Annotated in this window: 35 protein-coding genes and 1 riboswitch (1 of these 36 only partly in view); of the genes, 20 read left to right on the top strand and 15 right to left on the bottom strand. The window is 72.5% G+C overall.

Translation table 11 applies throughout. From position 1 onward, the window contains the following. The 3 genes from B5D66_RS25115 to B5D66_RS13905 all read right to left on the bottom strand — a co-directional run. On the bottom strand, nt 1-242 hold a 242-nt coding region (locus B5D66_RS25115), incomplete at its 3' end, for a DUF2510 domain-containing protein (RefSeq protein WP_144390142.1). Between the two features lie 71 nt (nt 243-313). Next, the gene (locus tag B5D66_RS13910) at nt 314-841 is read right to left on the bottom strand and encodes a hypothetical protein (RefSeq protein WP_235000985.1); all 528 of its coding nucleotides are present in this window, start codon (nt 839-841) and stop codon (nt 314-316) included. Between the two features lie 309 nt (nt 842-1,150). Beyond that, entirely contained in the window at nt 1,151-2,914 is a 1,764-nt protein-coding gene (locus B5D66_RS13905) for a substrate-binding and VWA domain-containing protein (RefSeq protein ID WP_078762159.1), read from the bottom strand. A 555-nt stretch (nt 2,915-3,469) separates the two neighbouring features. Between B5D66_RS13905 and B5D66_RS13900 the strand changes: the two genes are divergently transcribed. Next, nucleotides 3,470-3,976, top strand: coding sequence for a hypothetical protein (locus tag B5D66_RS13900; RefSeq protein WP_144390124.1), 507 nt, complete (start codon nt 3,470-3,472; stop codon nt 3,974-3,976). 45 nt (nt 3,977-4,021) lie between these two features. Further along, nucleotides 4,022-4,858 (top strand): TrmH family RNA methyltransferase, encoded by an 837-nt coding sequence (locus B5D66_RS13895; protein WP_078762346.1) that lies wholly within the window; start codon nt 4,022-4,024, stop codon nt 4,856-4,858. 4 nt (nt 4,859-4,862) lie between these two features. On the opposite strand, the gene B5D66_RS13890 is transcribed toward B5D66_RS13895, so the two are convergent. After that, nucleotides 4,863-5,792, bottom strand: a complete 930-nt coding sequence (locus tag B5D66_RS13890; RefSeq protein ID WP_235000984.1) for a diacylglycerol/lipid kinase family protein — start codon at nt 5,790-5,792, stop codon at nt 4,863-4,865. Nucleotides 5,793-6,019: 227 nt separating this feature from the next. Here B5D66_RS13890 and B5D66_RS13885 point away from each other — a divergent pair, with 227 nt between their 5' ends. The 3 genes from B5D66_RS13885 (at nt 6,020) to B5D66_RS13875 (ending at nt 9,968) form a co-directional block, all read left to right on the top strand. Continuing rightward, complete coding sequence (locus tag B5D66_RS13885; RefSeq protein ID WP_078762157.1) at nt 6,020-6,934, top strand: 2-hydroxyacid dehydrogenase; 915 nt, start codon at nt 6,020-6,022, stop codon at nt 6,932-6,934. Between the two features lie 66 nt (nt 6,935-7,000). Further along, nucleotides 7,001-8,674, top strand: coding sequence for a bifunctional 3'-5' exonuclease/DNA polymerase (locus B5D66_RS13880; protein ID WP_078762156.1), 1,674 nt, complete (start codon nt 7,001-7,003; stop codon nt 8,672-8,674). 121 nt (nt 8,675-8,795) lie between these two features. Continuing rightward, the gene (locus tag B5D66_RS13875) at nt 8,796-9,968 is read left to right on the top strand and encodes a C40 family peptidase (RefSeq protein ID WP_078762155.1); all 1,173 of its coding nucleotides are present in this window, start codon (nt 8,796-8,798) and stop codon (nt 9,966-9,968) included. A gap of 1,103 nt (nt 9,969-11,071) precedes the next feature. Here the strand turns inward: B5D66_RS13875 and B5D66_RS13870 are convergent. After that, a complete protein-coding gene (locus tag B5D66_RS13870; RefSeq protein WP_078762154.1) occupies nt 11,072-12,850 on the bottom strand; it encodes a gamma-glutamyltransferase family protein in 1,779 nt (592 codons plus the stop codon). 300 nt (nt 12,851-13,150) lie between these two features. Here B5D66_RS13870 and B5D66_RS13865 point away from each other — a divergent pair, with 300 nt between their 5' ends. Further along, complete coding sequence (locus tag B5D66_RS13865) at nt 13,151-14,266, top strand: fumarylacetoacetate hydrolase family protein (protein WP_078762153.1); 1,116 nt, start codon at nt 13,151-13,153, stop codon at nt 14,264-14,266. Nucleotides 14,267-14,325: 59 nt separating this feature from the next. Here the strand turns inward: B5D66_RS13865 and B5D66_RS13860 are convergent, their stop codons facing one another. Next, nucleotides 14,326-15,405 carry a hypothetical protein gene (locus B5D66_RS13860; protein ID WP_078762152.1) on the bottom strand — a complete coding sequence of 360 codons (1,080 nt, stop codon included), beginning with the start codon at nt 15,403-15,405 and terminating at the stop codon, nt 14,326-14,328. Between the two features lie 258 nt (nt 15,406-15,663). On the opposite strand from B5D66_RS13860, the gene B5D66_RS13855 reads away from it, so the two are divergent. Continuing rightward, entirely contained in the window at nt 15,664-16,575 is a 912-nt protein-coding gene (locus B5D66_RS13855) for a glycerophosphodiester phosphodiesterase (protein WP_078762151.1), read from the top strand. 45 nt (nt 16,576-16,620) lie between these two features. Here the strand turns inward: B5D66_RS13855 and B5D66_RS13850 are convergent, their stop codons facing one another. Beyond that, the gene (locus B5D66_RS13850) at nt 16,621-18,240 is read right to left on the bottom strand and encodes a beta-N-acetylhexosaminidase (RefSeq protein ID WP_144390123.1); all 1,620 of its coding nucleotides are present in this window, start codon (nt 18,238-18,240) and stop codon (nt 16,621-16,623) included. A gap of 99 nt (nt 18,241-18,339) precedes the next feature. Beyond that, the gene (locus tag B5D66_RS13845; RefSeq protein WP_144390122.1) at nt 18,340-19,272 is read right to left on the bottom strand and encodes an Lrp/AsnC family transcriptional regulator; all 933 of its coding nucleotides are present in this window, start codon (nt 19,270-19,272) and stop codon (nt 18,340-18,342) included. Between the two features lie 312 nt (nt 19,273-19,584). Here B5D66_RS13845 and B5D66_RS13840 point away from each other — a divergent pair, with 312 nt between their 5' ends. The 6 genes from B5D66_RS13840 (at nt 19,585) to B5D66_RS13815 (ending at nt 25,454) form a co-directional block, all read left to right on the top strand. Beyond that, entirely contained in the window at nt 19,585-20,538 is a 954-nt protein-coding gene (locus B5D66_RS13840; protein ID WP_078762148.1) for an NAD(P)-dependent oxidoreductase, read from the top strand. A gap of 70 nt (nt 20,539-20,608) precedes the next feature. Beyond that, complete coding sequence (locus B5D66_RS13835) at nt 20,609-22,081, top strand: fused MFS/spermidine synthase (RefSeq protein WP_078762147.1); 1,473 nt, start codon at nt 20,609-20,611, stop codon at nt 22,079-22,081. Between the two features lie 223 nt (nt 22,082-22,304). Next, a complete protein-coding gene (locus B5D66_RS13830) occupies nt 22,305-23,210 on the top strand; it encodes a DMT family transporter (RefSeq protein ID WP_078762146.1) in 906 nt (301 codons plus the stop codon). Beyond that, entirely contained in the window at nt 23,207-24,508 is a 1,302-nt protein-coding gene (locus B5D66_RS13825; RefSeq protein WP_078762145.1) for a glycosyltransferase, read from the top strand. Before B5D66_RS13830 ends, B5D66_RS13825 begins: the two co-directional genes overlap by 4 nt. A 144-nt stretch (nt 24,509-24,652) precedes the next feature. Then, on the top strand, nt 24,653-24,964 hold the full coding sequence (locus B5D66_RS13820; protein WP_144390121.1) for a hypothetical protein: 312 nt from the start codon (nt 24,653-24,655) through the stop codon (nt 24,962-24,964). An 85-nt stretch (nt 24,965-25,049) separates the two neighbouring features. Next, nucleotides 25,050-25,454, top strand: coding sequence for a winged helix-turn-helix transcriptional regulator (locus B5D66_RS13815; RefSeq protein ID WP_078762143.1), 405 nt, complete (start codon nt 25,050-25,052; stop codon nt 25,452-25,454). Nucleotides 25,455-25,466: 12 nt separating this feature from the next. On the opposite strand, the gene B5D66_RS13810 is transcribed toward B5D66_RS13815, so the two are convergent. Beyond that, nucleotides 25,467-26,429 (bottom strand): LysR family transcriptional regulator, encoded by a 963-nt coding sequence (locus B5D66_RS13810; RefSeq protein ID WP_078762142.1) that lies wholly within the window; start codon nt 26,427-26,429, stop codon nt 25,467-25,469. A gap of 141 nt (nt 26,430-26,570) precedes the next feature. On the opposite strand from B5D66_RS13810, the gene B5D66_RS13805 reads away from it, so the two are divergent. Beyond that, nucleotides 26,571-27,848 carry a pyridoxal phosphate-dependent aminotransferase gene (locus tag B5D66_RS13805; RefSeq protein WP_078762141.1) on the top strand — a complete coding sequence of 426 codons (1,278 nt, stop codon included), beginning with the start codon at nt 26,571-26,573 and terminating at the stop codon, nt 27,846-27,848. 61 nt (nt 27,849-27,909) lie between these two features. Here the strand turns inward: B5D66_RS13805 and B5D66_RS13800 are convergent, their stop codons facing one another. Beyond that, nucleotides 27,910-29,094 carry a glycosyltransferase family 4 protein gene (locus tag B5D66_RS13800; RefSeq protein ID WP_200813654.1) on the bottom strand — a complete coding sequence of 395 codons (1,185 nt, stop codon included), beginning with the start codon at nt 29,092-29,094 and terminating at the stop codon, nt 27,910-27,912. A 299-nt stretch (nt 29,095-29,393) separates the two neighbouring features. Between B5D66_RS13800 and B5D66_RS13795 the strand changes: the two genes are divergently transcribed. Together B5D66_RS13795 and B5D66_RS13790 are read left to right on the top strand one after the other, a co-directional pair. Beyond that, entirely contained in the window at nt 29,394-29,642 is a 249-nt protein-coding gene (locus tag B5D66_RS13795; protein WP_078762139.1) for a DUF6457 domain-containing protein, read from the top strand. Between the two features lie 195 nt (nt 29,643-29,837). After that, complete coding sequence (locus B5D66_RS13790) at nt 29,838-31,253, top strand: alanine/glycine:cation symporter family protein (protein ID WP_078762138.1); 1,416 nt, start codon at nt 29,838-29,840, stop codon at nt 31,251-31,253. A gap of 419 nt (nt 31,254-31,672) precedes the next feature. Here the strand turns inward: B5D66_RS13790 and thiD are convergent, their stop codons facing one another. The 3 genes from thiD to B5D66_RS13775 all read right to left on the bottom strand — a co-directional run bounded on the left by thiD (nt 31,673) and on the right by B5D66_RS13775 (nt 35,407). Beyond that, nucleotides 31,673-32,476 carry a bifunctional hydroxymethylpyrimidine kinase/phosphomethylpyrimidine kinase gene (thiD, locus tag B5D66_RS13785; protein WP_078762137.1) on the bottom strand — a complete coding sequence of 268 codons (804 nt, stop codon included), beginning with the start codon at nt 32,474-32,476 and terminating at the stop codon, nt 31,673-31,675. Then, nucleotides 32,466-32,560: riboswitch (TPP riboswitch) on the bottom strand. Its footprint overlaps the gene before it by 11 nt. A gap of 53 nt (nt 32,561-32,613) precedes the next feature. Then, nucleotides 32,614-33,630, bottom strand: a complete 1,017-nt coding sequence (locus tag B5D66_RS13780) for a serine/threonine-protein kinase (protein ID WP_078762136.1) — start codon at nt 33,628-33,630, stop codon at nt 32,614-32,616. A gap of 121 nt (nt 33,631-33,751) precedes the next feature. Continuing rightward, complete coding sequence (locus tag B5D66_RS13775) at nt 33,752-35,407, bottom strand: acyl-CoA synthetase (protein WP_078762135.1); 1,656 nt, start codon at nt 35,405-35,407, stop codon at nt 33,752-33,754. Nucleotides 35,408-35,929: 522 nt separating this feature from the next. On the opposite strand from B5D66_RS13775, the gene rocD reads away from it, so the two are divergent. After that, a complete protein-coding gene (gene rocD, locus B5D66_RS13770; protein ID WP_078762134.1) occupies nt 35,930-37,207 on the top strand; it encodes an ornithine--oxo-acid transaminase in 1,278 nt (425 codons plus the stop codon). A 928-nt stretch (nt 37,208-38,135) separates the two neighbouring features. Beyond that, nucleotides 38,136-40,154 carry a prolyl oligopeptidase family serine peptidase gene (locus tag B5D66_RS13765; protein WP_078762133.1) on the top strand — a complete coding sequence of 673 codons (2,019 nt, stop codon included), beginning with the start codon at nt 38,136-38,138 and terminating at the stop codon, nt 40,152-40,154. Between the two features lie 47 nt (nt 40,155-40,201). On the opposite strand, the gene B5D66_RS13760 is transcribed toward B5D66_RS13765, so the two are convergent. Further along, on the bottom strand, nt 40,202-41,317 hold the full coding sequence (locus B5D66_RS13760) for an SGNH/GDSL hydrolase family protein (RefSeq protein ID WP_078762344.1): 1,116 nt from the start codon (nt 41,315-41,317) through the stop codon (nt 40,202-40,204). A gap of 718 nt (nt 41,318-42,035) precedes the next feature. After that, on the bottom strand, nt 42,036-42,617 hold the full coding sequence (locus B5D66_RS25485; protein WP_159457269.1) for a hypothetical protein: 582 nt from the start codon (nt 42,615-42,617) through the stop codon (nt 42,036-42,038). Between the two features lie 262 nt (nt 42,618-42,879). Between B5D66_RS25485 and B5D66_RS13750 the strand changes: the two genes are divergently transcribed. Together B5D66_RS13750 and B5D66_RS13745 are read left to right on the top strand one after the other, a co-directional pair. Next, nucleotides 42,880-43,347, top strand: coding sequence for a hypothetical protein (locus B5D66_RS13750; RefSeq protein ID WP_144390119.1), 468 nt, complete (start codon nt 42,880-42,882; stop codon nt 43,345-43,347). A gap of 197 nt (nt 43,348-43,544) precedes the next feature. Then, on the top strand, nt 43,545-44,232 hold the 5' portion of the coding sequence (locus B5D66_RS13745; protein WP_078762130.1) for an acetoacetate--CoA ligase. 1,289 nt of this gene lie beyond the right edge of the window; only the first 688 of its 1,977 coding nucleotides appear in the window; the start codon lies at nt 43,545-43,547; its stop codon lies off the right edge, out of view.

Genomic DNA, 44,232 nt, shown 5'->3' with positions numbered 1-44,232 from the left:
CCGGTGGGGTGGGTGTGGTCGGTGAGGTCGGCGGTGGGTTGGTCCGCGTCGTCGGGCCGACCCCTCCGGTCCCCCTGGGAGAGGTCGGTGAGGTCGGCGGTGCTCTCGGCGCCGTCCGCCCGTTCCGAAAGTTCCGAGAGCGAGCGGACGTGCTGTGTCCACTCCTCGCCGTTCCACCAGCGCAGCTGATTCTCGGCCCCGTGGGGATCCGCGTACCAGCCCGGTTCGATCGATCCACCCATGGGCGACAGACTAGAGGGTCCGTGGACCGGGAACGACCAGGGTTCCGTTACGTGGGGGAAGGCGAGGGACGTCAGATCGGGGAGGCCGTCACATGTTCCCGGATTCCGTTTCCGTTATGTCCGACCTGGGGGAACGGGGCGACGCTCACCGATGCCGCGGAGCCGTCGCGCGGCCGTGGCACGGAACGCCCCAGAAGCCGTTGCGGATCGATGCCGCCGGGGGAGGCGGAGGACACACCGGGGACCTGGGAATGGCCGAAGTGGCCGCCCTGCGCCCAGAGATGGTCGCTGCATCCTCGGGAGTAGGGGGAGGCCGCGGGGGGAGGCCCGGCGGGCCAGCGACGCGGGACGCTCCAGGAGTCGAGCCAGTCGAGGATGGGGTCGAGGCCGGCGAGAGGGCCGTCGGTGAACGGCCGTAGTGAGTGCCCGATCACCTGGATGAGCACGCAGACCCGTCCCTCGCGGGCCCTGTCGGGGCCGCCGGTGGTGAGCTGTCCTTCGGCGCAGGCCGTGGCGGGTAGGAGCTGTACGGTCTCTCCGGTCAGGGGATTCCACACGAGGTGGGCGGTCCGCCCGTCGGCCTCCAGGCGTTGGGCCACGGCACGGGCGGAAAGGGCGTTCGGGTCGGATTCGGTGGTCTGCCACACGGCGCGCGGTGCGCCGCCCCGGAGTCTGCCTCCGGGGGACGTGCCGCGGACCCGTCCGGCGCCTGGCATCCACGCGTTGCCCACGACGGTCACCTCTCAACGAGTTCGCACGTGTTCCGCACTCCCTGCGTATGCGAAGACGCCCGTTAAGTCCATAGGTGTCGCCTGCTGGGTGGGGACGTTCTGTCTGTCCCATCCGGCGCGGGCAGTGGATATCGCGGGGTGAGGTGTCCCGGCCAGGACCGGCCACCTCGCGACGGTTTACCCCTCTTCCCCGGTGTCGGCGATGCGTAGCGCGAAGGACTGGAGGAAGATGTCGCCGATTTCGGTCGGGTCGTCGGTACTGTAGGCCGCCCCCTTGGTGACCTGGGCGATGCGCTCCAGCGGCTCAGGGTCGATGTCGGGGCCGAAAGCGATGGAGATGACCGCGACCGGACGGTCCGGGACGAACTCCTCCTCCAGGGTCGTCAGGAGTTCGTCCAGGCTGATGCTGCCCTCGTCGTCGTTGTTGCCGTCGGTGAGCACCAGGATCGTGTTGACCCGATCGGCCTTGTAGGTACGGGACATCTCGCGGTAGGCGGCGAGGATGGTGTCGTAGAGACCGGTGTCGCCGTCGGGTTTCGGCTCGATCCCGGCGAGGGCGGTGGTGAGAGCCTGGTGCTGGGTGCCCCCTTCGACCTCGTTGTCGAGTGGCCGGATCGGGACGGTCTCCCGGTAGTCGAGGTCGCCGTTGATGCGGACGGAGAACTCCCACAGGCCGATCTCGGCGTCCTCGGGGAACAGCGACAACCCCTCCGTGGCCGCCTGGGTGGTGACGTTCATCCGGGTCAGGCCGGTGCCGGGGACGGCCTCGGCCATCGAGCCGGAGATGTCCAGGACGGTGAGCATTCGGGTGTTGAGTTTGAGCTGGTTCCACGCCCTGGTGAGCTGTTCCACCGCGCCCCCGGAAGGGGAGGGGAGTTCCGCGGGGATCTCCTTTTGGAAGCCGGCCTCGGAGCGCAGGACCTCGGTGTCGGCGGTGCCGTCGGCGGATCGGAAGCCTTCGCCGCGGATGAGGGACTGGGCGTCATCGCCGGTCAGCTCCGCGCGGAACGCCTCGGCGGCCCGGGACAGCAGGGGGTCGTCGGTGCGGAGCAGGTAGGGATAGTCCAGCGTGTAGGTACCCCCTTCGGGATAGTTGACGTGCGCGGGGGCGTTCTCGTGTTCGTTGTTGTAGCGCCACGCGGCCTGTTCGGACAGGACCAGAACAGGGCTGGCGTCCCCGGAGTCCCCGCTCAGCGCGCTGAAGGCGGCCTCTTCATCGGTCGCGACCCCCTGTTGCAGTCCTTGGAAGGCGGCGATGAGCCGGGCCTGCTGCTCTTGGCCGTCGCCGATCGCGCCCTTGATGAGCGCGAGGGTGGCCAGGCCCGAGGAGCTGCGCACGGGGTCGATCAACCGGACGTCGTAGCCGCCGTTCCCGGGGGTGGCCGTGTCGGTCGGGACGAGGGTGGCCCAGGAGGTCGCCTCGCCGTCCTCCGCGGCTTCGCGGGGGAGCGCCAGGACGAGCGGGGAGTGGGCGACGGCGGTCCCGGTGTCGGTCAAGACGGCGTTCTCGGTCGAGCGCTCGACGAGGGAGGGCCACAGCGACGAGTCGGGGATCCACACGTGGGAGGAGGTGTCCCCCATGGTGGGGCCGGCGCCGCTGATGCCGTAGGCGACGTTCGCGGAGTCGGCCCCGCGGACCTCGACCTGGACGCAACGGCCGTCCAGCGAGTGTTCCCCGGCGTTGAAGGACGAGGCGATCCGGGTGAGGACGGGGGAGAGCTCGGAGGCGGCGAGGACCTTCAGGGAGATGTCCTCTCTGCCACAGCCGCCCTGTCGGTCGATGAGGACCCATCCGGTGACGCCCAGACCGAGGAGGACGGCGAAGGCGGCCGCGAACGCCGTGATGGCGCCGCCTCGGCCGCGTCGTCTGCGGCTGCGGCCGGAGCGACGGCGCGGTCGGTGATCGTCCTCGTCCGGGCTGTTTCCGCGGTGCCGTCCCAAAGTGGTGTCCTCACTGGTCTGATCCCGACGTTTCCAGGTAGCGAACGGTACTGAAGTCGCTATCGGGACAAAAGGGGGACTTCTCCTCCAGGAGAGTCGGCGGAGGAGGGGAAGTGGCTTCCTCGATAGACGAAAAGCCGGTTTCTGTAGGCTTTTGTGGCGGTGGACGGTTGATGAATAGTCGGCGGACCCCCTTTTCCGTAGCCGAATCGTGATCCGCTGAGCCTTGTCCTCCGGGAAACAGTCGATGACTCCCCGGAGCTGGGCGATCACCTGTGGTGTCGCCGCGAGGGAAGGCGGGTGAGAGGGGAGGGAAGGAAGCGGTTCGTGGCCGAATGAGCGGGCCGGGGCATTTTGCGCTGCGATTCGCGGCTAGGATGCCAAACGGCTCGCGCCGGCGTTCTGCCGGACTCGCGTGCCGGGTAGGGGCGCGGCGCCACCGGGGGAGGACGGGCCGCGCGGCCCGGCCGCGGTGGGGGAGCGCGGGATGAAACGGCCGGTACGGGAGAGTTCCCGTCGGCCTGCGTGACCATCCGAATTCTTAGAGTGGCGGCCATGTCCAAGTTGAACCCTCGCCGGACCTCCCACGGCACGATCGGTACCACGCTCCTGGGCGGCCTGTGCCTGGGCGGGGCCCTGGTCTACACGGCGATGATCGGCGCCTCGCTGGTGTCTCCGCCCGCCTCGCCTCTGTCCGGGCAGGAGATGACCGCGATGAGCGGCTTGGGCGATCTCTCCCTGGGGCCCGTCGGCAACATCGAGGTCCGCGTCGACGACGGGGAACAGGTCTACGAGCAGAACCTGACCTGCACGGGGGTGCCCGACGTGGACCCGGCGGCCTGTGCCGCCCTGGCCGAGCGGGCCGAGCGGGACGAGACCGACACCCCCTTCGACGAGGTGGCGCCCAACGCGGTCTGCACCGATCTGACCTATGGCCCCCAGCGCGCCACGATCACCGGCACCTGGGAGGAACAGGAGATCGAGACCGAGGTCACCCGCGTGGGCTCCTGCCAGGAGGCGCGCTGGCAGCGGCTCAGGCCGCTGACCGACCCGCTGGAGTAGGACCCCGGACACCCCTGAGGCGGGGGCGTGCGATGCTTGGACCCCGTGAAGGTCATCGAGGTCAGCGACGCCACCGACGAGCGGTTGGCCGATTACGTGCGGCTCCGCGACGTCAACCTGCGCAAGAGCCTGGAGGCCGAGCACGGCCTGTTCATGGCCGAGGGCGAGAAGGTGATCCGCAGGGCGCTCCAGGCGGGCTACCGCCCACGCTCCTTCCTGCTCACCGAGCGCCGGCGTGAGGCGCTCGCCGACGTCATGGAAGGCCTCGCCGCTCCGGTGTACGTGGTCAGCGAGGACGTCGCGCACCGCCTGGTGGGCTTCGACCTGCACCGTGGCGCGCTCGCCTCGTTCCATCGCAGGCCCCTGCCGACCGTCGAACAGGTCATAGCCGACGCCCGTAGCGTGGTGGTGCTGGAGGACATCGTCGACCACACCAACGTCGGGGCGATCTTCCGCAGCGCCGCCGGGCTCGGGGTGGACGCGGTCGTCCTCGCCCCCCGTTGCGCGGACCCCCTCTACCGCAGGTCGATCAAGGTGTCGATGGGAGCGGTGTTCACCCTGCCCTACGCGCGTCTGGACGACTGGTACGCGGGGTTGGGGGAACTGAGCCGGCTGGGGTTCCGGCTGCTCGCGATGACACCGGCCCCGGGGTCGGTCCCCATCGCCGAGGCGCTGGCCGGCACCGGAGCGCGGGACCGGAACGCGCTCCTCATGGGGACCGAGGGCGACGGCCTGTCGTCACGCTGGATGGAACAGGCCGACGTGTGTGTGCGCGTTCCCATGGTCGACCGTGACGTCGACTCCCTCAACGTCACCGCGGCCGCCGCCATCGCCTGCTATGAGCTGGTCCGGGGGCGGGTCGAGGACCGCGCGGCCGGTTGAGGGGTCATGCCCCGCCGGGGAGGATGAAGTTCCAGGCCCCGGGCAGCACCCGCCAGGTGCGCGAGGTGATGTTCTCCTCGAGTTCGCCGTCGTTGCTGGCGGTGACCGGCTCGCCTCGGACCGAGATGACCTGCGCCTGGCGGCGGTAGACGTCCATCTCCATCGGGTGGGTGCCCCGGTGGAGCCGGATCGCGTGGGCGGCGCGCCGCCAGAAACCGCGGGAGCGCGAGACGACGAGGTTGATCAGGCCGTTGTCGACCCGGGCGTCGGGGTCGAGGGTCCCGGCGCCGCCCCCGATGAAGCGGCCGTTGGCCAGCCCGACCATGAGGACCTTGTGGCGGGTGTCGATCACGGTCTCGCCGTCGGCCTCGACGTGCAGCCGATACCCCTGCGCGGCCCAGCCCGCGATCAGCCCGCCGACGGGGAAGCTCACCGGTCCCAGGACCTTCTTCCAGCGGGCCGCCTCACGGGTGGAATCGGCGCCGACACCGAGGTGGACGGCGTTGACCGTGATCTGGCCCTCGTCGTCGACGAAGAGGTCGAGCGGTCGCGCGGTCCCCTCGGCCAGGGCGTGGGCGGCGTCGGCGGCCTGCAGGGGGATGCCCAGGCCACGGGCGAAGTCGTTGCCGGTGCCCAACGGGATCAGGCCGACTGTGCGTTCTCCCAGTTCCGAACGTCGGTGCAGCGCGTTGGCCAGCGCGTGGAGACTGCCGTCCCCTCCCGCCACGACCACGGTCTCGTGGCCGAGGTCCAGGAGCTCGTCGAGTTCCTCGGGGGAGCAGGAGTAGCCGACCTCGACCGCGCCGCCGCCCGAGATGGCCAGCTCGCCGACCGCCGTGCGTAACAGGGCGTCCTCGTTCGTCCCGGCCTTGGAGTTGCTGATGATGAGCACGGGATCCCTCCGGGGGTTCGTGGTCGGCACGGGGACGGTCACCGTGCGGATCATCGAGACGTGCGGAGCCGTGTCACGGGCTCCGACAGCGCTATTGCCCGCTGTTGGGCGGATTACTCCCCACGGCGGGCGTGCATGTCCCCACAGGTCGGGCGTCTGGCCGCTCCGGGACGATCGGGGCGCCGCTGGTACCTTCGATGATGATCAGACCCACGACCGCGGGCCCTCGCGCGGGCCCGGCCGTGGCGTACGGAGCGGAGGAGCGGGCGATGGGCGACCGGGTGCTGGTCCCCTGGGACCTCGACCGGAGCGACGGTCTCGGGGATCTGCGGGTGGAGGTCTACGACGGCACGGGCGAGCCGCCCGGGGACCTCTCCGACGTGGTCTTCTACGTCGCCCCCTATGGGCGGGCGGGAGCGCTTCGACCGGTGGCGCGCATGCCCCGGCTGCGTGGCCTCCAGCTCCTCACCGCGGGGTACGAGCACGCGCTCGAGGTGCTTCCGGAGGGGGCGGCGCTGTACAACGGGCGCGGCCTCCACGACGCGAGCACCGCCGAGCACGCGCTGGCCCTCGTCCTGGCCGCCCAACGCGACCTGCCCCGCTGGACCGCCGACCAACGCCGGCACACGTGGGCACCGCACTACACCCGTTCCCTGGCCGGGTCACGGGTGCTGATCGTCGGCTACGGCAGCATCGGCGCCGCGATCGAACAGCGGTTGGTCCCGTTCGAGGCCGAGGTGGTGCGCCTGGCCCGCCGGCCGCGGCCCGAGACGGGGGTCCACGGGATCTCCGACCTGCACCGGCTGCTGCCCGACGCCGATGTGGTGGTGATCGTCGTGCCCCACACGCCCGACACCGAGAAGATGTTCGGCGCGCGCGAGTTCGCGTTGCTGCGCGACGACGCGCTGGTGGTCAACGTGGGACGCGGTCCGGTGCTCGACACCGAGGCGCTGCTCGCGGAGAAGGGGCGGGTGCGCGCCTTCCTGGACGTGACCGATCCGGAGCCGCTGCCCGCCGACCACCCGTTGTGGGACGCGCCGGGAGTCCACATCACCCCGCACGTCGCCGGGGGCTCGGCGACGTTCTACCCGCGCGCCCGCAGGTTCGTGGAGGAGCAGATACGCCGGTGGGCGGCCGGTGAGCCCCTCGCCAACGAGGTCCGCGCGGGCGCGGGGCAGGGCTGAGCCGGGTCACGGCCGCCGCCGTGTCCCGCGGCGCGGAATGTCGCAGGTCGGGGCCAGAATTAGGGCATGCGTACCGCCGTGGCCCCGGATCCGGACGGCGGGGCGATGCTGTGTCGGCTGCGCGCCGACGGCACGCCCCAGGGGGCGCCGTGGCACGCCGCCGACCTGCCGGCCGAGATGGCCGTCCTCGAACGCTCGCCCGCCGGCCCGCCACGGTGGGTGTGGGCCGCCACCAGCGAGATCTACCCCTCGTTGCTACGCAGAGGGACACCGCGCCTTGGACGCTGCCACGACGTCGCCCTTGTCGAGGCGCTGCTCCTCGCCCACCAGGGCCGTTCCGGCGAGGCGCGTTCCCTTGGGGCGGCGTGGGCGCGGCTGCACGGCAGGAGCGTGCCCGACGATCCCGTCTCCCAGGTCGGTTCGAGCCCCCAAGAGGCCCTTTTCGAGCCCGACCGCTCGGCTCTGCCGGCCGGCACCGACCACCTCGCCGCGCTCGTCGAGGTCCACGCCGACCAGCAGCGTCGTATCGCCGCGCTTGCCCGGCCCGACCGTTTCGCGCTGCTGGCCGCGGTGGAGTCGGCGGGGGCGCTGGCCGCGGCGGAGATGGCGTTCGACGGCGTGCCGTGGCGAGCCGACGTCCACGACCGGTTGCTCACCGAACAGCTCGGTCCCCGGCCGCACGCGGGTGCGCGACCGGAGGTCCTCGCCGACCTCGCCGAGCAGATCAGCGCGGCCTTCGGGCGCACGGTCAACCCCGACTCGCCCGCGCAGCTCCTCAGGGCCTTCGCGGCGGCCGGCCACTCCCTCCCCTCGACCCGTTCCTGGGTCCTGAAGGGCGTCGACCACCCCGCCGTCCCGCTGCTGTTGCGCTACAAGGAGCTGTCCCGGCTGTTCTCGGCGAACGGGTGGACGTGGCTGGACACCTGGGTGCGCGACGGCAGGTTCCGGCCGGACTACGTCGTCGGTGGGGTCGTCTCGGGCCGGTGGGCCACCCGGGGCGGTGGCGCGTTGCAGATTCCCCGGGCCATCCGCAGGGCCGTGACCGCGGATCCGGGATGGACCCTGGTGGCGGCGGACGCCGGGCAGCTCGAACCGCGCGTCCTCGCCGCGCTCTCCGGCGACCACGGGCTCGCCGCGGCGGCCGCGGGGGGTGACCTGTACGCCAGGCTGGCCGGCGCGTTCGGTGGTGACCGCGACCGCGCGAAGATCGCGGTGCTCGCCGCGATGTACGGCCAGACCGGCGGGGATGCCGCTCCGCTGCTGCGTGTCATGCGGCGCGCGTTCCCTCAGGCGATGCGGCACGTGGACGCCGCGGCGCGGGCCGGGGAGGAGGGACGGCTGGTGCGCTCCCTGCTGGGACGGACCTGTCCGCCGCCCTCCGCGAAGTGGCGGCGGATCGTGGCGGAGGAACCCGACAGCGAGGCGGCGCGGCGGGCGGCGCGCGAGCGCGGGCGCTTCACCCGCAACTTCGTCATCCAGGCCACGGCGGCGGAATGGGCGCTGGTCCTCATGGCCGCCGTGCGGCGCCGGATCGGGGCGGAGGAGTCGACCCGCGACACCGTTCGGCTGGTGTTCTTCCAGCACGACGAGCTGGTCCTGCACACCCCCCGTCCCCTCGCCGGGAAAGTGGTGGAGATGTTGGGCGACGCCGAGGCCGAGACCCGTCGGACGCTGTTCGGTGAGACGGACGTCCGCTTTCCGCTGGACGTCTCCGTCGTCGAGTGCTACGCCGACGCCTGACACGACGGTCACACTGTGCGCGGGGCCCCGCTCGTTCACGTGATCTTTGCTTGAAACAGAACGGGTTTCGGCCCATTCTGGTAGCCGACATTCTCACCGGGCGCGGGAAGGCGAGGTAGGGATGCGCCGGCATCTTGCGGCTTGTGCGGGCTCGGCGATGGTGTTCAGCGTGGCTTTCGGGGGCGTGAGCGCCCCCGCCTGGGCCGAACCGGAGCCCGGTCCCCGTCCGGCGGTCGACAGCGGGCGGCACAACAGCGGAAGCGAACCCGCCGAGCGCGATTCGGCCAAACCGGCGTCGCCCCCCGTGGCCGATTCCGGCCGCGCGAGGGTGCGCCGGGCCGAGGTGGAACCCCTGGGCGAGATCCGGTCACGGGAGTACTTCGCGGTGCTGCCGGGCACGGTCCCGGCGAGGACCCTCGCCGAGGTGCGCCGGATCGACGGCGTCGAGGCGGTCGAGGTCGTGGACGCCGCACGGGTACGCGTGGACGGCGAGACGACGTCGGTACTCGGTGTGGACGCCTCCTCCTTCCGGGGGTTCGCCCCGGAACCGTCGGCGAGGTCCGACGAGATCTGGCAGGGGGTCGCGGGCGGCGGCATCGCGCTCTCCAAGGAGGTCGGCGAACAGCGCCGTCTGGAACTCGGCCACGACGTCGAGGTCGCCGGCGGCAAGGGCATGGTCGAGCTTCCGGTCTGGACCCACGCGACCTCGGGCGTCGCGGGGATCGACGCGCTGGTGTCGCGCGAGGTCGCCGCCGAGCTCGGCTTCCCCGAGGGCAACGGCCTGGTCATCTCCGCTCCCGACGCCGACCTGTGGGACCTGCGCGATCGGCTGGAGGAGGTCCTGGGCGAGGACGCGGGCCTCCAGGTGCTCGCCGAGGAACCCGAGGACCGGCCCTTCGACGCCGAGGGCGACCCGGTCCCCGGTACGGTCGTCGAGAGGATGATCGCGGCGGCCGAGTCCAAGCTGGGCACCCCCTACGTGTGGGGCGACGAGGGGCCGGACAGCTTCGACTGTTCGGGCCTGGTCCAATGGGCGTTCGCCCAGGCGGGGGTGGCGGTGCCCCGGGTGACCCACGACCAGTGGTGGGCGGGGGAGCACGTCGACTACGCCGACGCCCGCCGTGGCGACCTGATCTTCTGGCGTACCGATCCCACCGCCCCCGACTACATCTCCCATGTCGCCATCTACCTCGGGGACGGGATGATGATCGAGGCCCCCCGTTCGGGTGACGTGGTGAAGGTGACCGAGGTCCGGATGGAGAAGATGGCCGGACTGGTCCGCGTCCACGTCTAGCGTCCCGACGCCGTCGCGCGCTCGCGGGCCGGGCCGGACGGTGGTGTTTTCCCAGGCGGGACGGTGCAACGCCGTTCTGGGGAGCGGACGGACATCGGGTCGGTGAGGACGAGGGCCGGTGGACCGTGGAGACGGACGGATCCTCCCGCACGGTCGGCCCGGCTCACGTCCCCGCCGCCTTCGGCGGCGGCGGTGGTCCGTCCTCGTCCGGTCGCGCGGAATGGGCGCACGGGGCGGTCGGGGCCGTCGCGGGTGCCGTCGTGATGGCCGCCGACCTGCTCCGTACCGGCGGTTCACCATCTCCGCCTGGACGGTTGTGGCCTCGTCGGATCCGATTCGATCGGTCACCGCCCCCGCACGGGGCCGGCCACGGGCTGGAAAGAGCGCCAGGGGCGGCGAGGACATGGCGGCGACGGACGAGCCGGCGCCGGCGGTCCGCGGAAGTCGCCTCGGAGCCGAGAAACGCGGCGTCACCGCCGGCCCACCCACGCGGTCGCCGAAGCGCCCACCCACACCCACGATCACCGCGTGTCCCGGTTGTGGCCCGGATTCGGTCCTGGGCGCTCCCCGGAGAACTCCGGGGAACGCATCGCCGCTCATCCGCCAAGGGCGGGCCGGGCCCGGCCCCTCGCGCGCCGGGGAGGCGGTGATCGTCGGGGGCTGTCCGGGCAGCCGCTCCCATGGACGGCATGGACCGTCCCGGAACGCTCACCCGATGTCCTCGGGGAGAGGGGCCGCCGGGATCGTGGCAGGTCCGGGGCGCAGCGAAGGGGCCGTGCCGCGCCGGCACGGCCCCTTCGGTCTCCTGTCGTGAGCCGGCCGGGAGGGGAGGGGCCGTATCACGCAGGAGCGGGAAGCAGGGGTTCCACCGAGGGAGGGGGTAGCCGGTGAAACGGGCCCTGCATCGTGGTCATCGAGTTATCGGGCAGCACTCCAAGGTAAAACAATGGTGCTTTCTCCCGCGTCAAGATAAGCCGCTCGCGCGTATTTTGGCAAGAGGGGAGCTGTTAGCCCGGTCGTTCCTAAAATAACGGAAAAATCAGCTCGGCGGGTTGAAACGATCGTATCCATTCTTCATGTCTTCCCGAGCCGATCGGGAACGGTCACCGCCCCACCGCGTACCCCTGGGCTCCCCGCGGGTTGGCGGCCGCGCGCAGCACGCCGCTCTCCGGATCGCGGCTCACCGCCGACAGGCGTCCCAGGGACCAGGGGCCCGACACCACCACACGGTGGCCACGCCGGCGCAGTTCGTCGATGACCTCCTCCCCCGCCCGGGACTCCACGACGAGTTCGCCCGGTGCCACCTCGCGCGGATGGAAGGAGCCGGGGAAGGCGTTGGTGTGGAACATGGGGGCGTCGATGGCCTCCTGGAGGTTCATGTCCCCGTGGACGAGGCGCAGGAAGTAGGTCAGCGACCACTGGTCCTGCTGGTCGCCTCCGGGGGTGCCCAGGGCCAGCACCGCCTCGTCGCCCCGGGTGACCAGCGTCGGGGTCAGGGTCGTGCGCGGTCGCCGGCCCGGTCCGACCACGCTGGGGGAGCGCCGGTCCAGCCAGAACATCTGGCCGCGGGTGCCCAGGGGGAATCCCAGAGCGGGGATGACCGGTGAGCTCGCCAGCCAGCCGCCGCTGGGCGTCGCCGAGACCATGTTGCCGTGCGCGTCGACGACGTCGAGGTGACAGGTGTCCCCGCGCTGCTCACCGGCGCGGTCGACCGTCGGCTCCCCGATGGTGTCCGGTCCGGGGCCGCCGCTGCCCACCAGGCGGAGTTCCGGCAGGTGGGGGGTGCGCCCATCGGGCGCCCCGGGACGTAGCTCGAGTGAGGCCGCCTCCCCGACGAGGGACGCGCGCTGTTCGGCGTAGGCGGGCGAGAGCAGTTCCGGCAGGGGGACGTCGACGAACCGGGGATCGCCGTACCACGCCTCCCGGTCGGCGAAGGCGAGCTTGGCCGCTTCCACGACCCGGTGCGCGAACTCCGCCGAGGTCACCTCCAGCTCTTTGGTGCCCAGGGCCTCGGCCAGCCGCAGCTGTTGCAGGAAGACGGGGCCCTGCCCCCACGGCCCGGTCTTGTGCACGGTCAGTCCCTCGTACTCCAGACTGACGGTGTCCTCGTAGGAGGCGCTCCAACCGGCCAGGTCGGCTCCGTCGAGGAGGGCCTGGTGATGCTCGCCGGAGCCGTCGGGGACGGGGGAGCGCAGGAAGCCCAGGATCTCCTCGGCGACGAACCCCTCGCGCCAGACGCGCCGGGCCGCGTCGATGCGGCCTTCGCGGGTGCGCGCAGCGCGTTCGGCCTCGTGCACGACGCGCTGGTAGGTGTCGGCGAGGGCCGGGTTGGCGAGGAAGGAGTCCGCGCGGGGGACGGTCCCGCCGGGCAGGTACAGCGCGGCCGACCCCGGCCACCACTCTCGGAACACCGGCTCCAGGGCGGCGATCTTCTCGACGATCTGCGGCATGAGCGGATAGCCGTTGCGGGCGTAGCCGATGGCGTGTTCGAGCACGTCGCGCACTTCCATGGTCCCGTGGTCGCGCAGCAGCAGCATCCAGGCGTCGAACGCGCCGGGAACGCACGCCGGCAGTACTCCGCTGCCGGGGACGCGCTCAAGCCCGGCGAAGGCCTCGGGGGTGGCGGCGGCGGGCGCGGGCCCCTGCCCGCAAATCACCGTGGGGGTGGCCCCGGAGGCGTGGAAGATGATGGGCACCTCTCCCGCGGGTCCGTTGAGGTGGGGTTCGACGACCTGGAGGGTGAACCCCGCCGCGACCGCCGCGTCGAACGCGTTGCCACCGCGTTCCAGCACCGACATGCCGGTGGCGCTGGCCAGCCAATGGGTGGAGGCGACCATGCCGAAACGGCCGCGAAGCTCGGGGCGTGTGGAGAAGGGATACATGGGGTCGGGAGCCTCCTGGGGACCGGATCCTGGCGGTGACGCGCGGCCAGCGTACCGATACGGGGAGATTTCGTACACGGTATGCCGTTGTCCGCCTGATAGGAGGAACGTCCATGCGTGGGGTTCCGGAACGGGGGCGGGCGGGTCCCGCGAACCGGAGGGCCGGGGCCGCTCTCCGGCGGCCGCCTTCGGCCCGTGGTCCCGGGCCCGCGCGGGGGTTCCGTCGGCGGGCGCGGGTACCAGTGAGGGAGGGGACCCGGCACACGGTCGGGGTGGCGTCACCGAGACCTGAGGAGGGCCGTGGCACACAGTTGGGTACCAGGAGCCGACACGACCGGATTCGGGGCCGACAACCTCCCCTACGGGGTGTTCTCCCGTGGGGGAGGGGCGCCCCGGGTGGGCGTCCGGATCGGGGAGTTCGTGCTGGACCTCGCCGGCACGTTGGGCGATCCGGAGTTCTGCGTGTCCTCGCTCGCCCCCTTCATGGCCCGTGGCTCCACGGCCTGGCGTGCCACCAGGGCCAAGATCGGGGGCATGCTGACCAGCGACTCCGGCCGCGCGAGGGCCGAACCCCACCTCGTCCCCCTGGCGGACGTCACGCTGCACCCACCGTTTGAGATCACCGATCTCACCTTCTTCCAGGACACGCCGCGGACCGGTGGCGGCCCTCGGCATTTCCCGGTGGGGCACCATGGCAGGGCGGGCACGGTCGTGCTGTCGGGCGGCGACATCGCGCGGCCCTCGGGGCAGTACCTGGAGCCGGGGGCCGACATCCCCACGTTCGGTCCGTCCCGCGAGGTCGACGTCGGTGCCGCGCTGGGGTTCGTGATCGGCGCGCCCACCCCACCCGGCCGCAGCGTCCCGGTCTCCGACTTCGCCCAACACGTCTTCGGCGTCGTCGTGGCGGGGGAGTGGAGCGCGCGCGACCTCCAGGGGTGGGAGGGCGGTCCCCTCCTCGGCCCGGCGTTTGCGACCTCGATCTCACCGTGGGTCGTCCCGCTCGACGCGCTGGGCGCGGCACGCCGCGCCGGACGGGAGCAGTCCCCGCCACCGCTCCCCTATTTGAGACGGGTCGCGGACTGGGGTTTGGACGTCACGCTGGAGATACGGCTCAACGGGCGGGTCGTCTCGCGTCCCCCCTACGCCTCGACGTATTGGACCGCCGACCAGATGCTCGCGCACCTGACGAGCGGCGGCGCGCCGCTGCGCACCGGCGACCTCTACGTCTCGGGAGCGGTCTCGGGGGAGGAACGAGACGAGGAGGGGACGCTCGTGGAGCCGGGCGGTGCGGAGGCGGCCCCGGTGCTCCTCGACGACGGTGACAGGGTCGTGATCACCGCCGCCGCGCGGGGGATGTCCGGTGGCACGATCCGGTTGGGGGAGGTCACCGCGGTGATCCACTCCGTGCGCGGGTGAGGGGGCGGGCGACGGGCAGACGGGGACCCGCCGAGCGGCGGGTCCCGGGTCCGGATGGATCAGAGCCAGAACAGCAGGTTCCAGGAGTCGAACGGCGGCATGGTCAGGCCGGGACCGGGCCGCGGCGCCTCCTCGGCGTTGTCCTCCTCGGCGGGTTCCTGCTCCAGCGGGGCGACGGCCTCCTCGACGCGCCACCGCTCCACCCGCAGCTGGTCGGAGCAGCTGGTGATCGCGGCGTCGCGAGCGGGGGCCTCGGCCTGGAGCCACAGCGCCTCGTCCCAGGCGGGTTCGCCCTGCGCCTCGCCGGAGGAGGCGGGGGCCGAGAGCTTGTCGGCCAGGCACTGCCGGATCTGCTGGTCGGTCACCGCGTTCGGGCGGGGCCGGGACGGGGGCGCCTCCTGCTCTGACGGCACCGGGGCGCCGGCCGGCGGCGCCGCGGGCGGGACGGGTATCCCCGGGTTCGAGGCGGGGCCCTGTTCGGGCTTGTTGGTCGCGGGTCGGGCGAGAGGCTCGTCCTGGGCGGTGCCCTCGGAGGAGGGCAGCGCTCCCGACAGGATCGGGTTGTTGGGGATCTGGACGCCGGCGAAACGGCTCTGGCGGATGCTGGAGCCGACCCTGGCCAGTTCCGCGGAGTCCCACATCTGCGGTTCGAGGAACACCGAGACGGCGACCCCGGGCTCGTCCACCCAGAACATGTGGCCGGTGCCCTCCGACAGGTAGGAGGTGCGTCCCCCCTCGGTGACCTTGCGCAGCGAGTCCTGGTCGAGGTCGGCGAAGTGCTCCTCGCGCAACCCGTCGAGGTCCTGCAGGGTCTCCGAGCGCATGATCGCCACCCGGGCGTGGGTCTGGCCGCCGAGGAGCCAGGAGACGTAGGCGGTACGGCCTCCCTCCTGCTCGGTACGCGCCTGGGCGCTGATGGCGTAGTTGTCCTCCTGGAGGGCGGAGGGAAGGTAGCCGATGTCGAATCCGTCGATCCGGTAGGCGATGGCGGAGCCCGGCCGGATCGCGGACCACGGGGGAGACGGCTGCTCCGCCACGGTGGCCACCGCCGCCGCGGGTGCGGCGCAGGCGAGGAACCCGGCCAGGGACACGGTGGCGGCGCCCGCCAGTGTGGTCCACTTCGTATGTGGCTTGCGCATGTTCGGTTCTCCTGTGACTACGGGATTTCGGACGTGGCACCTTGTGCGTCGCTACGTGCCACCTGTCCCAAAAATCTCACAGCATGTGATCAAATACTCACAAGGCGTAGTTCGTGTCGCGCGGTCGGATCGGACGCGAGCGGGGCGGGGCGCGGGTTTTCCGGTGCGGCACCGGTGGATCGCCCGCTCGACATTCCCCGGTAACCGGCTGAGATCACCCTGGAACGGTCAGTGCGTCCACGCGGAGTAGGGAGTGCCATGTTCAGTCGGCTCGGAGTGGTCGTGGCCACGGCCACCTGTCTCGTCATGGGAACCGCCGGAACGGCGGTGGCCGCCCCCACTGACGGGCCGGCCGGCCCATGGCGGGGCGGCGACCGTTCCGCGGTGGTGGGCGTGGCCCACCGCGGCGCCTCGGCCTACGCGCCGGAGAACACCCTCGCCGCGATCGAGGAGGCCCGGGCGCGGGGGGCGAGCACCGTCGAGATCGACGTCCAGCGCACCGCGGACGGTGAGCTCGTGCTGATGCACGACACCACCCTGACCCGCACGACCGACGTCGAGGAGGTCTTCCCGGGCCGCTCCTCCTACGCCGTGCGCGACTTCACGCTGGCGGAGATCCGCACGCTCGACGCCGGGTCCTGGTTCGGCGCCGCCTACGCGGGGGAGCGGGTCCCCACCTTCCAGGAGGCCCTGGACCTGCTGCGCGCCCACCGGCTCAACCTGCTGCTGGAGGTCAAGTCACCGTCCCTGTACGAGGGGATCGAGGCCGACATCGCCAAGACGCTCAAGCAGAACCGCTGGTGGCTGGCCGCCTCGGGGCATGGGCGGGACGCCCAGCCGCGTCTGGTGATCCAGAGCTTCGACTGGGAGTCGATGCGCGCCTCCCACGACCTGCTCCCGCGCGTCCCGCACGGGCTGCTCGGGGTGGTGCCCGAGGAGCGCATCGCCGAGTACGCCGGCTGGGCCGACCAGATCAACCCGAGCCACACCGCCGTTGACGCCGACTACGTCGCCGCGGTCCACGATGCGGGCCTGGAGGTCTTCGTCTACACCGTCAACCGGCCCGATGACATGCGCGCCGCCATCGCCAAGGGGGTGGACGGCGTCATCACCGACTACCCCGACGTCCTGCTCAAGGTCATCGAGGAGGAGACCGGCGCCCGGGGCTGACCTGGAGCCGGCCGGGCCCGCCCACGGGCGGGCCCGGCCGCGCGTCTAGTCGCGTCCGGGCACCCCGGGCCGGCGCTGCCAGGGACGCGGACCATCCAGCGGGCGGTACTCGACGCCGATCGCGTCCAGACGTCGCAGGTGGTCGGTGAGACGAGGCAGGAACTCGGCGTAGTCGCGTTCACCGGAGGACCACACGGTCTCGGCGAACGCCGACAGGCGGGGGAAGACCATGTAGTCGACCCGGCGCGGTGAGTCCATGTGCTCGGTCCACACGTTGACCTGCGCGCCGAGCACGTGCCGCGCCTCCTCCTCGGTCAGCTCCGTGGGGACCGGCTCGGAGGCGTAGACATCGGCGAGGGTCAAGACGGTGCCCACGGGGATGGGCTCGTCCGGGGAGTCGGACTGGCGGTAGTCCAGGTAGGACGTCTGGGTCGGGCACATCACCACGTCGTGCCCGGCCCGCGCCGCGGCGATGCCCCCCTCACGGCCGCGCCAGGACGCCACGGTCGCCCCGGGGGCCAAGCCCCCCTCCAGGATCTCGTCCCAGCCCAGCAGGCGCCGGCCGCGCTCGGTGAAGTAGCGGTCGAAGGCCCGGATGAACCAGCTCTGGAGTTCGTCCTCGTCGGCGAGTCCCTCGGACTTGATGCGCTCCTGGGCGATGGGGCTGTTGCGCCACTGTCCCTTGGGGCATTCGTCGCCGCCGACGCACACGTACTCGTCGGGGAACAGCTCCATGATCTCGTCGAAGACGTTCCGGTAGAACTCCAGCGTCGCGTCGGAGACGTTGAGCACCTCCTCGATGACCCCCCACCTGCGTCCGACCTGGAGGTCGCCGCTCTCGCCGAGCTCGGGATAGGCGGCGATCGCGGCCTGGGAGTGGCCGGGGATGTCGATCTCCGGAACGACCCGGATGTGGCGGGCGCCCGCGTAGGCGACGATCTCGCGGATGTCGTCCTGGGTGTAGAAACCGCCGTGCGGCCGGCCGTCGAAGGTCGGCGGGTCGCCCGCGCCGACCTGGCTCTCGTGCCGCCAGGACGCCACCTCGGTCAGCCGGGGGTAGCGCTTGATCTCGACGCGCCATCCCTGGTCGTCGCTGAGGTGCAGGTGCAACACGTTGAGCTTGTGCAGGGCCAGCAGGTCGATGAGCCGCAGCAGGTCGTGCTTCGGCAGGAAGTGGCGGGCGACGTCGATCATGCAGCCGCGCCAGCCGAACCGCGGTCGGTCGGTGATCTCGGTCGCGGGCAACCGCCACTCCCCGGGGAGCGGGGCGCGCCGGTAGGCGGCCGGGGGCAGCAGCTGGCGCAGTGTCTGGGCGCCGTAGAACACGCCGGCCGGGTCGTGTCCGACGATCTTCGCGCCCTCGGAGTCGATCGTGAGCCGGTAGCCCTCGGGGGACAGCCCGGCGGAGTCGTCCACCGAGAGCCGGATGTGGCGGCCGGCACCCGTGGCGGGGGGAAAGGCCAGCCCGGTCGCCGCTCCCAGCTCCGTGCGCAGCCACAGCGCGGTGCCCTGGGCGGCCTCGTCGCACGAGATCCCGGTCGCGGCGTCGAGGACCAGCCCGCTCCCCTCGCCCGGGGCGATCTGGGCGGGCCGGGGCACGAGTGAGTGTTCTGGCACGAGGGCTCCTTCATCCGGTCTAGACCAGTGTCGGGGCCATGTTGCCATGAGGGGCAGGAAAAGGACATAGCGGAAGGGAGGTGGCGGGCTTCCCCAGGGGAGAGCGCCCTCCCCCTCTCGCGATCCCTCGATGAGGCGCGGGTCAGGTCAGCGGCCGGCGACCGCCAACCGCCCGGCCTCGGGGGGCGCGGGAGCGTAGCGCTCCTTCACCGTCTCGACGTGGACCCACGTCTCGACCACACGTATGCCGGGCAGGGCGCGCAGCCGTTCATACACCGAGTAGAGGTCGGAGGTGGACTCCGCGGCGACCGTGCCGATCGCGTCCACCCGTCCCAGGCAGCGGGTCAGGTGGTGGATACGCTCCCAGGAGGTGACCTCGTTGAGGGCGTCGCCCGATTCCTCCTCCAGGCGCAGCGCGAACCCGCCGATCCGCCCGAACCCGAGCGCCGCCGGATCGACGACGGCGGTGACCCGTATCGCGGAGGCGTTGATCAGCCGGAGCACCCGACTGCGCACCGCTCCGGCGGACAGGCCGACCGCGCCGGCCAGGTCGGCGAAGGAGGTGCGCCCGTCCTTCTCCAGCAACCTCATCAGCCGTTCGTCCAGCGGGTCGACGTCGACCGCCCGCGGGTCCTGCGCAGGCAGGTGGGGGTCCTTGAGCACGTGGGTGCACACGGCGGTGTCGACGTCGCGGACGCCGGGGAGGGCGCGCACCCGCTCGACCGCCTCGGTCAGGTCGGGCAGGCCGCGGCCGCGTACTTCGGCGACCAACGGGAAGCGGCCGGCGGTCAGGCTCACCGGGGCGATGTGGGGGAGGGCGGCCACGGCGCCGGCGACGGGGGCGGCGTCGGAGAAGACATCGATGAACAGGTGCGCCACCGCGCGGATCGAGCGCACCGCCGGATGCACGATGCCGATGACCTGTAGGGCGCCGGACCCGAGGAGGCGCTGTACCCGCAGCCGTGTCGCCGCGCGTGAGAGCCCGACACGTCCGGCGAGCGTCTCGAACGCCAGGCGCCCGTCGGTCTGCAACTCGCGGACGATCGCCGCGTCCGTGGCGTCCAGCTCCACTGCGCGCACTCGGCTCACCTACCTCGTCTGGGGGATGTGCGCCCAATTGTGCCGAGCGGCGCGATTCCGTGGAAGCCGCGACCGGGACCGGCCACCCGTTCGGGTGGGGAGCGGGAACGGGTGCGTTCGCGGTATGGGACGTCGCGTTGCGTGATGTGACGGGGATCTCTCGCGCCGGTTTTTCGGGGAGCGAACCCCCTGGTCGCCGGGGGTTCGGTCGGATGGGGTGAGATGTCGGGCTTCAGGCCCTCTGTTCTCACGAAGTGTCAAAAGGTACTTTTCAGAATTGGTGGCAGGAATTTGCCTGAACGGAGGTGAGACGTGGCCGATCCTCGCGTGGCCATCACGGATACCGGAGGGCTCGACCCGTCCCCCGTCATGGACTTCCTGACCCGTGCCGGCTTCCAGGTGCGTTTCCTCGGCACCTGCGACCCCGACGACATCGTGGCCGGCGCCCGCGGCGCCGTCGCGCTCATCACGGGCGAGGTCCGGGTGGACGCCGGTCTCCTGGACCGGCTGCCGGACCTGCGCCTCATCGTCACCGCGCGCTCCGACGCCTCCGCCGTGGACGTCGAGACGGCCGAACGGCGCGGGCTGTGGGTGGCCTGTCTTCCCGGAGCCGCCGACCCGCACTCCAGCGCCCACCAGGCCATCGCCCTCGCCATCTCCCAGGCGCGCCGCCTCGCCTGTGAGGAGGGGACCCCGTGCCGGCCCGCGCGGTTGACCCTCGGACTGGTGGGGATGGGGGAGACGGGGTTCCGCGCCGCCGAACTCGCCCGCCCCTTGTTCGGCCGCGTCGTCGGGACCGGCCCCCAGACCGGGGCGTGGCCATCGGGGGTGGCGCGCATGGACCTGCCCGACCTGATGGAGGCCAGCGACATCATCTCGGTGCACGTCCCCCTCTCCGCGCGCACCGAAGGACTCGTCGACGCGGACGCCCTCGGCCGCGTCCGTCCGGGCGCGATCCTGGTGAACCTGTCCGACCCCGCTGTGGTGGACCGCGGCGCGCTGCTCACCGCCCTGCACACGGGCCGGCTCGCCGGGGTCGCGGGAAGCCCGGCCCTGGCGCTCCCGTCCCGTCTCGGAGCGCCCTCGCCGCTGCGCAACCACCCCGCCGTCCAGCTCTGTCCACAGGCGGAGCAGGCCCGCGACCGGGCCGTGCGCCTGGCGCGTAACGTCGTCTCCTGGTGGGAGCGGGGCATCCCCCTGGACCCGGTGGCCCGCAGCGACACCCGTCCCTTCCCCGCCTCCGAGGTCTCCGCCGCACCCTGCTGAGCCCCGTCCGACCGGAAGGCCGCGGGCTCTCGCGGCGCGGCCCCCTCCCGCTCCCCCTAAGCTCGGGCGCGTGAACCGGATCCTCGCCACGGTGCTCGTCGTCTTGTCCTCCGCCGCCGTACTCGTCCTGGAGATCGTCGTGGTGCGGCTGGTCGCCCCCTACGCGGGGGACACCTTAGAGACCTACACCGCCGCCATCGGCGTCGCGCTGGGAGCCATCGCGCTCGGCGCCAAGCTCGGCGGTGACGCCGCCGACCGCCGTCCCCCCGGCGGTCTCCTCGGCCCCCTCCTGGTCTTCGGCGGCGGCCTGACCATGCTGGCCCGCCCCATCGTCATCGGAGCCGGTCCACTGCTCACCGGCGCGGGCCCCATCACCGCGCTGCTCCTCGTCGCCTCGGGCATCGCGTTGCCCGTGGCGTTGCTGTCCGCGGTCACCCCGGTCGTCGTCAAGACCCAGTTGGCCGACCTCGACCAGGCCGGCGGCGTCGTCGGGCGTTTCAGCGCCTGGGGGACGGTCGGCTCGCTCGCCGGCACCTTCCTCACCGGCTACGTGCTCATCAGCGCCCTGCCGGTGTCCATGGTGCTGCTGGTCACCGGCGGCGGCCTCGTCCTTCTCGGCGGTGTGCTCCTGCTACGTCACGGGGTGCCGCGCGGTGGACGCGGGGGCGCGGCGATGCTCGCCGTGGTCACCCTGGGCGGCGGACTCCTCGTCAGCGTGCCCTCCTCCTGCGACGTCGAGACCGCCTACTACTGCGCGCGGGTCGAAACCGATCCGCAACGGCCGACGGGCCGCGTGCTCTACCTCGACGACCTGCGCCACGGCTATGTCGATCTCGCCGACGCCGCCCACCTGGAGTTCGCCTACACCCAGTGGTTCGGGGCCGCGATCGACGCCCTCGCACCGGCCGGACCGATCGACGCGCTGCACATCGGCGGCGGCGCCTACACCATGCCGCGCTGGCTGGCCGAGACCCGGCCGGGGTCCACCGGGGAGGTGCTCGAACTCGACCCGGCCGTCACCCGGATGGCACGCGCCGAACTGGACCTGCGCACCGGTCCGGACCTGAGCGTCCACGCGGGGGACGCGCGCACGGGCGTCGCGGTCGCGCCGGCCGAGAGCTACGACGTGGTCGTCGGGGACGCCTTCGGCGGGCTCAGCGTCCCCTGGCACCTCACCACCCGGGAGTTCGCGGCGCAGGTCCACCGGGTGCTGCGCGACGGGGGCGTCTACGTCGTCAACGTCATCGACCGGGGGCCGCGCGCCTTCCTCGGCGCGGAGGTGGCGACCCTGCGCCAGGTGTTCGACCACGTCGAAGTGGTCGGGGCGCGGGGCGGCTTCGCCTCCGAGGTGGGTGGCAACCACGTCGTCGTCGCCTCCGACACCCCCCTCGACCGGGAGCTGCTGGATCGGGCCGTCACCGCGTCGCCCCGGCCGGGCGAGCTGGCCGCCCCCGATCTCGTCGCCCAGTGGGTGCGCCGCGGCCCGGTGCTCACCGACGACCACGCCCCCGTCGACCAGCTCATCACCCCCTACCTGACCTGAGCGGACCCTCCGGCGGCCCCCGCGCGCGGGGGCCCACCCCTCTCCCGGGGTAGGGCCGACACCACCTGTTCTCGGGATGGTGGCCATATGGCCGCCGTCCCCTCCCCTCCATAGCGTTTCTGTCGGGAAGGACGACGACGCAGACGCCTGTCGGAGAGGGGAGGCCGGCCGTGTGCCACCATCCGCACCGCCGGAACCGGTCCACCGGTCCGGGGGCACGACGATGACCGCCGCCGTCGCGATCGCCCTCGCCGGCGCGCTGTGCATGGCGCTGGGCTCGGCTCTCCAGGAACGTGACGCGGTGGGCGCCCCCGGCCGCGGGGTCGCCCGGGCCGGGTTCCTCCTGCACCTTCTCCGGCGGCCGCGCTGGCTGCTGGGGACCGTTGTCGTGGGGTGCGGTGTCGCGCTGCACCTGGTCGCGCTCAGCGGCGCGCCGCTGACCGTCGTCCAGCCGGTCGGCGTCACCGGTCTGTTGTTCGCGATCGTGCTGGCCGGGCTGTTCGGCCGTCGCCCGATCCCCGCCGGCCAGGTTCTCGCGGGGGTGGCGGTCATGGTCGGCCTGGCCGGACTGCTGTTCCTCTTCCCGCACGCCGTGGCGCGTCCGGTCATGGGCGTCGGCACCGGTGCCGCGCTGGTGGGCGTGGCCCTGGCCGTCGCGTTCCTCGCCCATGGCCTCGCCCACCGGCTGGCGGCCGGCCCGCGCGCCATGCTGCTCGCCGCGGCGGGCGGCGCCGCGCTCGGCACGACGTCCGCGCTCGCCCGGGTGGTGGCCGCGGGCGCCGCCGCCGAACCGCTGACGGTGCTCAGCCCGCTCACGCTCTTCGCGCTGGTCGCGGCGCTGGCCGGTGGGCTGCTCCAGCAGAACGCCTACCGCACCGGCCACTTCGCCGCGGCCTACGCGACGCTGCTCGTCGCCGACCCGCTCGTGGGCGCCGGAATCGGGGTGCTGCTGCTGGGCGAGCAGCTGCCCGTGGGCGCCCCCGACCGCCTGCTCGCCACGGTCGCAGGGCTCCTGGCCGTTGCCGGGATCGCGGTGCTGGCCCGGGCGAAGTACCGCGCCCCCGATGCGGGGCGCAACGGCGACCGTGCCACCACATCCGTCACCACCACCCCAGGAGACACGACATGACCGCGCTCCCCCCATCCCCCCAGACCTCGCCCGGCCGGCCGGCGGGCCCGGCGCTGCGGATCCTCATCGGCACCGACACCTACCCGCCCGACGTCAACGGCGCCGCCTACTTCACCCACCGCCTGGCCGTGGGACTGGCGGAGCGCGGACACGACGTGCACGTGGTGTGCGCCTCCGCCGACGGGCCGCCGCACGTCGAACGCGCGGAAGGCGTCACCCTGCACCGGTTGCGCTCGTCGCGGGTCGTGCCGCACTCGCCCATGAGGGTGGCGGTGCCGTTGGGGGTGGACGGGCACCTGTCCCGTCTCATCACCCGCCTGGCACCCCACGCGGTGCACTCCCAGAGTCATTTCACGATCAGCCGCGCCGTCATCCGGCGCGCCCGCGCGGCCGGGGTGCCGGTCGTGCTGACCAACCACTTCATGCCGGAGAACCTGTTCGCCCACGCCCACATCCCCCCGCGCCTGCAGGCGGTCAGCGCCCGGCTGGCGTGGCGGGACATGATGCGGGTCGGTCTCCAGGCCGACCACGTCACCACGCCCACCGAGCGTGCCGCCCGCCTGCTCAGGGAACAGGGGTTCGCGCGGCCGGTCGAGGTGCTGTCGTGCGGCATCGACCTGGAGCGTTTCCGCCCCCGCGGGCAGGAGCGCGCGGCGGCGCGTGTGCGCCTGGGGCTGCCCGAGCGCGACACGATCGTGTTCGTGGGGCGGCTCGACGAGGAGAAACGCATCGACGAGCTGATCCGGGCGTTGCGCGAGGTCCTGCGCCACCGCGACGTCCAGCTCGCGCTGGTCGGAACGGGACAGCGCGAGAAGGAGCTGCGCGCCCTCGCCCAGGAGATCGGGGTCGCCGGGCGTGTCCACTTCCTCGGGTTCGTCCCCGACGAGGAGTTGCCGCTCGCCTATGTCGCGGCCGACCTGTTCGCGATCGGGGGCATCGCGGAGTTGCAGAGCATCGCGACCCTGGAGGCGATGTCCACCGGGCTTCCGGTCGTCGCGGCCGATGCCATGGCGCTGCCGCACCTGGTGCGTCCGGGCCGCAACGGCCATCTGTACCCGCCGGGGGACGTCGCCACGCTCGCGCGCCACCTCCTGGACGTGCTGGAGTCGCCGTCCCGACGGGCGGAGATGGGGGCGGCCAGCCGCGAGATCGTGCTCCAGCACGACCAGCGCCGCTCGCTCGACCGATTCGAGGAGCTCTACGCGCGGATACGGCCGAGACGGTCCGGTACGTCGCCGCATGGCGCCGCTCCGCTCACCCGGGTTCCGCTGCGGCGCGACAACGGGATGGCGGCCTGACGGGCCTGATCCGCGGGGTGCCGGGAAGACCGGCGCCCCTTTGCTTTCCGTAGTCTTTGCGTCACGTCGTGGTGGCGCCCTGGTGTCGCGGGAAACACATTCGGTGTGTGGTTTCTGGGGGGTGGCCGGGCCGGGGCGGCGGCCGTGGTCGACGAACTGGTCGCCCGGCTCGAACGGGCCGAGGGGGACGTCCGCGCCTGTGAGGCGGTGATGGCCGAGTGGTGGCGTCGGCACGCCGAGATCCAAAAGCGGGTGCAGCAGATGGAGACCGAGCTGGCCGGACTGCGCCAGGAGCGCATCGACGTCTACGCGCGCTGGTGGGACGCGCGCGAAGCCCACAGTCGCGGCAGGTTGCTCGTCCGGCGGCTGCGCAGACGCCTGGAACAGGCCCGGCGGCGCTGTCCGGCGCCGGGTGGGCACCCGGAGGGTGAGCAGGACGGCCGGCGAGGTGTGTGAGGAAGTGTCGTTTCCCGGAAAGCAGCCTTCCACCTGGGCGATTTCCATCGGAAACAAAGACGCTCCCGGACATATAATCCTCCCCATGCGGATCATGGAGGCCGAAGCGCGCCGCCCGGGCGACATCAACGATCCGGACTGCCCCACCCGCCGGCTCATCGACAGGGTCGGCGACAAGTGGAGCGTGCTCGTCATCCTGCGCCTGTTCGAGCGGACCCACCGCTTCTCCGAATTGCGTACCGCCATCGGCGGCGTCACGCCGAAGGTGCTCACCCACACCCTGCGCGCGCTGGAACGGGACGGTCTGGTCGAGCGTCACGTCTACGCCGAGGTTCCGCCGCGCGTGGAGTACCGTCTCACCGGCCTGGGGCACAGCATCGTCGCGCCGTTGGCCGCCTTGCGCGACTGGGCCGAGGAGCACATTCCCCAGGTCGTCCAGGCGCGCGAACGCTATGACGCCGCGCACGCGAAGGGACCCGAGGGGGAGTGAGCCCGGCGGCGCTCACTCCTCCGCCTTCTCGCCGAACACGGTGCTGTCCAGCGTCGTGACCAACGCCCGGCTCACCTCGTGGGCCGCGGTGTAGAGGGCGCGCAGCGTCGCGTTGATCGAGGGGCGCTGGATGGTCGCGGCGCGGGCCACCGCGTAGACGTCGCGGGTCGGCGCGCGGCCCGGCAGCCGGCGGAACACCAGGCCGCCGTTGCCGGACAGGGCGGCCAGCGAGGGAACGGCGGCGATTCCGATCCCGCGGGCGACCAGGCTGAGGATGGTGCCCAGCCCCTCGAACTCCCAGGCGGTGGACAAGACACTGCCGATTCCGGCGAGCAGCCGGTCGGTGGCGGCGCGCGAGGGTTCTCCCGGCGGGGCGACGACCCACGCCTCGTTGCGCAACCGGCGCAGGTCGACGGGGCGGTCGGGGTCGGCCAGCCGGTGCCCCTCGGGTACCGCGAGCACCATCGGGTCGTTGAGCAGGTGGTGGTGGCGCAGCTTGCCGGAGAGGCTGTCGGGGAGCTGTCCCGTCCAGTCGTCGACCAGCGCGATGTCGGCCTCCCCCGCGGCCACCTGGCGTTTGCCCGCCCCCTCCGAGGACTGGCGCAACACCAGTTGCAGCCCCGGGTGCTCGTGCAGGCTCTGCGCCAGGACGGGGGCGAAGGCCACCGCCGCGGTGGGGAAGGCCGTGATGGTGACCCGGCCGAGCGGCACGCCGTTCTGCGCGGCCAGCACCGCCTCGGCCGCCTCGACCATGGCCAGGATCTGCTCGGCGTGCTCGGCGAGCAGCCGCCCGGCGTCGGTGAGCTCGGCGCTGCGGGCGGTACGGTCCAGCAGAGCCGTCCCCACCTCGCGCTCCAAGGTCGACAGTTGCTGTGACACCGCGGAGGGGGTGTAGCCGAGGGCGGTGGCGGTGGCCGCGATGGTCCCTTGGGCGGCGAACTCTTTGAGGACGTTGAGTCGGCGTAGATCGAGCATAAGGAAAGCTTATGGTAACCCTCGCAAAGAGTCGCTTGTGCTAATGGCGGTGGATCGGCAGTCTAGGGGTAGCCGGAGGCCAAGGAAGAGGCCGACCGGCTCTCAACACCACCACTGCACATATGCGGAGTTGATCTCTCCATGGCTGTCACCGTGTCCGCCACCCTCGCCGTCAACGAGGCCCTGACGGAAAGGAGGCGCCAGGGACTGCCCGTTCTGCCGATGGGCTTCGGCGAAGCGGGTCTGCCCGTCCACCCGGCCCTGCGCGACGCCCTGTCCGCCGCGGGCGGCCGTAACGCCTACGGCCCGGTGGCGGGAAGCGAGGAACTGCGCGAGGCGGCCGCCGGGTACTGGACACGCCGCGGCCTTCCCACCCGGGCCGACCAGGTGGTTGCCGGGCCGGGGAGCAAGCCCCTGCTGTACGCGCTGTTGCCCGCCATCGGCGGGGACGTGGCCATCGCCTCGCCGAGTTGGGTCAGCTACGCGGCGCAGGCCCAGCTGGCGGGATGCCGACCGCTCCTCGTGCCGACCCCGCCCGCCCAGGGCGGGGTGCCCGAACCCGACCTGCTGCGCGCGGCCGTCACCGCGGCCCGGGCCGAGGGACGTGACATGCGGACCGTCATCGCCACGGTTCCCGACAACCCCACCGGCACCGTCGCCTCGCACGATACGGTGCGCAGGCTCGCCGAGGCGGCACGCGACCTCGATCTCGTCATCGTCTCCGACGAGATCTACCGTGACCTCGTCCACGACCCCGCGACCGAGGTGCACAGCGCCGCGGAGTTCGCCCCCGAACGCACGATCATCACGACCGGGCTGAGCAAGAGCCTGGCCCTGGGAGGGTGGCGGATCGGCGTGGCCCGCCTCCCCGAAAGCGAGATGGGGCGCAGGATCGGGGCCGACCTGGTCGGTATCGCCAGCGAGATCTGGTCCAGCCCGGCCGGCCCGGTGCAACAGGCGGCCGCCTACGCCTTCACGGAACCCGCCGAACTCGTCGAGCACGTCGCGCGTAGCCGCCGCCTGCACGGCATCGTCGCGCGGGCCGTGGCCGACCGGTTCGCCGCGGCCGGGGCCATGGTGGCCCCACCCCAGGCGGGTTTCTACCTCTACCCCGACTTCGACAACTGCCGGCAACGGCTGGAACGCGACCACGGCGTCACGACCGGCCCCGCTCTGGCGGCCTTCCTCCTGGAGGAGCACGGCGTCGGCGTGCTGCCCGCCGTGGAGTTCGGCGAATCGGACACGGCGCTGCGGTTGCGGGTGGCGACCAGCCTGCTCTACGGCACCAGCGAGGCGCAGCGCCGCGGCGCGCTCGACGCCGAGGACCCCACGCTCCTGCCCTGGGTCCGCTCCCACCTCGACCGGCTCGAAGAGGTGCTGGCCGCGGTGACCGGCCCCGCCCGGGTGGCGGTGGGGTGAGCAAGCTTCCGCCGCCCGCCCCGGGGCGGGCGGCGGGATCAACGGCGGGGAGGGCGCGGCGTCACCGCGAGGACGGCACCAGCGCCCGACCTCCCGACCGTGGTGGCGGGACACGCCGTGCCCCGCTCCCCGGCGCCACCGGGGCAGCGGCCGGCGAGATCACGTCCCGGTAGTGTTCCAGCAGCCGATCGTTGACCACCGTCCAGGTCCGCGCGACGACGCCGGACCGAGCAGCGTCGGCGAGCCGGGAACGCAGGCCGGGATTGTGGATGAGCCGCCCCGCCGCCACACGCAGCTCGCGCACCGAGTCCGGTGCGTAGAGCAGCCCGTTGCGCCCGTCGCGGACGAGATCGAGGGGACCGCCCGCGGCGGGCGCGACGACGGGCACACCCGAGGCCAGGGCCTCCTGTACCGACTGGCAGAACGTCTCGTCGGCGCCGGTGTGGACGAACACGTCGATCGACGCGAACACGCGCGACAGCCTCTCGCCGGACAACTGCCCGAGGAATACCGCCCCGGGGATCCGACGGCGCAACCGGGAGAGTTCCGGGCCGTCGCCGACGACGACCAACCGGGCTCCACGCAACCGCGCCACCTCGGCCAGCAGCCCCACGCGCTTGTCCCGGGAGAGCCGGCCCACGTAGCCGACGAGCACCTCGCCGCCGGGAGCGAGACGTCGACGCAGCTCCTCGTCACGGTGCCGGGGGGAGAACCGTTCGCCGTCCACCCCCCGTGGCCACAGCGCGAGCCGGGGGAAGCCCAGCTCGGAGAGGCGGCTCAGGGTCGCCGACGAGGGCACCAGCGTCAGGTCCGCGGCCGCGTGCACCCGGCGCAGCAACGGCCACAGCCGCTCGGAGGCGGGAAGGCCGTAGCGACCGGCGAAGCCGACGAGGTCGGTCTGGAAGACCGCCACCGTCGGCAGCGCCCAGCGCCGCGCCGCCTCCATCGCGGCCCAGCCGAGCAGGGCGGGCGAGGCCAGGTGCACGACGTCGGGGGAGAAGGCGCGCAACGCGGCCGTCACCATGCGCCGGGCCGGCAGGCCGACGCGGAACGAACGGTAGCCGGGCAGCGGGGTGGCCGGCAGGCGCAGCACGGGCCGTCCCGCGTATGAGAGGGGGCCTGGCCCCGGCGCGAGGACGACGACCTCGTGGCCGCGCGCGGCCAGGTGCTCGACGGTCCGGCACACCGAGTTGGTGACGCCGTTGACCTGTGGAAGGAAGGACTCGGTCACGATGGCGACGCGCATGGGGGGCGCCGATGGAAGGGGGGCGGGGGGAACGAGGACGGAGGTCATGGGACTTCTCCCCAGTCAGCCGGGAGGGGCCGGCGCCCGGCGGCGCCGGGAGGGGAGGCGGCGGCCGGGCAAGGGCGCTCACCTCGCCTTCGACGCTAGACAGCCGGCGTGAACCGGATCGCCACACGGGGTGAACGAGCGGTGGTGGGTAGGGATCCACGGCCGCCGCGCCGCTCCGCGACCTCCCATCGCGGCCCCCGGCACGGCAGCATGGGAACCCGCACCGTCCCCGGACAATGAAAGGGAGTCGCATGACCCTCGTCGAATGGGCCGAGCGCGTCCGCGCCGAGCTGGACCTGCCGGACGAGATCGGCAAGGCCGACGTCGACCGGATCCTCGACCTGGCCAAGGACGCCGCGCACTCCGTCGCCCGGCCCGCCGCCCCATTGACCACCTACCTCCTGGGCATCGCGGTGGGCCGGGGCGCCGACCCCGAGCAGGCCGCGCGGGTCCTGAGCCGGCTGGCCCTCGAACAGGCGGGTGACAAGTCCGGCAGTTGATTCGGGCGGGGCCGGAGGTGGCCGAAACCGGGGTGAGGGAGAAACGTGACGCCGAAGTGACGAAACGGTGTAAACCTTGCCGTGCGTACCGGCCCCTTCGCCGTATGGTGCGCCCAGCCACCGCCGGCCCGGTCCACGTCACCGACGCGCGTCCGGACGACGGTTTCCCGGAACGACACTCAAGGGAGCTCCTCCGTGGAACAACTCCAGGGCATCCTCGACCAGGTGTCCTCGACCGTCTGGGGGCCCTACGTCCTCATTCCGCTCCTCCTGGTCACGGGCATCTACCTCACGGTGCGGCTGCGCGGCCTCCAGTTCCGCGTGCTCTTCCACGCCCTGTGGCTGGCCTTCGTGCGCCGCAAGGAGAGCGGTGAGGAGGCCAAGGGCGACGTCTCCCACTACCAGGCGCTCAGCACCGCGCTCGCCGCGACCGTCGGCGTCGGCAACATCTCCGGTGTCGCGCTGGCCATCGGCGTCGGTGGCCCGGGCGCGCTGTTTTGGATGTGGGTCACGGGTGTGCTCGGTATGGCCACCAAGTACAGCGAGGCGCTCCTCGGCGTGAAGTACCGCCGCCCCGACAGCAAGGGCGAGATGAGCGGCGGTCCGATGTTCTACCTGAGCCGTGGCCTCGGCGGCGGCCTGGGCAAGACGCTGGGCCTGCTGTTCGCCCTGTTCGGCGCCATCGCGGCGTTCGGCATCGGCAACATGACCCAGGCCAACGCCGTCGCCGGCCAGCTCGCCGGCACCTGGAACGTCCCCGAGCAGGTCACCGGCGTGATCCTGGTCGTCGTCGTGGCGGCCGTGGTCCTCGGCGGTATCAAGAGCATCGGCCGGTTCGCCTCGGCGGTCGTGCCGGTCATGATCATCCTCTACGTCGTCGCCTCGCTGATCGTGCTGGCCGTGCACGTCACCGACCTGCCGGGGGCGCTCGCGCTGGTCTTCACCGACGCCTTCACCGGTACCGCCGCCGTCGGCGGCTTCGCCGGTTCGGCGCTGATGATCGCCATCCAGCAGGGCATGGCGCGCGGGATGTTCTCCAACGAGTCGGGCCTGGGCACCGGCGGCATCGCCGCCGCGGCGGCCAAGACCGGGCAGCCGGTCCGGCAGGCCATGGTGTCGATGACCCAGACCTTCATCGACACCATCATCGTCGTCACGATGACCGGCATGGTCATCATCGTCACCGGCGCCTGGAGCTCCGCCAACAGCGACGACGGGTCGCTGATGACCTCCTTCGCCCTGTCGGAGGGCTTCGGCGCGATCTCCGGGGGGCTGGCCCCCCTCGGCGGCTACATCGTGTCGATCAGCCTGGTCTTCTTCGCCTTCACCACGCTGGTCGGCTGGTGCTACTACGGCGAGCGGTGCATGGACTTCCTCGTGGGCCGCAAGGCGGTCGTACCGTTCCGGCTGCTGTTCGTCGCCGTCGTCTACGTCGGCGCGACCATCGAGCTCAGCCTCGCCTGGACCTTCAGCGACATCGCCAACGGTCTGATGGCGCTGCCCAACCTGGTGGGTCTGCTGCTGTTGTCGCCCATCGTGGTCGCGGAGACCAAGAAGTACTTCGCCGACCCCGAGTGGCGTAAGGCCGAGATGGTCGACGTCCGTTCCTGAACCCGAACGGCCCCGCGGGGCGCGACGGCCCCGGCCGTCGCGCCCCGCTCCCGTTCACGGGGTTCCCGGAAGGCCCGAAGGTGGTGGCCTGCCGGGACGACGTGGTGCGGAACCCCCGCCCGGACCGAAGGCGCGCGGGCGCTGTCGACCGGTCGCGCGCGACGGGCCACAGCCCGAGGCCGGGCGGCGCGGTCGGACGCCCGTCCCGCGTCCGTCACCCGGGGTCCCGCACGGCCACCGCGACCCCGGACACCAGGGGCGGCCCCGAAGGACCGGGAGGAACGCGGAGGAGGGGACGCGAAGGACCCTGACCCCGCGCCAGGACCCGCCGCCGCCCGGAGGCGCGCCGGGGCACGCGCCCGACCGGTGCGCCCGGCCGTCCCCCGACGCTCCCGGAGAGTCGGGCGACGACGGCGCCGTCACCACCAGGCGTGGAAGTGGTGTACCGGTCCCTTGCCGTGGCCGACCTCCAGCTCGTCGGCGCGGCGCAGCGCCTCGGTCAGGTACCTCTTGGCGTCGCCGACCGCCTGCGACCACGTCGCTCGCTGCGGGCGCAGCGCGGCGATCGCCGACGACAGCGTGCACCCGGTCCCGTGGGTGTTGTCCGTCGCGACCCGCGCGGCGGTGAACGTCTCGGCCTCGCCCTCCGGCCCGACCAGCAGGTCGGTGCTGTTCTCCCCGTCGAGGTGTCCGCCCTTGAGCAGCACCCGGCGGGCGCCCAGCTTGACCAACCGCTCGGCCTGCGCCCGCATCCCGTCGAGGTCGACCGCCTCGGGTTCCCCGAGCAGGTCGGCGGCCTCCGGCAGGTTCGGCGTGATCAGGTCGGCGCGCGGCAGCAGCTCCGACCGCACCGCCTCGATCGCGTCGGCGGCCAGCAACCGGTCACCGCTCTTGGCCACCATGACGGGGTCGAGCACGATCCGGGTCAGACCGTGGCGGTCGATGGCCCCGGCGACCGCCTCGATCACCCCGGTGGTCGAGAGCATCCCGATCTTCACCGCGTCCACGCGGACGTCGCCCAGCAGGGTGTCGAGCTGGGAGGTGACGAACTCCGGCGGGACGTCGAGGACCTCGGTGACGCCCGTCGTGGTCTGGGCCACCAACGCGGTGACCACGCTCATGCCATATCCGCCCAGCGCGGAGAAGGCTTTCAGGTCGGCCTGGATCCCCGCCCCGCCGCTGGGGTCGGTACCCGCGATGGACAGGATGTTGAAACTGCTCACCGGACGTTCCTTCGCTAGTACGAACTAGATCAGGTTCACGGGTGTGATCTCAGCCGGCCCCGACCGGCACCCCGCGCCCAGGCAGACCATAGCAACGCCGCGACCCCCGCCCGTGTTCCCCGTCCCGCCCCGTTCGCTCAGCCCGCATCCTGCGTGGCGGTGACCTGCGAAGGCTCCGGCGGATCGTCGGGGAAGAGGAGGGAGGACAGGTACTCCACCAGCAGCGGCGCGACGATCAGCGTGATGATGCCGGCCACCACCGACACCGCCAGCCTCCACCAGCGTCCGTCCCCTCCCACCTCCGCGGTGGGCGCCGGGGGAGCCCACGCCATCGTCCCCCGGCCCCGGGCCGGCGTCACCTCCCGCCAGGCCCCCTTCAGCTCCGACACGTCCAGGCGGGTGGGGGTGGAGTCCTGTGGGGCGTCGGCGACGGAGGCGAGCGCCACGTCCAGTTCGCGCCCCGAAGGCCGGTGCCGGGGGTCGTACTGGAGCATGCCGTTGAGCACCGGACGCAACGGTCCGGCCAGCCGCATCGGGTCGGGCTGCTCCTCCAGCGCGGCGGTGAGCCGCTCCGCCTGCGAGGCGCGCTCGAAGGCGGCCCGCCCCTCCACCGCGAAGTACAGGGTCGCCCCCAGCGACCACAGGTCCGAGGCGGCCGTCACCGTCCCGTCCCGCAGCCGCTCCGGCGCCACGTAGCCGGACGAGCCCGGCAGCCGGCCGGTCAGCGTCAACGACTCCTCCGTGTCCGACACGGCGATGCCGAAGTCGGTGAGGACCACCCGGCCGTCCGGCAGCACCAGGACGTTGCCGGGCTTGACGTCACGGTGCAGCACGCCCGTGGCGTGCGCGGCCTCCAGGGCGGCCACGAGCCGGCGGCCGATCTCGGCCACCCGACGTGGCGGAAGCGGTCCCTCCTCCTCCACCATCCGGTCCAGCGCCCGGCCGCGCAGCAGCTCCATGACGATCCAGGGCCGGTCGGCCTCGCGCACCACGTCGTGGACGGTCACGATCGACGGGTGGCTCAGCCCCGCGCAGATGCGCGCCTCGCGCATGGTGCGGCGCAGCAGCTCCTCGCGCAGGTCGGGGTCGAGGTCGGGGGAGACCCGGACCTCACTTGACCGCCACCCGGCGGCACAGCAACTCGTCCTCGGCATGCCAGACCGTTCCCATCCCGCCGTGGCCGATCGGCTCCAGGAGACGGTAACGTCCGGCGAGTGAGCGGGGGGCCATGGATCCAGACGATAGCGGGACCTTTCCCGCCCCGCACCGTCCGGCTCAGCGCTCGCCGGAGGGCACCGTCCCGCGGGCCACGGCCGCGGCCCAGCGGTAGTCCTGCTTGCCGACGGCCGTGCGCTTGACCTCGGCCACGACGTGGATCCTGCGGGGCACCTTGAAACCGGCGAGGCGGGCGCGGCAGAAGTCCCGGATCTGCTCGTCGGAGGGGCGGCGGCCCGGGGCCAACGCCACGACCGCGGCGACGCGCTGGCCTAGGCGTTCGTCCGGGGCCGAGACCACGATCGTGTCATCGATGTCGGGGTGGGCCTTCAGGACCGATTCGACCTCCTCGGGGTAGACCTTCTCCCCACCGGTGTTGATGACGGCCGAACCGCGTCCCAGCAACGTGATCGAACCGTCCGCCGCGACCGTCCCGAAATCACCCGACATCGCCCACCGCCGGCCCTCCGCGTCCACGGGGAACGTCTCCGCGGTCTTCACCGGATCGTTGTAGTAGCCCAGCGGGATGCGGCCGGTGCGCGCGATCCGGCCGATCTGAGGTGACCCCGGCGGCAACGGGCGCAGCGCGTCGTCGAGCACCGCCACGCTCGCACCCATCGTGAAACGCCGCGCGGTGTCGGCCGAATCGCTCTGCGAGGCCCCGCAGACCCCCGTCTCCGATCCGCCGTAACTGTCGTTGAGCGTGATCCCCGGCCGCCACGACCGCCATATCTCCCGCACCGTGGGCGTCAACGGGGTCCCGCCCGAGGTCACCACCGTCAGCTCCGGACAACGGTGGGGCTCGGCGAGCAGCTGTTCGCCGATCGGCCGGGCCATCGCGTCACCGACGCACTGCAGCGTGTGGACGGCCTCGCGGTCGGCCAACGCCACCACCCGTTCGGGAACGAACCGGCGGTCGGTGTTGAGCACCACCGTCAACCCGCTCAGCAACGCGCTCAACGCGTTCCACTGTCCCGCGGCGTGCATGAGCGGTCCGAGCACGAGCATCCGCCGCGCCTGCGCCGACCGCGCCCGCGCGGCCAGGTCATCGACACCAGCGGCGCGCGGGGTGCCGGGCCGGCGCCGCTCCAACGCCACGTGGAACAGGTCCTCCTGACGCCACATGACCCCCTTGGGGTAGCCCGTCGTGCCGCCGGTGTAGAGCAGGTAGAGGTCGTCCCCGCAGGTCCGTGGGGGTTCCGTGGGAGCGGGGCGCGCGGTGGCCAGCGCGGTCTCGTAGTCGGTCCCGGGCAGGGCGGCGGGACCGGGGGAACCGTCCTCCAGCAGCACCACGTGCCGCAGCCGGGGAAGGTCGGCGCGGACCTCGGCCACCCGGCCGACCAGCGACCGTTCGGCGACCAGCGCCACCACGTCGGCGTCGGACAGGACGTGCCGCAACTCCCCGGCGACGTAGCGGTAGTTCACGTTCACCGGCACCGCCCCGGCGCGCCAGGCGCCGAACGCGGCCTCCAACCACTCGACCCGGTTGAACGCCAGGATCGCCACGTGCTCCCCGGGCCGGACGCCCGCCTCGCGCAGGTGTCGGGCGAAGCGGCCGGCTCTCTCGTCGAGCTCGACGAAGGGGACGCGGCGCTCCCCGGAGATCACCGCCGTGCGCCAGGGCACCGCCGCGGCGACGGCGGCCAGGGCGGCCTCCAGCGAGAAGCCGGAGCCCGACGCCGGGGAACCGGCTCGTCGACATCGCTTTTCGGTCATGTGTGTCCTTCGCATGCGTCCCACCCCCCGGACGGATATGAGGACCGATCCTGCAGGTATGGGCCAGGTCACGTCGGACCGGGGTCGCCTCTTCGCGTGGCGGCCCCGACCGCCGGGAACGCGCCTCAGCAGCCCTTCCACGGGCGGACGTCCGCGCGCGTCGCCGGTCCCGCTCCCACCCCACACGGCCCTGTGTCGGGGCTCACGGCGCGACGGGGGTGAAATCCCAGGTCACGGGCATGAACAGGGGAGAGGTGACGTGCCGGACAGCGGTGCGTGCGGGCGGTCACCCCACGTGTCCTCCGGCGCGCGGACGAGACCACGGGGGGAAGGATGAGGCGACAACACGATCCGCCGACGGAGTACGCGCCACTTCGGCGCATCCCGGTCCTTGCCTCCCAAGGGCCCCGTCTGTTCCACTGCTGGGGGCCACCCGAACAGAGCCCGGAACGGATTTCCGGGCATGCCTTCTCAACGGGCGGGCCGTGATCGAACCACGATCAACGGTGATCGGAGAGCTGGATGAGCGACACGCGCAGTCTGGGCCACGAAGCGGTGAACGGCGGAGACCCCGCCGGCCCCGTCATCTCCACCACACAGCACATCGGACTCGCCGAAACCCACTCGGCGCACAACTACGCCCCCTTGCCCGTCGTCATCGCCGAAGGCGAGGGCGCCTGGGTGACCGACGTCGAGGGCCGACGCTACCTCGACTGCCTGGCCGGCTACTCGGCGATGAACTTCGGGCACCGCAACCCCGACCTGCTCGCCGCGGCACACCGGCAGATCGACCGCGTCACCCTCACCAGCAGGGCCTTCTACAACGACCAGTTCGCGCCGTTCGTCACCTCACTGGCGCAGCTGGTGGGCAAGGAACAGGTCCTGCCCATGAACACCGGCGCCGAAGCCGTGGAAACCGGCATCAAGGTCGCCCGTAAGTGGGCTTATGAGGTCAAGGGCGTCGCGGCCGGGCAGGCGACCATCATCGTGGCCAGCGGGAACTTCCACGGCCGCACCACCACCATCATCAGCTTCTCCGAGGACCCCGAGGCCCACGACGGGTTCGGTCCCTACACCCCCGGGTTCCGCATCGTTCCCTACGGGGACGCCGACGCGATCGCCGGCGCCATCGACGAGACCACCGCGGCCGTGCTCATCGAACCCGTCCAGGGCGAGGCCGGCGTCATCGTCCCGCCCCCCGACTACCTGCCCCGCGTCCGCGAGATCTGCGACCGTGAACGGGTCCTGTTCATCGCCGACGAGGTCCAGTCCGGTCTCGGCCGCACCGGCACGGTCCGCGCCTGCGAGCACACCGGCGTGATCCCCGACCTGTACCTGTTCGGCAAGGCCCTCGGCGGCGGCATCCTCCCGGTCTCCGCGGTCGTCGGCGACGCCGAGGTGCTCGGCGTCATCAAACCGGGCCAGCACGGCAGCACCTTCGGCGGCAACCCGCTCGCCTGCGCCATGGGACGCACCGTCGTGCGGATGCTCGAAGAGGGGCCCTACCTGGAGAACGCCCGTTCGCTGGCCGAGGTGCTGCGGGCCGGGGTGCGGGAGTTCGTCGGCAACGGGGTCGTCGCCGCCCGCAGCATCGGCCTGTGGGCCGGCATCGACGTCGACGAGTCCCTGGCCACGGGCCGGGAGCTGTGTGAACGCCTCGCGGCACGCGGCGTCCTGGTCAAGGACACGCACGGCTCCACGATCCGGCTCTCCCCGCCGCTCGTCATCAGCGCCGACGACCTCGCGTGGGCGCTCGAACAGATCGGCGCCGTCCTGGCCGACCTGCGCGCCGGACGCTGACGGCCGCCCCGGCACGGTCCGTGACCGGATTCCGGCCACCGCCAAAGGCGGCCGGGATCCGGTTCCGGATCGCCGGATGTGCGGAGCCGGACCAGCGGAGCGGTCCGGCTCCAGAGCCGCCGATCGCCTGGGCGGGGCGTGTAACGCGACAGCGTCCTGGTGAAGCCGCCGGTCGTCTTCTGCGGTTCTGCGGGCTTCGCGCGCGGGGCGGGCCGAAGGGGGTCGGTGCAGGGACGCCTCACGGGGGGCTTCGCATGCCGTGGGGCGGCGCGGGCGTGAATGTCACCGTGGTGGTGAGCGCGTCACACTACTCGTGATCTACGTCGTAAAGGCAGCTGCTTTCAGTGGAACCAAGGATCACTGGAATCAAGCGAGAAGGACCCTCCTGTACACGAGTCCCGATGCGGCGCGTCGGCACCACCGCGCGGGGCCGGGGGAGACGGAAGAAGCAGGACGCTGCGACAGGAGGCGCGCCCGACACGGGCGGGGACCACCACGGGTGGGGGACGGGGAAAGGGCCCCGTCGAGTAACCGGCACGCGTTCCGCTCCACCACGAGGCGAGGTCCCGCCGGCGCGCGCGGGAGCCCCCGGTGCTCTCCGCCGGACGCGGACCGATATGATGCCGATCACGGCGTTCGTGGTCCGGAGTCGACGGACCACCGCCTGATACCGGGTCGCTCGGCCCGGACGATCCTTCTCCGGCCTGATCACAGGCCCGTTCTCCCGGTCACGGTTCTTCAGTCCGTGGCCGTTTCCGACGGCTCCCACCGAAGAGCCGCCCGACGCGCCGTGGCCACCCCGCCCCGGCCGTAGCGGACCGTCGCGGAACGGTCCACCGCTCACATCCGCCTCGACGGCACCGCCGTCCACTTCGCCGTGCCCACACCAGGCCCGGCCTCCCATGAACACCGACACCAGGAGACAGCCATGCCTTCTTCCGGTCCCGTCCAGGACTTCCCCCGCCAGTTCGCGCGTACCCGTCGCCTCTCCGTCGGAGTGCCCCACGACCTCTCCGTCTCCGAGGACGGCCGGCGCGTGCTGTTCCTGCGTTCCGTCGACGGAACGGATCCGGCGGACCGGCTGTGGCTCTACGAGGACGGTCGGGAACGCCTGCTCGCCGACCACGGCCCGGCCGGGATCACCGGCTACGCCGCCGACGCCGCGGCGCGCGTCGTCGCCCACGTCTGCGGCGGAGACCTGTGGGTGACCTATCCCGACGGGAACGCCACGCCCGAACGGGTCACCACGGCCGGACCGGTCACCGACCCGCGTCCCTCACCCGATGGGCGCTCGATCGCCTACGCCACCGGCGGAAGCCTGCGCCTGCTCACCTCCGACGGCGAGGACCGTCTCCTCGCGGCCTCGGAGGGCCCCGACATCACCTACGGCCTGAGCGACCTGGTATCGGCGGGATCGATGGGCCGAACGCGCGGTCACTGGTGGTCGCCCGACGGCACCCGTCTGCTGGTCGCCCGCACCGACACCTCCCACGTGCAGTTGTGGCACATCGCCGACCCCGCCGATCCGGCCGCGCCGCCGCGCACCGTCCGCCACCCGGTGGTCGGGACCGCCAACGCCGATGTCTCGCTGTACCTGTTCGACCTGGACGGCCGGCGCACCGAGGTCCACTGGGACAGGGAGCGCTACGAGTACCTGCCCGCCGTGGACTGGGACGCCCACGGCCCGTTGATCACCGTGCAAAGCCGCGACCAGCGTGTCCTGCGCGTCCTCGCGGTCGACCCCGCGAGTGGCGAGACGCGCCTGCTGGATGAGACACGCGACCCCGCCTGGGTGGAACTGGTCCCCGGAAGCCCGCTGCGCACCGCCGCGGGCGCGCTCGTCACCACCCGGGACGAGGCCGACACCCGACGGCTGGCCGTGGACGGCGCACCGGTCACCCCGGTGGGGCTCCAGGTGAGGGCCGTCCTGGGCGTCCAGGGCGAGAAGGTCCTGTTCACCGCCTGCGAGGACCCGGCCGAGACCCATGTCTGGTCCTGGTCGCCCGGCCGCGTCCCGGTCCGGATCAGCCGGGAACCCGGCGACCACGCCGCCGTCATCGGGGGCGGCACCACCGTGCTGGTGAGCAGGGTGGGCGGGCGCGACCAGATCACCGTCCTGGAGGAGGGAGGGAGCGCCGGGCGCATCGCCTCGCTCGCGCAGCGACCGCTCGTCGCACCCGCGCCGGCGTTCCTGCGGCTCGGGCCGCGGGAACTGCGGACGAACCTGTACCTGCCCACCGGGCACGAGCCCGGATCCGCGCGGCTCCCGGTCCTGCTCGACCCCTACGGCGGTCAGCAGTTGCTGGTCGCCACCCGCGGACTGGGCTGGCCGTCCCTGGTGTCACAGTGGTTCGCCGACCAGGGCTTCGCGGTGGTGGTGACCGACGGGCGCGGAAGCCCGGGACGCGGGCCGGCATGGGAGAAGGCGATCCGCGGCGACATCCTCACCCACGCCGTCGAGGACCAGGTGGCCGCGTTGCACGCCGCCGCCGAGCACCACCCCGACCTGGACCTGGGCCGGGTCGCCATCCGCGGCTGGTCCTTCGGCGGGTTCCTCGCCGCGGGCGCGCTGCTGCGCCGTCCCGACGTCTTCCACGCGGCCGTCGCGGGCGCGCCAACCGCCGACCAGCGGCTCTACCAGACCCATTGGAAGGAGCGCTACCTGGGCCACCCCGAGGAGGAGCCGGAGAACTACGACCGCTGCTCGCTCATCGCCGACGCGCCGCTGCTGCGCCGGCCGCTGCTCCTCATCCACGGGCTGGACGACGACAACGTGGCCTTCGCCCACACGCTGCGCCTGTCGGCGGCGCTGCTGGCCGCGGGCCGCGCCCACCGGGTGCTGCCCCTGCCCGGCACCGGGCACCGCGTCACCCGGGAGGACTACGCGGAGAACCTGTTGCGTCTGCAACTGGACTTCCTGCGCGAGGTCCTGCCCGACGCACACTGACGCCGGGGTACGCCCCGCGTGGCGGCGTCCGCCCGGTGCGGACGCCGCTACCGGACCTCGGATGCGAGCACGTCGGGGCTGGCGTTCTCCACGGTCGCCCGTGACACGTACAGGGTGCGGCCGGGGCCGGCCTCGATGCGCTCCCGCACCCGCTCGCCGACGGCCTCCTGCCCGGCGGCGTTGGGATGGAAGGTGCTCCGGTCGATCTTGAGGCCTTCGGTGAGGTCGCGTAGCAGCACGCCGTTCACCCACGGGTCCTCGGAGCCGACCTCGTGGCCCGCCAACGCGTCGTAGACGTCCACGAACTCCACGCTGCCGGTCTGCCCCGCCTCGGCGATCTCGGTGTCGGTGATGTCCACGGCCGCGCGGATCTGGTCGTTGAAGCGTTCGACCGTCTCGTTCAGCCACACCTGGTCGCTGGAGGTCAGCGTGTAGTACATGCCGGTGGGCTCGGTGGGGAACAGCCGCGGATAGCCCAGCACGATCACCCGGGCGTCCGGCGCGCGGTCGCGCACTTCGCCGATCAGCTCCTCGAACGTCTCCTCGAAGGCGCCCATCCGCCGGTCGATCTCCTCCTCCTGGCCGATGCAGGCGCCGCTGTCCAGCAGCGGGACGCGCAGCATGCACGTCTTCAGCACCGAGGTGAACCCGAGGTCGTTGCCGCCGATGCCGATGGTCACCAGGGAGGCGTGCGCGGTGACCCGGTCCAGCTGCGAATCGGTGGTGCCGAGCGACTCCAGCATCGCGTTGCCGCGCTGTCCGCTGCACGCGAGGAAGGCCAGGTCGCCGGCGAAGTCGTAGGTGTCGGCGATCTTCTCGGGGTAGGCGTTGGCCGAACGCCAGCAGCCGTCCGCCACCGCCGTGCCCGGCAGGTAGTCGTCGGCCCCGTCGCCGGAGGAGTAGGAGTCGCCGAGCGCGAAGTAGTTGCCCCAGGTGGCCGCCTGGAGTGGGGGGAGGGGGAGCCGCCAGTCGTTCTCGTCCAGGTCGCGGCCGGGCGAGACCGGGCCGCCCGCGCAGCCGGCGCCGTCGGACAGGGAGCACCACGCCTGGAAGAGGCCGTCGCGGGTGGTGGGGATGGCCAGGACGAGCGCGCACACCAGGGCGAGGGCGGCGGAGACGGAGGCGAGGACGGCCCGTTTGGTGCTGACGGCCGGTTTGCGCACTTCCCCCATCCGCCTTTCGTGTAGCGGGTTGCCGTCCTACTAGCGCACCAGGCTACCCGGAGGCGTAGCGGAGGCCGGCGACCGGAAACGGACCGGCGAGGCGGATTGGACCCTTCGGATCGGTGGGAGGGGGCGCCGGCCCCGGGCGTCCGTCCGGTACCGGGGGAAAGGGGGCCGGCGTAGGTAGCGGCGGGCAGGCCGGGGAGGTGAAGATCACGGCCGTGCGGGCTGTTTTCGGTGAGGCGCTAACCCGGATACCGAACAAGGCCCCTCGTGGGGGGCAGGAAGACGGTGGTGGCGGACGCGGACCGGACCGAGGGGATCGTCGTCCCACGCGCGCCTCGCGCAGGCGGGGCGTGGCCTTGTCGGGAGATGGGCGGGACGTGTCGCCCGCCGTTCACCCGGGACCGGATGTCGCTCGTTGTGGCCGTGGACGGGGGCCGGCAGCCGACGGGGTGGGGCTGGGACATGCGTTCCCCGGCCGGTGCGGGGTGGGGCGGGCGAGGGCGCTGGACGGGATGAGGGGCGTTCGGCGCTGGCGGGGCGCGGCGGAGGGCCGGGGCGGTGTTCTCGTGGACCTCGGTGTGCGCCCCGTGGTGCGCCATGGGCCTCCTCGGCAACCTTCTCCTCGCGCGGGACCGGGGCGCGCGCCGCGATCGGCGCGCGCCCCCGCCGGCGTGGCAGGTCACAGGCCGGCCCGCGGGTGCGGCCGGCAGGTCTAGGCGGGCGAGGGCGAGACGTCGGCGTCCGGTTCGTCCCGGGAGAGCTGTTCGATCCGGCCCCCCTCCCACACGAGGGTGAGCGTGTCGCGGCCGTCCTGGGTGGAGACGCTGAGTTCGGCCTCGTACTCGGGACCTTCGACATCGCCGGGTCCAAGGGTGGCGATGTCGACGCATTCCAGGGTGAGGGTCGCCGGATCGGTGTCCAGGTGCGCCTCGCCGAGACATATGGGGATCGACGCGCCGGCGGTGGATTCGACGTAGTACTCCAGCGGCGCCCCCGACGTGCTGGCCTGTCCGTCCTCATCGATCTCCAGGGACATGGCGGAGGGCAGGAGGGCCAGGTCGGACGTTGGCGAGGAGGAGGACCAGGCGCCCACGGCCTCCTGTGGCGGTAGGGCGGCGAAGGAGGCCGAGGGGGACGGCGCCGCTGGTTCGGTGGGGGAGGGGGCGGGGGAGGAGGGGGACGCGGCGGGGGGTTCTCCGGAGGGGGAGCAACCGGTGAGGAGTCCGAGCGCCACGACGGTTCCGAAGGGAGCCGCGCGCACCGCTCCCCCTCTGTCCTGCGGGTGGGAAGGCATGGGTCCAGCCTGCTGTGGCGGGCACTCTCCGTCAACGCGTGTGTGCCTACTGTGGACATCTCCGAAAGGGGAGATACCTGTGACTTCACCGCCCGGAAAACGGGGTGAAAGAGACCTTGGTGGACATTCGGTCCCCCTCGGGAGGCCCGGATACGGGAAAGCGGTGGACGGGGCGGACACGGGTCGGAAGAATCCCCGGCGGGCGCGGCCACCAGGCGTCCTCGGGTCACGACCCCGAGCCATCATGATCGCGGGAGGCGGCATGACCGGTGACGTTCGCGGATGGGGCACCGCCCCCGCCGCGCTGATCGTGGCGATCGCCCTCTCCGGCTGCGCAGGGGGGACCCCCGCGGAGTCCGGCCCTTCGACACCCGGCGGTGAGGGCGTCTCCTCGCCCGCGGCGCCGCCCGCCCCCGCCTCGCCGGCCGGGCCGGAGGCGGCCGACGGCGAGGACCTCGGCGCCTGCGCCGACGCCGACTGCGAGGTGATCGTCCACCAGGGGGACGAGATCGTTTTGGACCCCGCAGACCACGGGCTCGACGGCCTGACCGTCGAGGAGGCCGGGGACGGCCGGGTGGCCTTCGCCGCCTCCGGGCCCGGGGTCTCGCTGCGGACCAGTTACGCGGGAACGGTGGGAAGCGGGGGGAAGACCAGCCACCTCAACGGCATCGCCATCACGACCCTGGAGATCGGCGCCGACCACGCGGTCATCCGCCTCACCCCGCCCTGACCGGTGAGCCCCTGGCCCGACCATGCCGCCGTCCGTCAGTGGCGCGTATCACGTGGCCTGGGTCACCGGATACCGCCCCCCGACGGCGTGGCGGTGAAGGCCACTGTTGTTGAATGTTGGCCGACATCCGTACCCGGGCGGGGCCGGCCGTTGTTGTCGCGGTGGTTCCCGCCGGACACCGAGGAAGGGCGCGAGTTATGTCCGAACGGCCCCGGCCCCCTGTTCTCTGGGAACCCGACGTCGACCGACGCGAGCGCGCCAACATCACCGCGTTCGCCCGCTGGGTCCGGGAGAACCGAGGAGTGGACGTCGGCGACCACGACTACGACGCCCTGTGGCGCTGGTCGGTCACCGACCTCGACGGCTTCTGGTCGGCGATCTGGGAGTACTACGACGTCCGGGCCGAGACCCCCTTCACCGCGGTGCTCGCCGAGCGCGCGATGCCCGGCGCCGTGTGGTTCCCCGGCGCGCGCCTCAACTACGCCCGGCACATCTTCCGCGACCGCGACGACGAGCGGGTCGCCATTCGGCACGCGTCGGAGCTTCGCGTCCTGGGGGAGTGGACGTGGGGCGAGCTCAGGCGCCGTACGGCCGCGATCGCCTCGGGGCTGCGCCGCCTCGGCGTCGGACCGGGCGACCGGGTCGTCGCCTACCTGCCCAACCTTCCCGAGGCGGTCGCCGCGTTCTTCGCCTGCGCCTCCATCGGCGCGGTGTGGTCGTCGTGCTCACCGGACTTCGGCGTGCGCAGCGTCATCGACCGCTTCGCCCAGATCGAGCCGAAGGTGCTGCTGGCCGTCGACGGCTACCGTTACGGCGGCAAGGACTTCGACCGTCGCGACGTGCTCGCCCGGCTGCGCGAGGGGCTGCCCACGGTCGAGCACACCG

This window comes from Marinactinospora thermotolerans DSM 45154 (assembly GCF_900167435.1).
GTDB classification, from domain to species: domain Bacteria; phylum Actinomycetota; class Actinomycetes; order Streptosporangiales; family Streptosporangiaceae; genus Marinactinospora; species Marinactinospora thermotolerans.
This window is presented reverse-complemented; position numbering and strand designations above follow the sequence as displayed.

What these genes read in the sequence shown, in the direction of transcription:
- B5D66_RS13810 (WP_078762142.1), bottom strand. Translation starts at nt 26,429, where the DNA reads ATGCTCGATCTACGCCGACTCAACGTCCTCAAAGAGTTCGCCGCCCAA.
- B5D66_RS13855 (WP_078762151.1), top strand. Translation starts at nt 15,664, where the DNA reads ATGTTCAGTCGGCTCGGAGTGGTCGTGGCCACGGCCACCTGTCTCGTC.
- B5D66_RS13850 (WP_144390123.1), bottom strand. Translation starts at nt 18,240, where the DNA reads ATGGCAACATGGCCCCGACACTGGTCTAGACCGGATGAAGGAGCCCTC.
- B5D66_RS13875 (WP_078762155.1), top strand. Translation starts at nt 8,796, where the DNA reads ATGCGCCGGCATCTTGCGGCTTGTGCGGGCTCGGCGATGGTGTTCAGC.
- B5D66_RS13830 (WP_078762146.1), top strand. Translation starts at nt 22,305, where the DNA reads ATGACCGCCGCCGTCGCGATCGCCCTCGCCGGCGCGCTGTGCATGGCG.
- B5D66_RS13860 (WP_078762152.1), bottom strand. Translation starts at nt 15,405, where the DNA reads ATGCGCAAGCCACATACGAAGTGGACCACACTGGCGGGCGCCGCCACC.
- B5D66_RS13775 (WP_078762135.1), bottom strand. Translation starts at nt 35,407, where the DNA reads ATGACCGAAAAGCGATGTCGACGAGCCGGTTCCCCGGCGTCGGGCTCC.
- B5D66_RS13805 (WP_078762141.1), top strand. Translation starts at nt 26,571, where the DNA reads ATGGCTGTCACCGTGTCCGCCACCCTCGCCGTCAACGAGGCCCTGACG.
- B5D66_RS13815 (WP_078762143.1), top strand. Translation starts at nt 25,050, where the DNA reads ATGCGGATCATGGAGGCCGAAGCGCGCCGCCCGGGCGACATCAACGAT.
- B5D66_RS13825 (WP_078762145.1), top strand. Translation starts at nt 23,207, where the DNA reads ATGACCGCGCTCCCCCCATCCCCCCAGACCTCGCCCGGCCGGCCGGCG.
- B5D66_RS13885 (WP_078762157.1), top strand. Translation starts at nt 6,020, where the DNA reads ATGGGCGACCGGGTGCTGGTCCCCTGGGACCTCGACCGGAGCGACGGT.
- B5D66_RS13870 (WP_078762154.1), bottom strand. Translation starts at nt 12,850, where the DNA reads ATGTATCCCTTCTCCACACGCCCCGAGCTTCGCGGCCGTTTCGGCATG.
- rocD (WP_078762134.1), top strand. Translation starts at nt 35,930, where the DNA reads ATGAGCGACACGCGCAGTCTGGGCCACGAAGCGGTGAACGGCGGAGAC.
- B5D66_RS13780 (WP_078762136.1), bottom strand. Translation starts at nt 33,630, where the DNA reads ATGCCGAGGACGAGTTGCTGTGCCGCCGGGTGGCGGTCAAGTGAGGTC.
- B5D66_RS13765 (WP_078762133.1), top strand. Translation starts at nt 38,136, where the DNA reads ATGCCTTCTTCCGGTCCCGTCCAGGACTTCCCCCGCCAGTTCGCGCGT.
- B5D66_RS25485 (WP_159457269.1), bottom strand. Translation starts at nt 42,617, where the DNA reads ATGCCTTCCCACCCGCAGGACAGAGGGGGAGCGGTGCGCGCGGCTCCC.
- B5D66_RS13900 (WP_144390124.1), top strand. Translation starts at nt 3,470, where the DNA reads ATGTCCAAGTTGAACCCTCGCCGGACCTCCCACGGCACGATCGGTACC.
- B5D66_RS13880 (WP_078762156.1), top strand. Translation starts at nt 7,001, where the DNA reads ATGCGTACCGCCGTGGCCCCGGATCCGGACGGCGGGGCGATGCTGTGT.
- B5D66_RS13795 (WP_078762139.1), top strand. Translation starts at nt 29,394, where the DNA reads ATGACCCTCGTCGAATGGGCCGAGCGCGTCCGCGCCGAGCTGGACCTG.
- B5D66_RS13750 (WP_144390119.1), top strand. Translation starts at nt 42,880, where the DNA reads ATGACCGGTGACGTTCGCGGATGGGGCACCGCCCCCGCCGCGCTGATC.
- B5D66_RS13800 (WP_200813654.1), bottom strand. Translation starts at nt 29,094, where the DNA reads ATGCGCGTCGCCATCGTGACCGAGTCCTTCCTTCCACAGGTCAACGGC.